The sequence below is a fragment of the Pararhizobium mangrovi genome, from assembly GCF_006516965.1.
In the GTDB taxonomy this organism is placed as follows: Bacteria; Pseudomonadota; Alphaproteobacteria; order Rhizobiales; family Rhizobiaceae; genus Pararhizobium_B; species Pararhizobium_B mangrovi.
The window spans coordinates 1-55,904 of sequence record NZ_VHLH01000024.1 but is presented as its reverse complement, the minus strand read 5'-3'; the positions used below and the strand labels follow the sequence as shown (position 1 = coordinate 55,904).

Genomic DNA, 55,904 nt, shown 5'->3' with positions numbered 1-55,904 from the left:
CGAGGCGGGTGTAGAGCGCGACGTTCTCGGTCATCGTCTGGTGGGTGTAGAGGCGAATGCGCGAACAGCCCTTCGCGCGTGCCGTTTCTTCGGCGAAGGAAAGGAGGCGGCGACCGAGGCCCGTGCCGCGATGTCCGGGATCGATGGCGACGTTGTCGAGGAGCAGGGTGCGGCCTTCGGGAACGAGCACGATGAAACCGGCGGCGACGCCCTCGATCGTGGCGACGTTGACGCGTCCCGCCGCGATCAGGCCCCCGTAATCGTCGAGCATCGGGCCGGGTTTGCGGCCCATGCGCGCGATATAGGGCGTGTAGGCCCGCTCCACGATGGCCTGGATTGCCGCGAGATCGCCTGGTTCGGCAAGCCGGATCGCCGGCTTGCGCGCGCCGCGCCCGGGATCAGCCGGCGGCATGGCGGCGCATGCGTCGTTCCAGCGCGCGCAGCGCGAGCGAGAGGCTGACGGTCAGGATCAGGTAGAGATAGGCGACGATCGAGTAGGTCTCGAAGAAGCGGAACGAGCCCGACGCGTAGACCTTGCCGATCTGCGTGAGGTCGGCGACGCCGAGCACGGAGACGAGCGAGGAGTCCTTCACCATCGCCACGAAGTCGTTGCCGAGCGGCGGCAGGATGGTGCGGATCGCCTGCGGCATGACGACGAAGCGGAAGCGGTGCCAGCGCTTCAGTCCGAGTGCGTTCGCCGCTTCGACCTGGCCCGGGTCGACGGCCAGGATGCCCGCGCGAAAGACCTCCGCGATGAAGGCCGAATAGCCGATCGTCAGCGCGATGATCGCCCGCCACAGGAAGGAAAGGTCGCGGGTGCGCAGTTCGCCGACGAGACCGGTGTCGCGGACCGGCGTTGCGAGCCAGTTGACGGCCGTGACGAGCGCTGGCGCCCCGACGAAGGCGATATAAAAGAGGAGCACGAGGATAGGCACGCCGCGAATGATCTCGACGTAGAAGCGCGAGACCTCCCGCAGCGTCCGGCTGCCGGAAAGCGCCATGACCGCGAAGACGAGCCCCACGAGACAGGCGAGCGCGAAACTTACCGCCGTGACGAACACGGTGATCGCCACGCCCTTCGAACAGATCAGGATGATCTGCGAGTAAAGGTCGCTCGATGCGATGACGATCGCGGCGAAGACGCCAAGAGCGACGGCGGCTGCGAGCCAGTAGGGAAACTCGCGGCCACGAAGGGAAGACGGTACGGGCATCGATTTTCCCCGAAGGACGGTCGCGCGCTGCCGTCGCGGACGATGGGCAAACGGAGGGGAGAAAGCGCGGAAATGCCTGTTTCCGCCGGGCAAAAGCCCGCACCCTAGGCTCGATCCGGCGAGTGGGCTAATTGCCCATCTTGTAGTCCAGGAACCACTTCTTCGTCAGCTTGTCGAAGGTGCCGTCCTGTTTCATCTGGGCGATCGCGGCATTGATCGGCGCGATCAGCTTCGATCCTTTCGGAAAGATGAAGCCGAAATCCTCGCTGCCGAGCGGATGGTCGGCGATGAGCTTCAGGGCTCCATCGGTCGCCTTCACGTAGCCGCGGCCTGCGGTGCCGTCGGTCAGCACCATGTCCACGTCGCCGGTGCGAAGCGCCTGAACCTCGGCACCGAACGTCTGGAAGAGCTTGATGCGCGGGTTCTGCTCGTTGCCGTCGAGCACGTCGTAGACGGCGGTGTAGAAATTGGTCGTGCCCGGCTGTGCGCCGATGAGCAGGTCCTGGTCCTTGGCGAAGGACTTCGGATCGTCGAAGCGATCCTCGTCGGCACGCACCAGCATGAAGGATTCGGAGTGCATGTAGGGGTTGGAGAACGCGACCTTCTGCTTGCGCTCGTCGGTGATGGTGATGCCGTCCATACCCATGTCGTACTGGCCAGAGGAGACGGCCTGGATCATCGCGTCCCAGCTGGTGTTCTGGTAGTGCGCGTCGAAGTTCAGCCGCTTCGCCATCTCGTTGACGGCATCGTACTCCCAGCCGACCTGCTTGCCCGTCTTCGGATCGACGAACTGCAGGGGCGGATAGGCGTTTTCCGTCACGACGGTCACGTCACGGCCCTTCAGATCGGGCAGGGAGTCGGCGAGCGCCGGCGCAGCGGAGGCGGCAGCGAGCGCGACGGCGAATGCGGCTTTGAGGAAGGTCATCGTTTCGTGCGGGTGTCCCTGGTGGCTGGATGGTCCGCACGCGCCTGCGGGCGAGCGGTCACGTCGCCGACGATCTTTCACGAGTGGATCCTAAAAGACAACCCGGCCCGGGCCGGCGGGGCCGGCCGTTCCCGACGGTCCAACGCTCAGCGCGGCGGCCGCTGCATGATGGCGACATTCTTGCAAGGGATATCGATGGACCATCCCGCCCGTTCGGCCAAACGGGCGAGCGTCTCCGCGCGATAGAAGACGACATGCGTCGGGTCGCGGCGATAGTGCCAGTTGGCGAATGCCGCGTCGTCGGTCTGGAAGCATGTCATGATCGCCAGCAGTCCGCCGGGGCGCACGCATGCCATCATGAGCGAGAAGGCTGCGGCCGGGTCATGGAAATGCTCGGCCGCTTCCGTGCACGTCACCGCGTCGAAGGTTTGCGAAAGCGGCGCGGTCTCGGAGAAGAAGAACGGATCGTAGAGTGCGACCCGGTGGCCGGCTTCGCGCAGCATCGCGGCGAGTGCCGGGCCGGGTCCGCAGCCATAGTCGAGCACTTCGCTTTCAGGCGGAAGGCGTGCGAGGAGGGGATCTGCGAGGCGGGCGAGAAAGGCGCGGTAGCGTGGATCGTCGGGGTCGTTCTCGTGGTTCGCGTAGACCGCGCGTTCCTGTTCGCGCGTTGGCAGCGGAGGCTCCTCGAGCGTCGCCAGGCAGGACGGGCAGCGGACGTAGCGCCGTCCGTCGATCTTGGCGAAGGGCCGCGGTTCGCCTTCCGCACAGACGCGGCAGGAGCGAAGATCAGCCGGCACCGTCGCCTTCCGGCTCGCGGATGCTGTGGCGTATGATGAGCGGCATCTGCGCCATGGTGAAGACGATGGTGATCGGCATCGTGCCCCAGACCTTGAAGAGCACCCAGGTGTCGGTCGAGACGTTGCGCCAGACCACCTCGTTCAGGGCGGCGAGGAAAAGGAAGAAGACGCCCCAGCGGATCGTCATCTTGCGCCAGCCTTCCGCGTCGAGCTTGAAGGCGGAATCGAAGACGTAGCCGAGCAGCGACTTGCCGAAGGCAAGCCCGCCGAGCAGGATGAGGCCGAACATGGCGTTGATGATCGTCGGCTTCATCTTGATGAAGACGGCGTCGTGCAGATAGAGCGTCAGCGCGCCGAAGACGAAGACGACGACGCCCGAGACGAGCGGCATGATCGGCAGCGTCTTCATGATGATCTTGGACGCGACGAGCGAGATCGCCGTCGCCGCCATGAAGGCTGCCGTCGCGATGAAGATCGGCCCGCCCAGCACGTTCAGCGCGGGAAAGGTCTTCGCGATCCATTCGCCCTTGGTGTTGGCGAAGAAGAAGACGAGCAGCGGCCCGAGCTCCAGCGCCATCTTCAGGCCCGGTTGGGTGCGCTCGGTCTTGGTGGCGAACTCGTTCGAGGTCTCTTCGGTCATCGCATCCCGTGCTTGAGGTTCCGGACCTCAATAGAAGCTGCCGAGCTCTGTGAAAAGGGGCGATTGCGGCGCTATTCGGGCGTCGGCGGACGTTGCGCCGTCAGGGGCCGACCGCGACGCGCGGCGCGATGTCACGCAGCTTCCGGCACGCCCGCAATGGCACCGGCGAACTCCTTCGCCTCGAAGGGTTCCAGGTCGTCGATGCCCTCGCCGACGCCGATGAAATAGACCGGCAGCTTGTGCTTGGCGGAGATCGCGACGAGGATGCCGCCGCGCGCCGTGCCGTCGAGCTTGGTCATGACGAGGCCGTTCACGCCGGCGACGTTCCGGAAGATTTCCACCTGGTTCATGGCGTTCTGCCCGGTCGTGGCGTCGAGCGTCTGAAGAACGGTGTGCGGGGCGTCGGGATCGTGCTTGCCGAGCACGCGGACGATCTTTTCCAGTTCGCTCATCAGCTCGGCCTTGTTCTGCAGCCGGCCGGCGGTATCGATGATGACGACGTCGGAACCGTTGCGCTTGGCCTGCTCGTAGGCGTCGAAGGCGAGGCCGGCCGCATCCGCGCCGAGCTTGGATGATACGACCGGAGACCCCGTGCGCTCGCCCCAGATCCTGAGCTGCTCGATCGCCGCGGCGCGGAAGGTATCGCCGGCGGCGAGCGTGACGGTGAGGCCGCCACGAGTGAGCTTGGCGGCGAGCTTGCCGATCGTCGTCGTCTTGCCGGTCCCGTTGACGCCGACGACGAGGATGACGTGCGGCTTGACGGAAAGGTCGAGCTCGAGCGGCTTTGCCACCGGCGTCAGCACCTTCTCGATCTCGCCGGCCATGATCGAGGAGACTTCGGCCGGTGCGATGTCGCGGCCGTAGCGGCCGGAGGCAAGGCTGTCCGTCACGCGCATCGCCGTCTCGACGCCGAGATCGGCCTGAATGAGCACGTCCTCCAGGTCCTGTAGCGTGTCCTCGTCGAGCTTGCGCTTGGTGAAGATGCCCGAGATCTGCCCCGTGAGCTGGGAAGAGGTCCGCGAGAGCCCTTCGCGCATGCGCCGGAACCAGGAGCTTCTGGCCGCCTCGGAAGCTTCGGGCTCGGCCTGCTCGGCAGGCGCGCCGATGCGAAGCCCGGCAGGCATCGCGTAGGTAGTCGCAGCCGGTGCGTTCGCGGCAGCGGCCATCTCCAGACGCGGTTCGGGTTGCGAGGGCGGTGAGGGTGGAACGCCGGGATCGATCGGCGGCGAGATGCCCGGGCTGCCCGGCGTCTCTTCCGGTATCTCCGGCTGCGGCTCCGGATGATCGGGAATGTCCGGCGTCGCAGGCCGTTCCGGCGTATCCGGTTCGGGCGCGGGTTCTTCCGGTACGTCCGGTCGCGGTGCGGGCTGCTCCGGCTTCGGTTCACGCGAGGGCTCGTCGGGAACGTCGGGCTGCGGTTTCGGGCGGCCGGGGGTCGGCTCGTCCGGGGCCGTCGCGGCGGTCTGTCCGCGTACCTCGGACGCTTCCTCGACTTCCGGGGGATCGACGGGCTCGGCATCCTTCCTGCCGAAGGAGAAGAACTTCTTGAAGAACGGCTTGGCCATCGGTGTTCGTCTTTCTCGATCCGGCGTTCGGGCGGCGGGGCCGCAGGGCGCGGGCGGTCAGGCCGCGGCGTCGCGTGCCGGTGACGCGATCAGGTATCGGCCATCATGGCCGCTCAGCCGCCTTGCGACAAGCGTACCCGGCGTGACGTTTGCCAGGCGCACGGAGGTGAAGTTTTCCGTGCGCGCGATGCCGCCGCGCTCGGCAAGCAGCGTCGCGGTGCGGCCGACCATGGAATGAAGATGGCGCTTCAGGCCCCGTTCGCCAACCGCACGCAGCCGGGCGGCGCGTTCCTTGACGAGCCTGCGGTCGATCTGCGGCATGCGCGCCGCCGGCGTGCCGGGGCGCGGGCTATAGGGAAAGGCGTGTAGGAAGGCGATGCCGCAGTCTTCCACGATCGAAAGCGCGTTCTCGAACATCGCCTCCGTTTCCGTCGGAAAGCCTGCGATGATATCGGCACCGAAGGCGACGTCCGGGCGCAGGCGGCGGATCTCGTCCGTCAGCCGCACGGCGTCGGCGCGCGAATGGCGGCGCTTCATGCGCTTGAGGATCATATCGTCGCCGTGCTGCAGCGAAAGGTGCAGATAGGGCATGAAGCGCGGTTCGTCGGCGATCAGCCGCATGAGGTCGTCGTCGACCTCGATGGAATCGATCGAGGAAAGGCGCAGCCGCGCGATCGCCGGCACCTGATCGAGAAGCGTGCGCGCAAGCCGGCCGAGCGTCGGCTTGCCCGGCAGATCGGCGCCGTAGCTCGTCGCGTCGACACCGGTCAGCACGATTTCGCGATAGCCGGCATCGGCGAGGCGGTGGGCCTGGTCGACCACGGCCCCCATCGGCACGGAACGCGAATTGCCCCGACCATAGGGAATGACGCAGAAGGTGCAGCGATGGTCGCAGCCGTTCTGTATCTGCAGGAAGGCGCGTGTCTGGCCCTCCAGCCCCTCGATCATCTGTGGCGCGGTCTCCGTCACGGCCATGATGTCGTTGACGCGCAGCTTTTCCTCGGCCGAAACGCCAAAATCCGGCAGGGCGCGATAGCTCTCCGCAAGAAGCTTTTCCGCATTGCCGAGCACGGCGTCGACTTCCGGCATGGCGGCGAAGGTTTCGGGCTGGGTCTGCGCGGCGCAGCCGGTCACCACGATGCGCGCATTCGCATCGGCGCGCCGGGCCCGGCGGATCGACTGGCGCGCCTGGCGCACCGCCTCGCCGGTGACGGCACAGGTGTTGACGATCACCGTATCGCCGAGGCCCGCGGCGTTCGCATGCTCGCGGATCGTTTCGGACTCGACGGCGTTCAGGCGGCAGCCGAAGGTCTTGACGCAAACCTCGCCCATGCCTTCAGCCCGTAGCCCGTTCGCCTGCGGCATCTTCGCGTTCCCAGGCTCCGCTCGCGGGGTCGAGAAGGCCGGAAAACTCCCATTCCGCGGGACCGGTCATGATCACGTGGCCATCCTCGCGCCATTCGATGGCGAGCGACCCGCCCGGTACCGTCACGGTAACGTCCCGGCCGGTGCGCCCGGTACGATTTGCAAGCACGGCAGCCGCGCATGCCGCGGAGCCGCAGGCCTTCGTCAGGCCGGCGCCACGTTCCCAGGTGCGAAGATCGAGCGCGCGTTCCCCCGTCACCCGCGCGATCGAGATGTTGGCGCGTTCGGGAAAGATCGGATGATGTTCGAGCAGCGGTCCGAAGCGGTCGAGATCGTAGGACCACACGTCGTTCTCGACCCAGAAGACGCAGTGCGGATTGCCCATGGAAGCGACGGACGGCGAATGGTGCGCCGGCCCGTCGATCGGCCCGACCTGGAGTTCGATCTGCGTGGTGTCGTGGAATTCTTCCGAAAGCGGGATCCGGTCCCACTCGAAAGCCGGTACGCCCATGTCGACGGAGATCGTCCCGTCCTCGTGCTCCTTGGCGTCCAGCACGCCGCCTGCGGTCTGGAAGGTGAACGCACGTTTGCCGGTTTCGGCCGCGAGCGCCTGCACGACGCAACGCGTGCCGTTGCCGCACGCACCGGCTTCCGACCCGTCGGCATTGAGGATGGCGATAAAGGCGTCGGTGCCCGCCGCGCGCGCATCGTGGACGGCCATGATCTGGTCGAAATGCATCTCGGCACCGGCTGCAAGCGTCACCGCCGCTTCGGGCAGGACGCGATCGTCACGTCCGCGCATGTCGACGACGAGGATCGCGTTGCCGAGACCGTTCATCTTCGCGAAGGGAACACGCGTGGTCATCGTCTTTCCTCAAGACCGCTTTCGCCGACTATATGGCCGATACGGCCCGCGAATGCCAGAGGCGCCGCGGCGCGGACGGCGATCGTAAATTCGGCTACGGGCGATATCGGCACGGATCGCGGTAGCCCCGTGCGGTATGGGCACGCTAGGCTTCAAGGCATGTCGACGCTGATTCCCAACCGTCTCGCCCGGGCGAGCTTTCTCGATCTGCAGGGCCTCGGGGCCGCTCCGGGCCGAAGCGTTTCGGATGGCGATGTCGCCGCGCTCATCCACCAGCTCGGCTTCGTCCAGGTCGACAGCATCAACACGGTCGCCCGTGCGCACCACCACATTCTCTTCTCGCGCCGGCAGACCTATCGGCCCGTTCAGCTTCACCGCCTGGTCGAACGCGACGGCGTGCTCTTCGAGAATTGGACGCACGACGCAGCCGTGATCCCGAGCGCCTTCTTTCGCTACTGGCGCCACCGCTTCGCGCGGGAAAAGGCGCGGCTGCACCAGCGTTGGGAGAAATGGCGCGATCCCGCCTATCACGGCGAACTCGACGCCGTACTGAAGCGGATCGAAGCGGAAGGCCCGCTGATGACGCGCGACTTCGAGGGGCGCGCCGGTGCCTCGACGGGGTGGTGGGACTGGCATCCATCCAAGACCGCACTCGAATATCTCTGGCGGACCGGCGATCTCGCCATCGCCAGACGCGACGGCTTCCAGAAGGTCTACGACCTGACCGAGCGCGTCGTGCCCGAAGCGGATCGGCTGGCCAAGGTGGATCGCGAGACGTTCGTGGACTGGGCCTGCCGCAGCGCGCTCGAACGCCTCGGTTTTGCGACGCGCGGAGAGATCGCCGCATTCTGGTGGCTGCTTTCGCCGGCCGAAGTCGGGGAATGGATGACGCGCAACGGCGACGGCCTCGTTCCGGTCGCCGTCGAGGGGGTGGGTGGCCGCGGCACGCGGGAAGCCTTCGCGTTGCCCGAAACGCTCGACCGGCTCAGCGATACGCCGGAACCGCCGGGGCGGCTGCGTATCCTCAGCCCCTTCGATCCCGTGCTCAGGGACCGTGCGCGGGCCGAACGCCTGTTCGGCTTTCGCTATCGCATCGAGGTCTTCGTGCCCGAGCACAAGCGTGAATACGGATATTACGTCTTCCCCGTGCTGCGCGGCGATCGCCTCGTCGGGCGCATCGACATGCGGGCCGACCGGCGGACCGATCGGCTGATCGTACGCCGCTTCTGGCCCGAGAAGGGCGTGCGGGATTCCGCGGCGTTTTCCCGAGCGCTCGAAAGCGAACTCGTCCGAATGGCCCGTCTTGCGAAGGTCGCCGACATCACCTTCGAACCGGAATGGCGCGGGCGGACGTGAAGAGATCGAAGGCCTTGCAGGAAAGCCGGCATGAACCGGAGAAATAAAAAGGGCTCCCCGCCGAGGTGGGGAGCCCGATCGCCAGGCCGATTGTCGAACCGGCCGCGACGATACGCGATTACGGCATCAGCACCGCGCCGATGACGTGCACGACGCCGTTCGACTGCTTGACGTCGGGCGTCTGCACGACCGCGCCGCCGCCCTTCTTGTCGATGATGACGAGCTTCTTGCCGTCCATCTTGGCCGTCAGCGGCTCGCCCTCGACCGTCGTCAGGTTGGCGGAGCCGTTGCCGTCCTTGATCTTCTGCATCAGCGTCGCGGCGTCGAGATCGCCCGGAACGACGTGGTAGGTTAGGATCTTCTTCAGCTTGTCGGTGTTGTCCATCAAGCTCGAAACGGTGCCGTCCGGCAGCTTGTTGAAGGCGGCGTTGGTCGGCGCGAAGACGGTGAAAGGTCCGTCACCCGAAAGTGTGTCGACGAGGCCGGCGGCCTTCACGGCCTTGACGAGCGTCGTCAGATTGTTGGCCTGGGAGGCATTCTCGACAATGGTCTTGCTTGGCGACATCGGTGCGCCGCCGACCATGACGGAGTCGCCCGAGCCGGCGCTGTCGTCCGACTTCATCGAGCTGTCGGAGTTCATCGAGCCGGACGTGCCGGACCCCGAGCTATCGTCGGAGTTCATCTTGTCCGAACTGTCGGAGTTCATGGTGCCGGAAGAATCGTCGGAATTCATCGTTCCGCTCGAGTCATCGGAATTCATGGTTCCGCTCGAGTCGTCCGAGTTCATCGTACCGGACGAACCGTCGGAGTTCATGGTGCCCGACGAACTGCCGTTCATGTCTTCCGAAGACATTCCGTTGGTGTCGGTACCGGAAGAGCCTTCGGGCTGCTGCTCGCCGCTCTGCATCGTCTGCGACTTCTTCTCGACGCTCTGGCCGGAACCGCTGCTGGATTGTGCGTAGGCGAGCGCGGACGTGCCGAGCATCAGCGAAGCGGCGAGGGCGGAAGCAGTGAGAATTCTACGGGTCATGAAAAACCTCCATGTCGTGACGCGTTCAGTGTGACTGCCAGCGATAAACGAGGTCCCGGCTGATTAAGTTTCACATTCACTGAAGAGTGATCGCGCTTAGGTAGTGTTCGGGTGCGGTTTCGCCCGGAAGAGACGCGCCGCAAGGCAGGTATGCATCAGCGTATGTTGCATTGCGGGAAGCAATCGCCATACTGTCGCGACGACTCGTCAGGACCCGGTGAAAACCCGGGTGGCTCTTCCGGCCGCCGATCCGCCGGACAATTGGGTTGCGACGCCAACGAGCCTCATCGGTCGCGAGCCCTTCTTCAAAATTCGGATTTTCATGCGTTCATTGACCGCCTATCGCGACCAGTGGTTCGGGAACGTTCGCGCCGACATTCTGTCGGGCGTCGTCGTGGCACTTGCCCTGATCCCGGAAGCCATCGCCTTTTCCATCATCGCCGGCGTCGACCCGGAAGTCGGCCTCTACGCCTCCTTCTCGATCGCCGTCCTGATCGCCTTCACGGGCGGCAGGCCGGGCATGATTTCCGCCGCGACCGCCTCGACGGCCGTCCTCATGGTCGGTCTCGTTCACGATCACGGCCTGCAATACCTGCTCGCCGCGACGATCCTCGCCGGGCTCCTGCAGATCGGTGCCGGTTATGCCCGGCTCGGTTACCTGATGCGCTTCGTTTCGCGCTCCGTCATGACGGGCTTCGTCAACGCGCTCGCGATCCTCATCTTCCTGGCACAGATGCCGCAGCTCGTCGGCGTGCCGATGCTCACCTATCCGATGGTGCTCGCCGGTCTCGCGATCATCTATCTCTTTCCGTACGTGACGAAGGCGATTCCGTCGCCGCTCGTGTGCATCATCGTGCTGACGGGCCTCGCCATGGCCTTCGGCTTCGACCTGCGCACCGTCGGCGACATGGGCGAACTGCCTTCGAGCCTGCCGCACTTCCTGCTGCCGAACGTGCCGTTCACCTTCGAGACGCTCGAAATCATCCTGCCCTATTCGGCGGGCGTTGCAGCCGTCGGCCTGCTTGAATCCCTGATGACGGCGACATTGATCGACGACATCACCGACACGCCGAGTAGCAAGAACCGCGAATGCATCGGCCAGGGCTTTTCCAATTTCTGCACCGGCTTCGTTGGTGGCATGGCGGGCTGCGCGATGATCGGCCAGTCGATGATCAATATGGAATCTGGCGGGCGAGGGCGGCTCTCGTGCTTCGTCGCGGGCGTGTTCCTGCTCTTCCTGATCGTCGTGCTCGGCGATTTCGTGCGCCAGATCCCGATGCCTGCCCTCGTCGCCGTCATGATCATGGTGTCAATCTCGACCTTCAAATGGTCGTCCTTTGCCGATCTGCGCCATCATCCCTGGCCGTCGAGCGTCGTCATGCTGGCGACCGTGGTCGTGGTGGTCTCGACCCACAACCTCGCACTCGGCGTGCTCGTCGGCGTGCTCCTGTCGGGCATCTTCTTCTCCTGGAAGATCTCGCGGATCTTCTCCGTCGATTCCGCGCTCTCCCAGGACGGCACGCACCGCACCTATACGGTCGAGGGTCAGGTCTTCTTCGCTTCGGCGGAGGACTTCGTCGCCTCCTTCGACTTCAAGGAAAAGGTCGATCACGTCACCGTCGACGTATCCCGCGCCCATATCTGGGACATTTCCAGTGTGGCGGCGCTGGACAACGTGGTGCTGAAGTTCCGCAAGGAGGGCACGGAGGTCGACCTCGTCGGCATGAACGCCGCCAGCGAAACGATCGTCGACCGCCTCGCGGTGCACGACAAGCCCGGCATGGAGCCGGCGATGGGGCACTGAGCACCTTCGTTCGCTCAGTGTGACTTATTAAGCTCCGTCTGATAGAGGCGGCGTATGATCCGCGAGAAAGTACGCCGCCGCCGTCGGGAAGCAAGGAACGCCGAGCGTATCAAGCTCGACGCCAGCGCACTCTCGATCGCCGGGACGACGATTGCTGCGGCTGGCGTCATCTCGCCGACAGCGTCGCTCGTTGCCGTGTATCTCACGCGCTCGCCGAGTGTGTCGCTTACGGCAACCCAACGCGCTTCACAGATACCGGTCGATCCCGTCTGGGCCATCTCGATCGGCTGGGGGGTCTTCTGCGCCTTTACATTCATCGGCGTATGTCTACATCTTGGCGCAAGAAAGGTGCTTGAACGATTATGAGCAACACCGTCCTTCTCCTTCTCGCCATAGCGCCGCCGGTCGTCTTTATGTTGATCGTTTTGGTACTTATGATGATTGAAGGATATATTGCCGTTCCCTGGGTCGGGCGCATTACAAACCTGCGCCGTGGGGCCGCCTCCGCAACGCATGCTGCGCCGCGTAAGCGTCAGTAGTTTCTCGATGTCGTTTGATGCGTAACCGTATCTGGCGTGTGACGTACATACGGCGTCTAGGGTTCGGTAGTCCTCGCGATCGTCGAACAGCCTGCCATTATTGCGGCCTCGCTTGACTTCGCCGCCCCCTCTCATTATCCAGACCGCAATTCAGCGACGAGCCGACGCTCCGAGCAACCGACCGGGACCCGATCAGGTATAAAGCGATCCCGGAGGTCACCACCCGACAGCGCGTTGCGCCCTCGGGTGCTTTTTGCTTTGAGCGCCTTGCGCGCGTCGCCGTGACGTCCGACCTTCGGTGCATCTGCGCGCGAAGGACGAAAGGAAACGAGCATGTTCGACAATCTGCAGGACCGCCTCGGCTCCATCCTGAACGGCCTCACCGGCCGCGGCTCGCTGTCGGACAAGGACGTGCAGGCGGCCCTTCGCGAGGTGCGCCGGGCGCTGCTCGAGGCCGACGTTTCGCTCGAAGTCGTGCGCGGCTTCGTCGAGCGCGTGCGCGAGAAGGCCGTCGGCGCGGAGATCGTCAAGTCAATCAAGCCCGGCCAGATGGTCGTCAAGATCGTCCATGACGAACTCGTCGAGACGCTTGGCTCCGAGGGCGTAACGATCGACCTCAACGCGGCGGCGCCCGTCGTCGTCATGATGGTCGGCCTGCAGGGTTCGGGCAAGACGACGACGACCGGCAAGATTGCCAAGCGCATCACGGACCGCGAGAGGAAGAAGGTCCTGATGGCCTCGCTGGATACCCAGCGCCCGGCCGCGCAGGAGCAGTTGAAGCAGCTCGGGGAGCAGACCGGCATCGACACGCTGCCGGTCATCGCCGGCCAGAAGCCGACCGACATCGCCTCGCGCGCCGTGCAGGCGGCGAAGCTCGGCGGTCACGACGTCGTCATCCTCGATACCGCCGGCCGCACGCATATCGACGAGCCGCTGATGCAGGAGATGGCGGAGATCCGTGCGCGCTCCAGGCCGCACGAGACGCTGCTCGTCGCCGACGCGCTGACCGGCCAGGACGCCGTCAACGTCGCGCAGAGCTTCGACGAGCGCGTCGGCATCACCGGCCTCGTGCTGACCCGCATGGATGGCGACGGGCGCGGCGGCGCCGCCCTTTCCATGCGCGCGGTCACCGGCAAGCCGATCAAGCTCATCGGCGTCGGCGAGAAGATGGATGCGCTGGAGGAGTTCCACCCCAAGCGCATTGCCGACCGTATCCTCGGCATGGGCGACATCGTCTCGCTGGTCGAGAAGGCCGCGCAGACCATCGACCAGGAAAAAGCCCAGGCGATGGCCGATCGGATGAAGGCCGGCAAGTTCGACCTGAACGACCTCGCCGACCAGCTTCGCCAGATGTCGAAGATGGGCGGCATGGGCGGCATCATGGGCATGATGCCCGGCGCCGGAAAGATGACGGACCAGATGGCCGCCGCCGGCTTCGACGACAAGGCGTTCGCGCGCCAGCTCGCCATCATCCAGTCGATGACGAAGCACGAGCGCGCGCATCCGGACGTCCTCAAGCATTCGCGCAAGAAGCGCATCGCCACCGGATCCGGCACCACGTCGGCCGACATCAACAAGCTCCTGAAGATGCACCGTCAGATGGCCGACGTGATGAAGGCGATGGGCGGCAAGGGCAAGAAGGCCGGCATGCTCGGCAAGATGCTCGGTGGCATGGGCGGCGGAATGGGCGGCATGGGCGGCGGCATGCCGCCCGGTATGCCCGACCCTTCGAAGATGGACCCGAAGGAACTCGAAGCCCTGCAGAAGCAGATGGGCGCCGGCGGCATGCCGGGGGCCGGCGGTCTTCCAGGCGGAATGCCTGGTGGTCTGCCCGGGGGGTTCCCGGGCGGCAGCATGCCGGGCATGGGCGGTTTCGGCGGCGGACGCGGCGGCCTTCCGGGCCTCGGCGCCGGGCGCGCCGCCGGCAAGAAGAAGCGGTGAGGGCGGTTCCACGATGAAGGACGAAGAGGCCCTCGAAGAGCTTCGGCAGCTCCGCCGCTCGATCGACAATTTTGACGCCGCGCTGATCCACATCCTCGCGGAGCGTTTCCGCTGCACCAAGGCCGTCGGCCGCCTCAAGGCCGCGCATACCCTGCCGCCGGCCGATCCGGCGCGCGAGGCCTACCAGATCGATCGGCTACGCCGGCTCGCCGACGAATCCGATCTCGACCCCGACTTCGCGGAGACCTTCCTGAACTTCGTCGTGAAGGAAGTCATCCGCCACCATGAAGCCATCGCCGCCGAAGCCGGCGGCAAATAGACCCGATCGTCACGTCACGGCGATCCCGATCAACGAAGGAAAGAATGAAATGGCAGTGAAAATTCGTCTCGCGCGCGGTGGTTCCAAGCGTCGTCCCTACTATCACATCGTCATCGCCGACGAGCGCACGCCCCGCGACGGCCGCTACATCGAGCGTGTCGGCCATTGGGATCCGATGCAGCCGAAGGACGGCGAGAACCGCGTCGCGCTCAACGAGGAACGCATCAAGACGTGGATGGACCATGGCGCCATCCCGACCGATCGCGTGCTGCGCTTCCTCGACGAGGCGGGCCTCGCCAAGCGCGCGCCGCGCAAGAACCCGAAGAAGGGCGAGCCGGGCACCAAGGCCAAGGAGCGTGCCGAAGAGCAGCGCCAGCGCGAGGAAGACGCCAAGGCGGCCGCCGCCGAGGCGAGCAGCGCACCGGCCGAGGAGACGGCGGCCGAATAGGCCGTCCTGCTCGTTGTCTGCCCGAAAGGCACAGGCGATGGCGAAGCCGGAAAATCCCGTGCTGATGGGAACCGTCGGGGCGCCACAGGGGCTTCGCGGCGAGGTGCGCGTGCGTACCTTCACCGACGAGCCAATGGCGCTCGGCGCGTATCATCGCCTGTTCACCGAGAACGGCCGCGATCTCGAAATTCTCGAGATCCGGCCGCTCAAGGCGATGGCGGTCATCCGCTTTCTCGGGGTGAACGACCGGGAGGCGGCCGAGGCGCTGCGCGGACAGGACCTCTACGTCGACCGCGCGAGCCTTCCCGACGGCGATCTCGACGAGGACGAGTTCTTCTACGCCGACCTCGAAGGGCTCGAGGTGGTGGATGGCGAAGGCCGCGTCTACGGTGCGGTCTGCGGCATCCATGATTTCGGTGGTGGCGATCTGCTCGAGATCCAGCCGGACGGCCGGCGCACCCTGTTCATTCCGTTTTCGGAAACGGCCGTCCTCGAGATCGATCTCGAAGGCGGCCGCCTTTTCGTCGATCCGCTGGCGGCGGGCCTCGTCGACGACGATCGCGACGCGTGAGATGACCTTCCGGGCGAGCGTGCTGACGCTTTATCCCGAGATGTTTCCGGGCCCGCTCGGCCGGTCGCTGAGCGGGCGCGCCATGGAACGCGGCGACGTCTCGCTCGACGCGATCCAGATCCGCGATTTCGCGACCGACCGCCATCGCAGCGTCGACGACACGCCGGCAGGCGGCGGCGCCGGCATGGTGTTGCGGGCCGATGTGCTGGCGAGCGCGATCGACCATGCGTGCCCGCCCGGCGACGAGCGGCCGCGGCTCCTGATGAGCCCGCGCGGGAAGCCGCTGACGCAGGCCCGCGTTCGCGCGCTTGCCGAAGGGCCAGGCGTCCTCGTGGTATGCGGCCGGTTCGAGGGCGTGGACGAGCGCGTCATCGAAGCGCGATCGCTCGAAGAGGTCTCGATCGGCGACTATGTGCTTTCCGGCGGAGAGCCGGCGGCGATCGTGCTTCTCGACGCGGTGGTGCGCCTGCTCCCCGGCGTGATGGGCAATGCCCGGTCCGGGACTTTCGAAAGCTTCGAGACGGGCCTCCTCGAACACCCGCATTATACGCGCCCCGCCTCCTTCGAGGGGCGCGGGATTCCGCCGGTCCTGACCTCCGGAAACCATGCGGCGATCGAAGCGTGGAGAAACGAACGGGCCACGTCGCTGACGCGCGAGCGTCGGCCGGACCTGCTCGCTTCGCATGAAACGGCGGTAAAAATGCCGCCGGGCAGGTGACATGGTCGTGCCGATGGTGTATCCGCGCGGCTGTTCGTCCCATGCCGATCATCGGCCGGGACGTGCCGCCAAGCAAAGAATGGTGAAACCGCTCCTGCCGCGCAGGCATCGTGCCGCCGTTTGATACGACGATGCGATCCGCGAGCGCTCTGACCGTTTTAGAAGAACGAAAGGGTTCGAGACCATGGATCTGATCCGCCAGATCGAGGCCGAGCAGGCCGAAAAAATCGAAGCGCAGCGCACCATTCCGCAGTTCTCGCCGGGTGACACCGTTCGCGTGCTCGTCCGCGTCAAGGAAGGCTCGCGTACCCGTACGCAGGCGTTCGACGGGGTGTGCATCGCCCGTGCCGGACGCGGCCTCCATGAGAACTTCACCGTGCGCAAGATTTCGTACGGCGAGGGCATCGAGCGCGTCTTTCCGCTCTATTCGCCGATCATCGAGGGTGTCGAAGTCCTGCGCCGCGGCAAGGTTCGCCGCGCCAAGCTCTATTATCTGCGTGAGCGCCGCGGCAAGTCGGCCCGTATCGTCGAGGATACGCGCGTTCGCGCCCGTCGCCTGAACGACGCCGACCGCAAGGCCGCCGCCGACGAGCGCGCCCGCGTCCAGGCCGAAAAGGACGCGGCCAAGCAGGAAGCCGCGAAGAAGGAAGAAGGCGGCGCCGAATAGGCGCTCGTTCTTCCGGGCGCTTCCGTATTCGCTGGAAACGCTCCGAAGCTCAACCGATCGAAAGGGCCTGCCGGTTTGCCGATGGGCCCTTTTTCGTATGGCGCACCGGCTCAGGCGTGTTCGAGAATATTAACCAGACGGCCGAAGGGATCGCGCACGTAGAAGCGGCGCACGCCCCAGGGTTCGTCCGCAGGGCCGTATTCGAGCTTCAGTCCCGCTCCCTTGATGCGCGCCAACACGGCGTCGAGGTCGTCCACCTCGACCGAAAGGTCCGGCACCGGCGTTCCGGAACCCCCTTCGCTCGCCACGCCGAGTTGCGCGATCGCGCTCTCCTCGCCGACGAAGGTGACGATCCAGCCGTGATCCATCGCCACGCGCATGCCGAGAATCTCGCCGTAGAAGGCGCGTGCCCGCGCTACGTCCGGCGTGGCGATGTTGGCGACGACCCGCTTCACAGCCATCGCAATCCCTCCCGCATCGATCTGTCGACAAGCAACGGTAGAACGGGATCGCAAAAACGGAAACCGATTTCGTGACGGCGCGACGGGAGGCTTCTTCAGGGTCGGAGCAAGCGGCTTTCACCCACCCCGGCACATGCGCGCCGACCCTTGCCATCAAGGGAGGGTGCGGCCATGGCGAGGCGGTGCCCAGCGATCCACCTTCTCCTTCGATGGGGAGATCGCGCCGGGCACGGGCGGGGTGAATGGTCCGCCAGCCGAGCAAGCGGCTATCGATCTTTCAAACGCATCCGGATCCACGACATTCGAAACCGCCGCTTTTCTCAAATCTCGGCAAGCAGGCGCTCGATGCGTTCTGGCATGTGGCGGGCGTCGGTGACGGCACCGCGCACGAGGCCGTCGAAGTGCTTCGTCAGCGCGAGGATCTGCCGGCGCTGGCGGAAGACCATGTGGATCTCGCCGACATAGATCGAGGCGATGAGTGGCCCGAAGATCGTCAGCGGCGCGGAATAGAGCATCTTCCGGTCGAAGAGGTAGAGGCGCAGCGACGGGTAGAGTTCGCTGCAGATGTTGCTGAGCCTTGCCAACTGGTCGCGCCGGACCTCGCGCGGAAGACCGGCCCAGTAGCCCTGTCCGGCGGCGAAATTTTCCAGCACGTCGGCCGGCACGGCAATCTCGTAGTCCGTTTCCGGCGCGCGCAGATAATCGAGCTTGTCGCGCATGTCGGTGATCGCCTGTTCGGAGGTGCGGCCGACATACTGGCTGTATTCGAACTGCAGGACCGCCTCGGACTTCAGCAGGTCCGGCATCGTCGCCGGCACGTGGCGGATCTTGTAGCCGCTGGCCTCCTGATGCCACAGGAAGATCTGCTCGTCCGAAGGCGTGCGGGCCGCTTCGGTCATCTCCATCGTTGCCGACACGATCTCGGCGGAGCGCTCCGGCCGATCGGTAAGGCCCAGCAGCCAGTCCGAGGAAACGTTCAGCGCCGCCGCGCATTCGGCGGCGAAATGGGCGTTCGGCAGGCGTGCGTCGTCCGAACTGACCAGCAGGGAGATGGTGGAACGATCGGCGCCGATCTGGCGTGCGAGTGCGCTCTTGGACAGGGCGGCACGGGCCATCGCTTCGCTCAACCGTCGCTGGAAGAGGCGGGCCCGTTCGAGTTTTCGCATTGGATTGACTACGGTCTCCTTAGAGTGACTTTTTTCAGCAAACGGGACTCGATGCGAGATCGATTACCGAATATCACCGCGTGCCGTTTTGCGATAGGTCACTGACCGTCGCAGAGGGATGATCTCTGACAATTCTGGAGACCGACTGCGGAGACGAAAGCGCGAAGCGTAGCCAAGGCCGCGAGTTGGCAGGTGATCGGCTTTTTCGCGATGACCGGTCTCGGTTATCTCTTCACGGGTTCCCTTTCGGCGGGCGGTCGCCTTGCGCTTGTTTCGATGGCGAGTGGAACCGTGGTCTATTTGGTCCACGAACGCATATGGGCACGCGTCGCCTGGGGTCGGCGCACCGGCAGCACCAGCGCCGATCGCGCGCGGGCGATGGATCGCTTGCATGTCTCACGCGTTTGACGGGGTCGAGCGACCATCCCCGGTCCGCTCCGCGAAAGGCCGCCGAATGAGCTATCTCCGTTATTCTCCCGAGATCGAAAGCCCCGCGGCGGACGAGCAGAAGACGATCGACGGCATCGTTTCCGGTATGAAGGAGCAGTCGCGCACGGTCGAAAGGCGCGACGGCGAGGCGGTGCGGGCGAGCCATGCCAAGAGCACGGCCTGCGTCACCGGCGAACTGAGGATCGCCGACGGTCTGCCGGAGGAACTCGCGCAGGGCCTGTTCGCGACGGCGCGCACGCTGCCGGTCGCGGTGCGCTTCGCACAGGGGCCGGGCGAAAAGCTGAACGACCGCGTCTCGGTCCACCGCGGCATGTCGATCAAGGTCTTCGGCGTCGGCGGCGAGAAGATGGAAGGCCATACCAGCGACGTGCAGGACTTCGTGCTCGCCACCGGCACGACCTTTCCTTCCGGCACGGCGAAAGGGTTCCTGCGCGACGGGACGGTGATCGGCAAGGCGACCGGCCTGCCGGAAGAGGCCAAGAGCGCCGTCGCCTCCTTCGCGCGCAACCTCAACCGGGTTCTGGAACGTGCCGGCACCGTCAGTCCGATGGCCGATTTCTTCGGGCACCCGTTCTACCATCCGCTCGCCGAAAGCTATTTCAGCCAGGCGCCGATGCGCTTCGGCGATTACGTGGCCAAGCTCGCCGCCGTGCCGGTATCGCCCGAACAGGCCGCGCTTCGCGATTGGCGCCTCGATGCGCGTGCCGACGACAACGGATTTCGCCATGCGGCGATCGCCTTCTTCGGCGAGCACGATGCCGTCTTCGAGATCCGCGCACAGCTATGGACCGACGCGAAGACGCAGCCGATCGAGGACGCGTCGGTCGAGTGGTCGAGCGACGAGACACCGTTTCGTACCGTCGCGACGCTCGTCCTGCCGAAACAGGCAGCCTATGGCGACGAGCGCGTGCGCTATTTCGACAAGCGCATGACCTTTCGGCCGGCTCACAGCCTGGAAGCGCACCGTCCTCTCGGCAGCATCATGCGGGCGCGTCTTCAGGTCTACGCGGCACTGTCGGATTTTCGGCACTCCGAAAACGGCATCGAGGCCGCCGACCCGTCGCGGATCGAGGACATTCCCAGATGAAATGGCGGTGGACCGACTTATCGCAGTTCGTCGTCGTCGTGTTGCACGGAAAAAGCGAACCGAACGGCCGTTTGTCCGTTACCGTGGCGTAAGGGGTTCGCCGCGGTCGTGAAACCGGCCCGGCACGCCGCCGCCAGAACGATTTGAATAAAAGGATAGGCCGCCGTGAAAGCCGTTACCGTCGCATTTTCGTGTCTCCTGATCGCCGCGACCGCCCTTCCGGCGGCCGCGCAGAACGCCTCCGATTCCGGATCGAACGGCGGTGATGCCACTTCGCAAGGCTCGTCCGCCGGCTCCAGCTCGCTCCTCGTCGCGCTCGACGACGACGATGCGCCGGTGCCGAGCCTCAACCTGATGGTCGATCAGGTCGAGGACATGACCGTGGTCGGCTCCGACGGCAAGGAGATCGGCGACGTGAACAAGGTGCTCGGCGACAGCAAGGGCCAGGCAAAGGCGATCAGCGTCAATGTCGGCGGCTTCCTCGGCATGGGCCAGAAGACCGTCATCATCATGCTCGACGACGTGAAGCTCAAGGACGGAAAGCTGGTGACGGCGCTCTCGCGCCAGCAGCTTCGCGATCTTCCCAATGGCGGCGACAGCAACTGAAGCGACGTTCCGGCCGATCGCCCGACCAGACTTGAAGGTGGCATGCGGCGCGCCATATCCCGGCGCGCCCACCCGTAGTCTTTTGCATAAACCAACAGACAAGAGCCTTCATGGACCCCGTCATTGCGATCTCCGGCCTCTCGAAGACCTATGAGGACGGCTACGAGGCGCTGAAATCCGTCGACCTCACGATCGGCAAGGGCGAGATCTTCGCGCTGCTCGGTCCGAACGGGGCCGGCAAGACGACGCTGATTTCCATCCTGTGCGGTCTCGTCAAGCCGACCGGCGGGTCGGCGACCGTCGGCGGCTACGACATCGTGCACGACTATCGCAAGACGCGTTCGATGATCGGCCTCGTGCCGCAGGAACTGACGACCGACCAGTTCGAGACGGTTTTCGCGACCACGAGCTTTTCCCGAGGGCTCTTCGGCAGGCCGGCCAAACCCGACTACATCGACCAGGTCCTGACCGATCTCTCGCTGATCGACCGACGCGACAACAAGATCATGACGCTTTCCGGCGGCATGAAGCGGCGCGTCATGATCGCCAAGGCGCTCGCCCACGAGCCGACCGTGCTCTTCCTCGACGAGCCGTCGGCCGGCGTCGACGTCGAGTTGCGCAAGGGCATGTGGGACGTCGTGCGTCGGCTACGCGACAGTGGCGTCACCATCATCCTGACCACGCACTACATCGAGGAGGCCGAGGAGATGGCTGACCGCATCGGCGTCATCTCCAAGGGCGAACTGATGCTTGCGGAGGAAAAGCATGCGCTGATGGCGAAGCTCGGCCGCAAGACGCTGACGATCCAGCTTCAGGAGCCGCTCGAGGCCCTTCCGGACCAGCTCGGCAAGGATGGGCTTGAACTCGCCGAGGACGGCACGGCGCTCGTCTACGAATACGACACGCGCAGCGAGCGCACGGGAATCGGTGCGCTGATCGCCGATCTCAACCGTGCCGACATCCGCGTGAAGGATCTCGACACCAAGCAGAGCTCGCTCGAGGAGATCTTCGTGCGCCTCGTGAGGGAAGGCCAGTGAACCTCTACGCGGTCAAGTCCATCTATCTCTTCGAAATGCACCGCGCCTGGCGCACGATCCTGCAGAGCGTCGTCTCGCCGGTCATTTCGACGTCGCTCTATTTCATCGTCTTCGGCGCGGCGATCGGCTCGCGCATCAACACGATCGACGGAGTGAGCTACGGCGCATACATCGTGCCGGGACTCATCATGCTGACGCTTTTGCAGCAGTCGATCGCCGCGGCCTCCTTCGGCATCTATTTCCCGAAGTTCATCGGCACGATCTACGAGGTGCTTTCGGCGCCGGTCTCGTTCCTCGAGATCGTGCTTGGCTATGTCGGCGCGGCGGCGACGAAATCGATCATTCTCGGCACGATCATCCTCATCACGGCGACCTTCTTCGTGCATGTGCGCATCGATCATCCGTTCTGGATGGTGCTCTTCTTCGCGCTGACGGCAATCTCGTTCAGCCTGTTCGGCTTCATCATCGGCATCTGGGCGGACACGTTCGAGAAGCTGCAGCTGATCCCGCTCCTGATCGTCACGCCGCTCGTCTTCCTCGGCGGATCGTTCTACTCGATCCGGATGCTGCCGCCTTTCTGGCAGACGGTGACGCTGTTCAACCCGGTCCTCTACCTCATCTCCGGCTTCCGATGGAGCTTCTACGAGGTGTCGGACGTCGGCGTCGCGGTGTCGCTGGCGATGATTCTGGTCTTCCTCGCGATCTGCCTCGGCCTCGTCTGGTGGATCTTCAAGACGGGGTATCGGCTGAAGAGCTGAGGCGTCTTACCGCCGGAAAGTTCGCTCGTATCAGCCGGGCGCGTCTTCCTTCTTCAACGCCTTTTCGATGGCGGGCATCAGATCCTCGCCGATCGCGGCCTCGTCGAAGGGGCCGACGCGTTTGTAGAGAATGGTCCCGTCCTTCGAGACGAGATAGGTTTCCGGTACGCCGTAGACGCCCCATTCGATGCCCGTCGTGCCCGAACGGTCCGCGCCGACGGCGGAGAACGGATTGCCGAGCCCGTTGAGGAAAGCCTCGGCGTTCTTCGGATCGTCCTTGTAGTTGATGCCGACCAGATTGTAGCGATCGTCCTTGGCGAGCGCCATCAGAAGCGGCTGCTCCTGCCGGCACGGCACGCACCAGGAGGCGAAGACGTTGACGAGCGTCGGCTTGTCGGCGTTCTTGAGGGTTGCAGCGGAAAGACCGGGCACGGGCTGCCCATGTTCCTTCAATCCGGCGAGTGCGGGCAGGTCGAAGTCCGGCACGCTCTGGCCGATCAATGCCGAGGGCACGGTGCTCGCATCCTCGCCGGAATGAAGCTGCACGTAGAAGATTCCGGCAAGGCCGGCGAAGACCACGAGCGGCAGCAGCGCGAGGGCGACACGCAGGCCCCGTCCGCGGCCGCGCTGGTCTGCCGGCGGCGAAGCGGCGGCCTCCGGTGCGTCGTAGCCGGTCGGCTCGTTCTCGCTCATGGCGCGGTGCCTTCCCCATCACGGCGGCGCGCCGAGCGGCGGCGAATGCCCATGGCTTCCAGTTCGGCAAGCTCGCGTCGGCGTCCGCGCTGGTCGAGGAAGACGAAGCCGACGAGCGCCATCACTGCGAATGCGGTGACGAGGTAGGCGGCGAGCACGAAGGCGTCGTCGTTCATCGTATTCCTTTCCGTGGCTTGAAAGGCTCTAGCGGGCCTGCCGCGCAGCCTGCCGGCGCAGGGCCGTCACCCGCCGGCGCCAGATTTCCGTGCGCATCGCCACAACGTGCAGCGTGAAGAAAAGCATGGTGAAGGCGAGCGCCATGACGAGCAGCGGCCAAAGCAGCGACGGCGCGATCTGAGAGCCCTGCATCGTAAGCACGCTGGACGACTGGTGCAGCGTGTTCCACCAATCGACGGAGAACTTGATGATCGGGATGTTGATGAAGCCGACGACCGTCAGCACCGCCGCCACGCGCGCCGATTTCGACGGATCGTCGATCGCCCGTACGAGGGCGATCAGCCCGAGATACATGATGAAGAGGATGAGAAAAGACGTCAGCCGCGCGTCCCACACCCAGTAGGTGCCCCAGGTGGGCCGGCCCCATAGTGCGCCGGTGACGAGCGCGGTGAAGGTGAAGACCGCGCCGATCGGGGCGGCGGCCTTCGCCGCGACGTCGGCGAGCGGATGGCGCCAGACGAGCGTGCCGATGGAGGAGGCCGTCATCAGCGTGTAGCACAGCATCGCGAGCCAGGCGGACGGCACGTGGATGTACATGATATGCACCGTCGAGCCCTGCTGGTAGTCGTCGGGTGCGGTGAGCGCCATGAAGAGCCCGACGGCCAGAAGCGCCAGGGTCACGCCCCACAGCCATGGCAGCATGCGGCCGGCAAGCGCGACGAAGCGCGTCGGGTTGGCGAGACCGCTCAGTCTCGTGATCGCAAGCGTGCCGTCACTCATGCGAAAATTTCTATCGCTTCGCATCGTTTCCGGCAATCGCGTAGCGCGTCAAACGCCGGCCGTTTCAATCAAACGTGTCAGTCCGTCGCTGCACCGAGCGCGAAACTCGCCGCGAGCGGCCCGACGACGGCGAAGAAAAGCGTTAGCGCGAGCAGGATAAGGAAGGGCGGTAGAAACGCGCCGCCGGCCGCCGTCGTGGCGTAGGCGGCCGCCACGCCGAAAATGAGCACCGGCACGGCGAGCGGCAGGATCAGGATCGAGACGAGCAGCCCGCCGCGCGGCAGGGCGACGGCGACCGCCGCACCCACCGCGCCGACGAAGGTGATCGCCGGCGAGCCGGCAAGCAGCGTCAGCGTCGTCGCGCCGATCGCCGTCGCGCTCATGTTCATGAAGAGGCCGAGCACCGGGGCCGCGACGACGACGGGAAGGGCGGTTCCCACCCAGTGCGCGCAGCACTTGACGAGCACGGTGAGCGCCATCGGCGTTTCTTGCATCAGGAAGAGGTCGAGCGACCCGTCCTCGCGATCGCCCTGGAACAGCCGATCGAGCCCGAGTAGGCACGCAAGCAACGCCCCGACCCACAACATCGCCGGCCCGATCCGTGCCAGAAGCGTGAGATCCGGCCCGACCGCAAATGGAATGACGGCGACCACGGTCAGGAAGAACAGTACCCCCACGAGCGCCCCGCCGCCGGCTCGCACGGAAAGCTTGAGGTCCCGCAGGAACAGCGAGATCATGAACTTTCCGCTCGTGACTGGCGGTGTCGCGGGAGAGCGGTCCGAGGTGCAACGCTCAAAAGTCCATCTCCGCTTCCGGTTCGGCGCGGTGGTCTCGCATGTCGAGGTGGTGGGGCTCTTCCAGGCCGAGCGGGCGGTGGGTGGCGGCGATGGCGATGCCGCCGGCCTTACGGTGTTTTTCGATGAGCGCAGCGATGCGCTCCTCCGAAGCCGTGTCGACGGCGGCGGTCGGTTCGTCGAGAAGCCAGATCGGGCGGTGGGCGACGAGGAGGCGGGCGATGGCCATGCGCCGCTGCTGGCCGGCCGAAAGCACGCCGAAGGGCAGGTGCAGGAGGCTGCCGAGGTCCACGGCTTCGGCCGCTTCGGTCAGTGAGAGCGCCGGCGGCTCGCCGTCTCGGCGCAGGAAGGCCTGCCAGAAGGCGAGGTTCTCGCGAACGGTCAGGTCGCGCTTCATCGCGTTCGCGTGGCCGAGGTAGTGGGCTTCCTCGGCAAGACGAAGGGTCGTGCCCGCTGTGTCGACGAGGCGGACCGTGCCGTGCTCGCGCGCAAGCAGGCCGGCGACGAGGCGCAGAAGGGTGGATTTGCCGGTGCCGTTCGGGCCCGTCAGCACGAGCGCGTCACCAGCCGCCAGTTCGAACGCGATGCCTTCGAAGAGAAGGTCCGGGCCGCGTCGCACAGCGAGGTTTTCTGCCGTCAGTCGCATCGTGCGGTTCGTCTGGCTGCCACGTCGCCTCGCAGTTCGCCCGCGCGCAAAAAGCGCAAAATTCGTCTTCTTCCTCTACTGGCATGGCATCGTGAAATTATCTATAACCCCGGCAACCACGCCAGCGGCCGGCGTGTCCGAAGTTCCCATGCGCCGAACGTGGTCCGATTTCCTTGAGGAGGAGCGGGCCGCGGGCATCCGCGGAAATGGCCGTACCCGCAGCCTTCATGCGCGCGTTCTTCGCGCGGGGGCGATCGCCCGTCGGTGTTCGGCCGATACGAAGAAAGCGGGGTCCATCCGGTGTCCAGATCGCTCGACAGTTTCCAGTGCAAGAAGACGCTCAGCGTCGAAGGCAAGGAGTACGCCTATTTCTCCCTCGCCGAGGCGGAGAAGAACGGGCTCGACGGCGTGTCGAAGCTGCCCTTCTCGATGAAGGTGCTTCTCGAAAACCTCCTGCGCAACGAGGACGGCAACACCGTCTCCAAGGACGACATCGTCGCGGTCAAGGAATGGGTCGAGGACAAGGGCTCGGCCGGCAAGGAGATCGCCTATCGCCCGGCGCGCGTGCTTATGCAGGACTTCACCGGCGTTCCCGCCGTGGTGGACCTCGCCGCGATGCGCGACGCGATGGCCAATCTCGGCGGCGACCCGGAGAAGATCAATCCGCTCGTTCCCGTCGACCTCGTGATCGACCACTCGGTCATCGTCGACGAGTACGGCACGCCGCTCGCTTTCGAGCACAATGTCGAGCGCGAGTACGAGCGCAACGGCGAGCGCTATCGCTTCCTGAAGTGGGGCCAGCAGGCCTTCGAGAACTTCCGCGTGGTGCCGCCCGGCACCGGCATTTGCCATCAGGTCAATCTCGAATATCTCGGCAAGTCGGTCTGGACGAAGGAAGAGGACGGCGAGATGTTCGCCTATCCCGACACCTGCGTCGGCACCGACAGCCACACGACGATGATCGACGGCCTCGGCGTCCTCGGCTGGGGCGTGGGCGGCATCGAGGCGGAGGCCGCCATGCTCGGCCAGCCGATCTCGATGCTCCTGCCGGAAGTCATCGGCTTCCGCCTGACCGGCGCGCTTACGGAAGGGGTCACCGCGACCGACCTCGTGCTGACCGTCACGCAGATGCTGCGCAAGAAGGGCGTCGTCGGCAAGTTCGTCGAATTCTTCGGTCCCGGCCTCGCCAACATGACGCTCGCCGACCGCGCGACGATCGGCAACATGTCGCCGGAATACGGTGCGACCGTCGGCTTCTTCCCGGTCGACACCGAGACGCAGAACTACATGAACATGACGGGCCGCTCGACCGAGCAGATCGCGCTTGTCGAGGCCTATTGCCGCGACCAGGGCCTGTGGCGCGAGGACGGGACGCCCGATCCCGTCTTCACCGACACGCTCGAACTCGACCTCGGCGAGGTCGTGCCCTCGATGGCCGGACCGAAGCGTCCAGAAGGTCGCATTCCGCTCGAGAAGATCGCCGACGGCTTCGCGTCCTCGATGGAGAGCGAATACAGGAAGGCCGCCGATCTCGACAATCGCTACAGGGTGGAGGGCGAAGACTTCGACCTCGGCCATGGCGATGTCGCGATTGCGGCGATCACGTCGTGCACCAATACGTCGAACCCGTCGGTGCTGATCGGCGCCGGGCTTCTCGCCCGCAATGCCCGCCGGAAGGGCCTGAAGACCGCGCCGTGGGTGAAGACCTCGCTCGCACCTGGTTCCCAGGTCGTCGCCGAGTACCTTTCGAATTCCGGCCTGCAGGAAGATCTCGACGCGCTCGGGTTCAACCTCGTCGGCTTCGGCTGCACGACCTGCATCGGCAATTCCGGCCCGCTCGACGAGCCGATCTCGAAGACGATCAACGACAAGGGCTTGATCGTCGCCGGCGTGCTTTCGGGCAACCGCAACTTCGAGGGCCGCATCTCGCCGGACGTGCAGGCGAACTATCTGGCTTCCCCGCCGCTCGTCGTCGCCCATGCACTTGCCGGCACGGTTCGCAAGGACCTGACCACCGAGCCGCTCGGCGAGGACCAGGACGGCAATCCGGTCTATCTGAAGGACGTCTGGCCGACGACGCAGGAGATCCAGGAATTCATCCTGAAATACGTCACGCGTGACCTCTTCTCCTCGAAATACGCCGACGTCTTCAAGGGCGACGAGCACTGGCAGGGCGTGCAGGCGCCGGAAGGCCAGACCTACGCGTGGGACGAGAACTCCACCTACGTGCAGAACCCGCCCTACTTCACCGGCATGGGCATCAAGCCCGGCAAGGTCGAGGACATCGAGGGCGCGCGCGTGCTCGGCCTCTTCGGCGACAAGATCACGACCGACCACATCTCGCCGGCCGGTTCGATCAAGGCCCAGTCGCCGGCGGGCGAATACCTCATGGAGCACGGCGTCGACGTCGTCGACTTCAACCAGTACGGCACGCGGCGCGGCAATCACGAGGTGATGATGCGCGGCACCTTCGCCAATATCCGCATCAAGAACCGGATGCTCGGCGAAAACGGCCGGGAAGGCGGCTACACGCTGCACTATCCGGGTGCCGAGGAGATGTCGATCTACGAGGCGGCGATGAAGTACCGCGCCGAGGGCGTGCCGCTCGTCGTCTTCGCGGGTGCGGAATACGGCAACGGCTCCTCGCGCGACTGGGCGGCCAAGGGCACGAACCTTCTCGGCGTGCGCGCGGTCATCGCCCATTCCTACGAGCGCATCCACCGCTCCAATCTCGTCGGCATGGGCGTCATTCCCTTCGTCTTCGACGATGCGGAAACGACCTGGCAGAGCCTGAACCTCCAGGGCGACGAGAAGGTGACGATCACCGGCCTTGCCGAGATCAAGCCGCGCGAGAAGAAGGTCGCCACGGTGGAATACGCCGACGGCACGGTGAAGGAGGTGCCGCTCCTTTGCCGGATCGATACGCTGGACGAGCTCAGCTACGTCAACAACGGCGGTATCCTTCAGACGGTTCTGCGCGATCTCGCCGCCTGACACGGGATCGACGCCTGCGAAGCGGGGCCGACGGCCTTCGCTTCGCAGGCGTCCTCGCGCATCCGTCACCCCATCGTGACTTTCTCTTCCCGCGTGGGCACAGTACGTAGGGAGCTTGCGCGGGTGGGGGGCATCGTCGGGCTCGCCGAAGGCGGTCGGCACAGGAAGAAGGATCGATCATGAAGGTCTTTCTCGCCCTATCGCTTCTCCTTGCCACGGGGCTTGTCGCGGCGGACGGGGCCGAAGCGGGAACGGCGCAGCCGAAGGCGGTCGTCGAACTCTTCACCAGCCAGGGATGCTCGTCCTGCCCGCCGGCCGATGCGGTGCTCGGCGAACTCGCGCACCGCGACGATCTCATCGCGCTTTCCTATCACGTCGACTACTGGAACTATCTCGGCTGGGACGACACGCTCGCGACCCACGAGTTCACGTTGCGCCAGAAGGGATACGCCCACACGCTCGGCGGCAAGAACGTCTACACCCCGCAGATGGTGGTGAACGGCCGGGCCGATGCCGTCGGATCGCACAAACCGGCCATCGAAGCGGCGATCGATCGCCTCGACCGCAACGGAGGCGGGCTCACCGTGCCCGTGAACGTGCAGCTGAGCGGCAACGAGCTGCGGATCGCGATCGGTACCGGCAAGGGCGAAGCCGACATCGTCGTCGTCTACTTCGACCACAAGAAGACCGTGCGCATCGACCGCGGCGAAAACCGTGGCCGGTCGATCACCTACTGGCACGTCGTGCGCGATGTCCAGGGTGTCGGCATGTGGAAGGGCGACGGCAAGAAGCTCGTCGTACCGGCCGGAGCGCTCGAAAGCGGGGAGAGCGACGGCTGCGTGGTGCTTCTGCAGCGCATGGGCGCGCATAACCGGCCGGGCGCGATCCTCGGCGCAGCGGTCGTCAAGACGACGCACTAACGCGGGAACGCGCAGACGCAGGCTCGCAAACGTAGCGGCCCGTCTTATTTCGATTGAGGAGAATGGGAAAAAGGTGGTTCGGCCCGGGACGATCGAGGGGCTGGGGGGCTTTCGATACGAACGCCCCGGACCGAACCGTCTGAGGCAACGATCGGAAGATGCATGGGGATTCCGGCGCGCTTTTGACTGAAATGCGGCGGAAGCACGGAATTTCCGACCGGTTCCGGGTCCCGTGCTGCCGGTTCGGCAAGGGGTGACCGTGACGTGGACGCGCGGTTGCCGGTTTCCATTTCGCATGTGCTCACCCGCCTTGCATTCGTGTCCGGTTCGGGCAGAATCGCACTTTCGGGGCGGCTTCGCGGCGGCCCGACCGAGAGCTTCGAACCGGCCCCGCATTCGGGCACGGCTTCGAAGCATTGGTACACTGCCGCTATGGGGTGATGATGACGGATCAATCGCACGGATCGGACTGGGTATCGGCCGGTGGCCGCGTCGTGGTGGGAATGGATGAATTCCGCAAGGAAAAGAACCCGCCGCCGGTCACGTTCCACCGTCGCGAACTTGACGCGATCCTGCGCGTCTACGGCCGGATGGTCGCTGCCAACGAATGGCGCGACTACGCCATCGACCACACCAAGGACATGGCCGTCTTCTCCGTCTACCGGCGCACCAGCGAAGTGCCGCTCTTCCGGATCGAGAAGAACCCCAGGCTTGCCCGCAAGCAGGGCGCCTTTTCCGTCGTCGCCGCATCGGGAATGATCCTCAAGCGCGGACACGAGCTCGATCAGGTGCTGAAGGTCTTCGACAAGGGTCCGCGGGTCGTGCGCGGTTAGAACTGTTCATCCTAGTTTGAACCGTAGGGGCTGGCGCTTGGGGAAGCGTTCGCGCTGTCCCCTCGCCACGACGTCATCCTCGGGCTCGACCCGAGGATCCAACCACTTGTCAACACGATCGAGGTATCGGATGCCCGCAGTACGGCACTGGCCGCGTTCGATCCGGCACGCCGCTCACATCTAGGGCTCGGCCCGAGGATGACGCGGTGAGAGGTTGGACGTCCGCTCGACCGTTTCGGTAACCATGCCGTGTCGAAGCGAGATGGTGGGCGTTTCCCGCGAAGAACGGGTCGCTCCGAAAAGCTATTCGGTAAAGAGCGTTCCCGGATAGGCATCGAGGTCCGGTGGGGTCTCGCCACCGTCGCCCAGCGCCTTTTGCATCAGCACCGTATCCAGCCACCGGCCGTGCTTGTAGCCGGTGGCGGTCATGCGGCCGCACTCGGTGAAGCCGCACGCGCGATGCACGCCGATCGAGGCGGGGTGCGCGCCGCCGATGACGGCAATCATCTGCCGGAAGCCGAGGGCGCTCGCGCGTTCGACGAGCGCGTCGAGAAGGACGCGGCCGATGCCGAGCCCGCGCGCGTCCACCGAAAGATAGATCGAGCTTTCGACGATCCAGCGATAGGCAGGGCGCGTGCGAAAGGCGTTCGCATAGGCGTAGCCGACCACGACGTCCCCCGCTTGCGCCACGAGGTAAGGATAGCCCTTCTCCAGCATGCCATCGAAACGTGCCTGCATCTCGGCCTTATCGGGCGGGGTCAGCTCGTAGGAGGCGACGCCGTTCTCGACCGCTTCGGCATAGATCCGGGTGATCGCGTCGAGATCGTCGGGGCCGGCATCTCGGATGATTGGATCGCTGGGCATGGCGGAGTTTCCGAATAGGCAAAATGGACTTTACGGTCTGGAGCATTCTTCAGCCAGACCGATCCGGGCCGGCTTCGCGAACAACCGATGATGCTCTGGCGCAGGATCGCTTCGCATACCTGCCTTCCGAAGGACAATAAAAAAGGGCGGTCCGAAGACCGCCCTTTCGTTCGTTTCAGTTCGCTGGTCCGCTTAGCGGCGATTGCCGAGAAGCTGCAGCATGAACATGAAGAGGTTGATGAAGTCGAGATAGAGCCGGAGCGCGCCCATCACCGCCTTGTGGCCGGCGACGGTGTCCGAATCGCCCTCGTAGTACATCTCCTTGATCTGCTGCGTGTCGTAGGCCGTCAGGCCGGCGAAGATCACGACGCCGATCGCGGAGATGGCGAAGGCCAGCGCGCTCGACTGCAGGAAGATGTTGACGATCATCGCGATGAAGAGGCCGAAGACGCCCATGATCAGGAACGAGCCGACGGGCGAGAGGTCGCGCTTGGTCGAATAACCGTAGAGCGAGAGCGCGCCGAAGGCGGTCGCCGAGATGAAGAACGTCTGCACGATCGATTCGCCCGTGAAGACGAGGAAGATCGAGGAGAGCGAAAGGCCCATCAGCGCCGCGTAGACACCGAAGACGGTCTGTGCCTTGGTGACGCTCATGTTCTGGATGCGGAAGCCGAGCCAGAAGACCATGGCGAGCGGCGCGAACATGACGACCCAGCGAAGCGGCGAGCCGTAGAGCACCGCACCGGCCTGGGTCAGGTAGAGCCCGCCGTGGATCGCGTATTGCGTCGGCTGGTCGCTCACGGTCACCATCAGGGTGCCGAGCGCGGCGAAGCCCGTGAGCGCGAGCCCGAGAGCCATGATGTTGTAGACCCGCAGCATGTATGAGCGCAGGCCCTGGTCGACGTCGGCGCCCGTTCGCGTGCCGGCACCGGCGCCCATACGCGACTGGAGATTGCGAAGGTCAGCCATGGTTTCCTCTTTCAAGCTCCGGATGGTGGTCACGGTGTCGGGTTCACCCCAGGCGCCGCTGCGGAGCTCCAGCAAGCCTTGCGCGCAATATGCGGTTTCGGACCCCGTGCTGCAAGCCTGTGCGGTGTCGCAGCGGCCCGGATAACGCCCGTATGACGAAAATTTAATGCGCATGGCGGGCGCCGTCGTCCCGGTGCCCGGCTGTCAGAGGGTGCGCAGGACCGGGGCCGCCTTGCATCCGAGCACCCGCCAAGTGCCCGCCAGCCCGACGCCGACGGTGACGACGAGCGCGATCACCGTGGTCGTCACGGCGACGCGCGGGTCGAAGGCGTAGGGAAGCATCATGATGCGGGCGACGACGTACCACGCAGCCACGCCGCCGGCTGCGAGCGCGAAGATCGCCGTGAAGAGGCCGAGCAGCAGGTATTCGAGCGAGAACGCGGTGATGAGCGTGCGGCGCGTCGCGCCGAGCGTCTTTAACACCACGGCGTCGTGCGTGCGGGCCCGGTTGCCGGCCGCCAGCGCGCCGGCCAGCACCAGGACGGAAGCGACGAGCGCGACGGCCGAAGCCGCACGTATCGCCGTCGCCAGCTGGCCGATCAGCGTGTTCACCACGTCGATCGCCTCGCGCACGCTGACGGAGGTGACGGTCGGAAACCGGTTGGTCACCGCGCGCAGGATCCGGCCTTCCTCGTTCGTGGTCGCCTTCGTGTCCGTCAGGGTCGCCAGCCAGGCATGCGGCGCACCGGCGAAGGTGTTGGGCGAGAAGATCATCACGAAATTGATGCCCATCTGTTCCCACTTCACCTTGCGCAGGTTCGCGACCGTGGCCGTGATCTCGCGGCCGAGCACGTTGACGGTGATCGTGTCGCCGATGGCAAGGCCGAGATCGTGCGCCTCCTCGTCGGAAAACGAGACGAGCGGTTTGCCGGTATAGTCTTTGGCCCACCACTTGCCGGCGGTGACCTGCGCGTTCTTGGGCTTCTTCGCGTCGTAGGTGATGCCGCGGTCGCCCTTCAGCACCCAGCGCCCGCTGGGCGGAATGTCCTTGAGCCTGGTGACGTCCGTACCCTTCAGCGCGACGATGCGACCGCGCAGCATCGGCACGGATTTCACCGTAGCCCGCGGGTCTTCCCTGGCGAGCAGGGCGCGGAAGGATTCGATCGCATCGTTCTGGATGTCGACGAAGAAGAAGTTCGGCGCGCGTTCGGGAATGCTTTCGCCGACCTCGCGGCGCAGATTGCCGTCGATCAGCGCCAGCGCCACGAGCAGCGTCAGCCCGAGGCCGAGCGAAAGCACAACGGAGGGCGTCAGTGCGCCCGGCCGGTGGATGTTGCCGACCGCCAGCCTGAGCGGCGTCGAGCGCACCGTGGGTGCGCGCTTCGCGAGCCATTGCACGAGCCAGCCGACGCCACGCAGGACCAGGAAGGAAAAGGCGATGCCGCCGAGGAAGACGAGGGCGATGTGCCGGTCGCTGGCGCTCGCCACCGCCATGCCGGCGAGCGCCAGCACGAGCAGCCCCGTGACGAGGACGTAGCTGCGCCGCGGCCATCGCTTCTGACCGCCGGCCTGGTCGCGAAAGAGCGCGGTGGCGGGCACGTCGCGCGTGCGCCCGAGCGGCAGGATCGCGAAGGCGAGCGCGGTCGTCACGCCGAACGCGGCGGCCAGCGCCAGCGCGCCGGGATAGATGCCGGCATGGGCCGTGACCGGCAGGACGTCGGCAAGCATGCCGATCGCCACGAACGGCATGACGATGCCGACGACAAGGCCGACGCCGATGCCGATCGCCGTGATGATCAGGATCTGCGCGCAGTAGACCGTGAAGATCAGCGGTCCCGGCGCGCCGAGGCACTTGAAGGTGGCGATGACGCCGCGCTTGGCGTCAAGGAAGGCACGGGTGGCGTTCGCCACGCCGACACCGCCGACGATGAGTGCCGTCAGCCCGACGAGGGTCAGGAACTGGGAAAAGCGCGTGACGTTGGCCGAAAGGCCGGGCGCGGCGTTGGCGCTCGTGCGGATCGACCAGCCGGCACGCGGATAGTCCGCGTTCGCCTTCGCCTCGATGGCGGCGAGCCGCGCGGGCGTCACCGGTCCGTCGAGACGCACCCTGTAGGCGTATTCGACGAGGCTGCCGAGCGTCACGAGGCCGCTCGCGTCGAGCGCCTGTCGCGAGATCATCAGCCGTGGCGCGAAGGCGAAGCCGTCCGAGGCGAGGTCGGGTTCACGGTCGATCACCGCACGGATTACGACCCTCGTGTTGCCGAGCAGGAGCGTATCGCCGACGGAAAGCGACAGGCGCTGCATGAGGAGCGGCGCGGCGGCGGCGCCGTAGACGCCATCCTTCCGCGCAAACAGCGTGCGGTTCGAAAGCTGCGGCGAAGTCTCGAGCTTGCCGTAGAGCGGATACGCCGGATCGACGGCCTTAACCTCGGTCAGCGATTGGTCGGATCCGTTCGGAAGGCGCGCCATCGAGCGCAGCCCGGTCGATCGCGAGACGGTGCCGAGCGCGTCGATATAGGCTTCTTCCTTGGCATTGGCGGGGCGGTTGTCGAGCTCGAACCGCAGGTCGCCGGCAAGCAGGGTGCGCCCCTCGGCGGCGATCGAGGCGTTGATCGATTGCGACAGCGAATTGACGCCGGCGATCGCCGCCACACCAAGCGCGATGCAGGCGAGGAAGATATAGAAGCCGGAAAGTCCGCCCCGCATTTCCCTCAGCGCGAAGGCGATCGCCAGGCGAAGGCGCGTCGTCCGCGATGTCGGCGAGGCGGGGACGGAAATGTTCATGGACGGGTGTCCGCGCTGGCGGGAGCGGCCGCCGCGCCTTCGACGATGGTGCCCGAGCGCATGGCGACCTGCCGCGCGCAGCGCCCGGCGAGCGCCGGATCGTGGGTGACGAGAAGCAGCGTCGTGCCGCGCTCGCGCTGCTTGGTGAAGAGAAGCTCGGCGATCTGCTTTCCAGTCTCGCCGTCGAGGTTGCCGGTCGGTTCGTCGGCGATCAGCAATTCCGGCGAGGGCGCGAGCGCCCGTGCGATCGCCACGCGCTGCTGCTCGCCACCCGAAAGCTGGCCCGGATAATGGCCGAGACGCTCACCGAGACCGACGGAGACGAGCTCCGCACGCGCCCGCGCGAAAGCGTCGTGCGCGCCGGCGAGCTCCAGCGGGACCGCCACGTTTTCGAGCGCCGTCATGTTCGGAATGAGGTGGAAGGACTGGAAGACGATGCCGATGGTCTTTCCGCGGAAGGCGGCGACGGCGTCCTCGCCGAGATCGTGCAGCGCGGTGCCGGCGATGACGATCTCTCCCGAATCGAGCCGTTCCAGGCCGGCAAGCACCATCAAGAGGGTCGACTTGCCGGAGCCGGACGGCCCGACGATGCCGACGGCGGTGCCCGCCTCGATCGACAGGTCGATTGCCTTCAGGACATGGACTGCGGAGGCGCCGCGGCCGAGCGTCAGGTCCGCGCGCTTCAACTCGATGATGCTTTCCCTCACGCGGGCCGGTTCCTATATCGTGTGGACGATCGGCCGCCTTGGTGGCCGTGGCTGGATTTAGGTGGCGGCGAATGGGTTTCAAAGCGAAGCGTGCCGATTTCCGGCGATGGACGGCCCTCGGCATCGCGGCGATCTGCCTGAGCGCTGCGCCCGCGATCGCCGCGCCCCTTTCGATCGTCGGCTTCGGCGACAGCCTGATGGCCGGCTACGAACTGCCTCAAGACCAGACCTTTACCGCCAAGCTGCAATCGGAACTGAAGCAGAGGGGCTACGACGTCGTCATCGCGAATGCCGGCGTTTCCGGCGACACGAGCTCGGACGGACTTTCACGCCTCGCCTGGTCGGTGCCCGACGGCACGGACGCGGTGCTTCTGGAGCAGGGCGCCAACGATGCGCTGCGCGGCGTTTCGCCGGAAAAGACGAAAGCCAATCTCGACGCGATGATCGGGCGTCTTCACGATCGCGGCATCGCCGTGCTCCTGGTCGGCATGCTGGCCCCGCCGAACATGGGAGAAGCGTACACGAAGACGTTCGACGCCATCTTCGACGGCCTCGCGAAGAAGTACGACCTCGTCTTTTACCCGTTCTTCCTCGACGGGGTCGCGACGCATCCCGACCGCCAGCTTTCCGACGGCTTGCACCCCAACGACAAGGGGACTTCGATCATGGCCGAGCGCTTTCTGCCTTACGCGGAAAAGCTAATCGACGAAGTGCGCGCACGCCAGGCCGAGGCCGGAAAGAAGGGCTGAAGACGCCGCTTCTGGCCAGCGGAAAGCCCGATCGGCTTGCGCCGATAGGAAATGCGTGGTCGGCTCGTGCCGACAGTGTCGATTCGGGGAGTTTGGCCATGCCACGACTGTTCATCGCCCTGGAGATTCCGCACGATGCCGCGTTGAGCCTTTCGCTCCTTCGCGGCGGCCTGCCGGGCGCGCGCTGGATCGATACCGAGAACTATCATCTGACCCTGCGCTTCGTCGGCGACGTGGAAGGCCCCATCGCCGCGGATCTCGCCACGGCGCTGCATGGCATCCGGCGGCGCGAATTCGCGCTGGCGCTCGCCGGCGTCGGCGCCTTCGGAAACAGGAAGCCACGGGCGGTCTGGGCCGGGGTCTCGGCCTCGCCGGACCTTCACGCGTTGCAGGGGGAGGTCGACCGGGCCTGCCGGCGCGTTGGGCTTCCGGGCGATGCCCGCAAGTTCACGCCGCACGTCACGCTCGCCCGCCTGCGCCAGCCGCGTGTGGACGAGGTGGCGCGCTACCTTGCCGGACACGGGGATTTTCGCACGCAAGCCTTCACCGTCGACAATTTCGTACTGATGTCATCGCGCGAATCCGTCGGCGGCGGCCCGTATATCGTCGAGGAGGACTACGGGCTGCTGCCCGCTCGCCGCGGGGAGACGCCGGCCGAAGGTGCGGTACGGGAGCGCCGGCCCGCGCACTGAAGGTGCGGCCGGCCGCAGGTCTTGCCGGAACCGTCGCGCTTGCGCGCGCATTGCCCTTCGACCGGCCAGGATGCAGGATCGAACGGCTTCATGCCGTCGGCTACGAGAAGGATCAGCCAGACGATGTCACCGGCAAAGCTCGACAGCACGCAAATCGAATCGCTCCTTCCTTCGCTCGAAGGCTGGCATCTCAACGGCGATGGAAGCGGGATCGAGCGGACCTTCACCTTCAGGGATTTCAGCGAGGCGTTCGGCTTCATGTGCCGCGTGGCGCTCGTCGCCGAGAAGATGAACCACCACCCCGACTGGTTCAACGCCTACAAGACCGTGCAGGTGTGCCTGAGCACCCACGATATCGGCGGCGTCAGCGAAAACGACGTCGAACTCGCCAGGGCAATGGACCGGATCGCCGGCTAGCGCGCGAACCTTTCCGGGAACCCTGCAGTTTCCGGGAACCGGCCGGGTGATTGTGCGCTTGCTCAAGAAGCGATGGTATCCGGCCCGTTCGAAGGCCCGGAACGCGGCATGGCCCTTGCGCATTCCCGCGACGCGTGAGACCGGCGGACGAACGAACGAGGAGCGTGACGATGGACGACGTGAAGATCGGCGAGATACTCGAACCCGGCGACGAAGCGACCCAGGAGCGCCAGAAGGAGCGTGTCCAAGCCCGCTTCTGGAAGACGCTCAAATCGGCCGCGCGACAGGTGCCGTTCATGCGCGACGTCGTTGCCGCCTACTACTGCGCGATGGATCCCAACACGCCGATGCGGGTGCGCGGGATCCTGCTCGGCGCGCTCGCCTATTTCGTCATTCCCACGGATATCGTGCCGGACTTCATCGCCTTCTTCGGCTTTACCGACGACATGGCGGTGCTTGCAGCTGCGATCTCGGCCATTCGCGGGCACATCACCCAGGCGCACTACGACGCCGCGGAGGAAGCGCTCGCCGAGCACGACGATCTGGCCGGCCGCCGCAGCTCGTAAACGGATCGTCGTCCGTCTCACCGGCTTCGCGAAGGATCCCGTGACGGAGCATTTTCCAGCCGGAACGTTCCGGTTTTGCGTGGTGAACGATGCGCTGGACAAGAAGGCAGGACGCTGGGCCCTGTTCGAGCAGGTCACAACGCGCCCTATCGTTCGTGGCGGAAACGCTTTACGGTGCTCGAGCGTCGGGTCCGTATGCGGGAGGATTTGGTGAACACAATCGACCGTATCGCGACCGGACAGCACGCGATCGGACATGACACCGGGCGCCTCAATCCCGGCATGCCGCTCGATGCCGACGCCTTCGCGCGCGTCGCCGTCAACACGAGCGCGGCCGAACGGCGCGCTGCGAGCCTCGGCGGGCGGCGCTCGGTCAAGAAGGCGTGGCAGGCGGCCTGGCTCGTCCGCGCGATCCAGTGCATCGACCTGACGACGCTTGCCGGCGACGATACCGAAGCACGCGTGGCGCGGCTTTGCGCCAAGGCGCGCAACCCGCTGCGTCCCGATCTCGTCGAAGCGCTTGGTCTGGAACCCGGCAGCGTGAAGACGGGTGCGGTCTGCGTCTATCCGGCGATGGTGCCGGCCGCCGTCGCGGCGCTCGGCGATTGCGGCGTTCCGGTCGCCTCCGTCGCCACCGGCTTTCCCGCCGGTCTCGTGCCGCTTAAGCAACGGCTTGCGGAGATCGAATACGCCGTTTCGGCCGGCGCGAGCGAGATCGACATCGTCATCTCGCGCTCGCTCGTCTTCAAGGCCGACTGGCGCCAGCTCCACGACGAGATCACGGCGATGCGCAGCGCCTGCGGCAAGGCCCACATGAAGGCGATCCTCGCCACGGGCGAGCTCGCTACGCTTACCAACGTCTACCACGCCTCGATGGTCGCGCTCATGGCCGGGGCGGACTTCATCAAGACCTCGACCGGCAAGGAAAGCGTCAACGCCACGCTGCCGGTCTCGCTCGTCATGTGCCGCGCGATCCGCGACTATCGCCGGCTTTCGGGCTTTTCCGCCGGGTTCAAGCCGGCGGGCGGGCTCAAGACGGCGAAGGATGCGCTTTCCTGGCTCGTCCTGATGAAGGAGGAACTCGGCACGGACTGGACCGAGCCGGAGCGCTTCCGCATCGGCGCGTCCTCGCTGCTTGCCGACATCGAACGGCAGATCGAGCATTCCGTGACGGGCCGATACTCCGCCGCCGAACGGCACGCCATGGCCTGACCGGCCGATCACCTTTCGCCTTCGCAAGCAGGTTTCCATGAACGCCGTGACGGACATTCTCAAGGACATGAGCTACGGCCCCGCACCGGAAGACGACGCGATCGTGCGTGAATGGCTCGCGGCCACGCCGGAAAAGTTCGCCCATTTCGTCGACGGCGCCTTCGTCGCCGGCACGCACGAGCGACGGTTCGAGACGATTGAGCCCGCGACCGGCCGCGTCCTCGCCGAGCTGCCCGCCGCCGGCACGACGACGATCGAGGCTGCCGTCGCGGCGGCGCGGGCCGCGCAGAAGGGCTGGGCGGACCTTGCTGGCCACGACCGCGCGAAGATGCTCTATGCGCTGGCGCGCGCGGTCCAGCGCCATGCGCGCTTCCTTGCCGTCCTCGAGACGATCGACAACGGCAAGCCGATCCGCGAGACGCGCGACATCGACGTGCCGCTCGTCGCCCGTCATTTCTACCACCATGCCGGCTGGGCCGAACTCGCCGCGGACGAGTTTCGGGGCATGGCGCCCGTCGGCGTGTGCGCGCAGGTCATCCCGTGGAACTTCCCGCTGCTGATGCTCGCCTGGAAGGTCGCGCCGGCGCTCGCCGCCGGCTGCACCGTGGTCCTGAAGCCCGCGGAGCAGACGCCGCTTTCGGCGATCGCGTTTGCCGAGATCTGCATGGAGGTCGGCCTGCCGAAAGGGGTGGTGAACATCGTCCAGGGCGACGGCGAGACGGGAGCCGCGCTCGTCGGACACGAAGGTGTCGACAAGGTCGCCTTCACCGGCTCGACCGATGTCGGGCGTTCCATTCGCGTCGCGACGGCGGGTCAGCGCAAGGCGCTTTCGCTGGAACTCGGCGGAAAGTCCCCCTTCGTCGTCTTCGAGGACGCCGATATCGAGGCGGCGGTCGAAGGCGTGGTGGATGCCGTCTGGTTCAACCAGGGCGAGGTCTGCTGCGCCGGCTCGCGTCTTCTCGTCCACGAAAGCATCGCCGATCACCTGCATCAGCGCCTGCGCGAACGCATGGAGACGATGCGTCTCGGCAATCCGCTCGACAAGGCGATCGACATGGGCGCGATCGTTTCGCAGCAGCAACTGACACGCGTGCGCGCGATCGTCGAAACGGCGCAGAAGGAAGGCGCGCGACTTTTCCAGCCCGCCGCCGCTTTGCCGGAGACCGGCACCTTCTATCCGCCGTCGCTGCTGACGAACGTCGCACCGGCGTCGACGGCCGCGAGCGTCGAGATCTTCGGCCCCGTGCTCGCCTCGACGACGTTCCGCACCCCGGCGGAAGCCATCGCGCTCGCCAACGATACGCGTTACGGGCTGGCCGCGTCGCTCTGGTCGGAGAACGTCTCGACGGTCCTTCACGTCGCCGAGCGCGTGGAGGCGGGCGTCGTATGGATCAACGCGACGAACCTCTTCGACGCGGCTGCACCCTTCGGCGGCTATCGCGAAAGCGGCTACGGGCGCGAGGGAGGTGCGGCCGGCATGGCCGAATATCTCAAGCCGGAATGCCTGCCGGCTCCGCGCGGAAAGGTTGCCGATACGGCACCGGCCGAAGCCGCACCCGTGCCGGAAACACGGCCGGCCGGCGGCGTCGACCGGACCGCCAAACTCTATGTCGCCGGCAAACAGGCACGTCCGGACGGCGGCTACAGCTACATTGTACGCGGACGGCGCGGCGCGGCGGTGGGCGAAGCCGGGCTCGGCAACCGCAAGGACATCCGCAACGCCGTCGAGGCGGCCGCGAAGGCGAAGGGCTGGTCGGGCCTTTCCGGTCATCAGCGCGCGCAGATCCTCTATTATCTCGGCGAGAACCTTGCCGAGCGCGCGGAGGAATTCGCCGCGCGGATCGAGCTTCAGGTCGGTGGCGGCCGACGCGCGGCGGATGCCGAGATCGATGCGTCGATCCGGCGGATCTTCCATTACGCCGCATGGGCGGACAAACACGATGCGCGCGTCACCTCCACGCTCGGCCGGCATACCACGCTTGCCATGAACGAGCCTTTCGGGGTCGCCGGCGTTCTCGCTCCCGACGCGAGCCCGCTTCTCGGCAGCCTTTCGCTGGCGCTTCCGCTGCTTGCCGCCGGCAACCGGATCGTTCTCGTCCCCTCGACCCCGGCACCGCTTTCGATGACCGACTTCTACCAGGTTCTGGAGACGAGCGACGTGCCGGCCGGAACCTTCAACATCGTTACCGGGGCACGCGCCGATCTCGCCGTCACGCTCGCCGATCACGACGATGTCGACGTGCTGTGGGGTGCGGCGACCGCCGGCGAAATCGCCGATTGCGAGCGGCGCTCGGCGGGCAATCTCAAGCCCGTCTTCATGGTCGACGAGACCACCGTCGACGTGGCGGCCGAGGAATTCAAGGGCCGGCGTCTTCTTGATCGCGCCAGCCGAATCAAGACCATATGGATCCCCTATGGCGTGTAGATGACGGTTTCTTTCGACCCTGTGTGGAAATTTTTGTTGCACGTCAGCGTTTTATTAGGCGATACGAAGGGACGGGGGTCCTAGATATTCGACACGGACGGAGGTGAGCGTGAGCCACGATGCCATTCTCCGTTTCCTGGAAGACGCGCCCAAGGCGCAATCCCCGGAAGCGTTGCTTTCCGCGCTCGGCGTGCCCTTGAGCGAACTCGGCATGCCGCATTACGTCGTCTTCAGGGACGCGCCGCTCGACGCTCCCGTCCCCGACACCATCCTCGGCGACCGCTTCCCGAAGAGCTGGTGGCAGCTTTATGCCGAGAAGGGGTATGGCACGACCGATCCCGCCCGCCGCTACCTGCGTCGCAGCCAGGGCGGCTTTCGGTGGAGCGAGGCGCTGGAAGCGTTCAGCGCCGACCCGGCGCATGCGAGCATGACGCGGATGATGCGCCGCGCCGGTGAACACGGCCTGCTCGACGGGTACACGTTCCCGGTCTATGGCGACCGTGGCGTGGTCGGCAGCGTGTCCATGGCGGGCAGGCCCGGTCCGCTCCCGGCGGTGACGATGAGCCTTCTCGACGCCGTCGCGAAACGCACGGTCTGGACGTTGCTTCGCCTCTGCCGTCCGGACGAATACAAGGCCATGACGACGCCGGTTTCCGTACGCCTGACGCGCCGGGAGCTCGAAGCGCTCGACCGGCTATCCGAGGGCATGACATCGCACGAGATCGGACGAGCGCTGGAAATCTCAAGCAACACGGTCGACTGGTACATGAACGGCATCCAGAGCAAGTTGCAGGCGCGCAATCGTCACCACGCCGTCGCCATCGCCTTTCGGCTGGGCCTGCTGGTGTAAGCCATCCGTACGCGCGAAGCGCGAGCCTCGCCCGTGTCCCTCGGCGAAGCGCTCGCAGATTGCACTGCAGCAATTCTGCCGCTACTAATCCTGCGCATGCCTTCGAACGACCTCGAACCGGCACATCGCAGGGAGGCCGCCTTTGCCCATCTCCAAGATCCTCGTCGCGAACCGCTCCGAGATCGCCATTCGCGTCTTCCGCGCGGCGAACGAGCTGAACCTGAAAACGGTTGCGATCTGGGCGGAGGAAGACAAGCTCTCGCTGCACCGCTTCAAGGCGGACGAATCCTATCAGGTCGGCCGCGGACCGCATCTCGGTCGCGATCTGGGACCGATCGAAAGCTACCTTTCGATCGAGGAGGTGATGCGCGTCGCCAAGCTTTCCGGCGCCGACGCGATCCATCCGGGCTACGGCCTGCTTTCGGAAAGCCCGGAATTCGCCGATGCCTGCCGCGAAGCCGGGATCACCTTCATCGGCCCGACGCCGGAGACGATGCGCCGGCTCGGCAACAAGGTCGCCGCGCGTGAACTCGCGCAGGAGGTCGGCGTGCCGGTCGTGCCGGCGACCGATCCGCTGCCCGACGACATGGACGCCGTTGCCGAGCTTGCCGAAGCGATCGGTTATCCGCTGATGCTGAAGGCTTCCTGGGGCGGCGGCGGGCGCGGCATGCGCGTCATCCGCGAGAAGGCCGATCTCGCCCGCGAGGTGACGGAAGGAAAGCGCGAGGCGAAGGCCGCCTTCGGCAAGGACGAGGTCTATCTGGAGAAGCTCGTCGAGCGCGCTCGCCACGTCGAGGTTCAGATCCTCGGCGACACGCACGGCACGGTCGTCGATCTCTTCGAGCGGGACTGTTCGATCCAGCGGCGCAACCAGAAGGTCGTGGAGCGTGCGCCCGCACCTTACCTTTCCGACGAGCAGCGTGCCGAGGTCGCCGCCTACGCGCGCAAGCTTGCCGACGCGACGGACTATGTCGGAGCCGGCACCGTCGAGTTCCTAATGGACGCCGAAAGCAGCCGGTTCTTCTTCATCGAGGTCAATCCGCGCATTCAGGTGGAGCATACGGTGACCGAGGAAGTCACCGGCGTCGACATCGTCAAGGCACAGATCCACATCCTCGACGGCTTTGCCATCGGCACTCCCGAATCCGGCGTACCGAAACAGGAAGACATCCGCCTCAACGGCCATGCCATGCAGTGCCGGATCACGACGGAGGATCCCGCGCAGAACTTCATTCCCGATTACGGCCGCATCACCGCCTATCGCGGCGCGACCGGCTTCGGCATGCGGCTCGACGGCGGCACGGCCTATTCCGGCGCCGTCATCACGCGCTTCTACGATCCGCTTCTGGAAAAGGTGACGGCCTGGGCACCGACGGCCGACGAGACGATCCAGCGCATGATCCGGGCGCTGCGCGAGTTCCGCATCCGGGGTGTGGCGACGAACCTGACCTTCCTCGAAGCGATCGTCACGCACCCGAAATTCCGGGACAATTCCTACATGACCCGCTTCATCGACACGACGCCGGAACTCTTCGAGCAGGTGGGCCGGCGCGACCGGGCGACGAAGCTTCTGACATACATCGCCGACGTCACCGTGAACGGCCATCCCGAAACGCGCGACCGTCCGCGCCCGACGGCAGCCGCGGCTTCGCCCGTCGTTCCCTTCATCGAGGGCGCGGTCCCCGACGGTACCAAGCAGCGGCTCGACCGGCTCGGCCCGGAAAAGTTCGCCGAATGGGTCCGCGGCGAAAGTCGCGTCCTCGTCACCGACACGACGATGCGCGACGGTCACCAGTCGCTGCTCGCGACCCGCATGCGCACGCACGACATCGCGTCCGTCTCCGGCGCCTATGCCCGCGCGCTGCCGAACCTCTTCTCGCTCGAATGCTGGGGCGGCGCGACCTTCGACGTCGCCATGCGCTTCCTGACCGAAGACCCCTGGGACCGGCTCGCCCGCGTGCGGGAAGGCGCGCCGAACATCCTGCTGCAGATGCTGCTGCGCGGGGCGAACGGCGTCGGCTACACGAACTATCCCGACAATGTCGTTCGTCACTTCGTCAAACAGGCTGCCGACACCGGCATCGACGTTTTCCGCGTGTTCGACTGCCTGAACTGGGTGGAGAACATGCGCGTGGCGATGGATGCCGTGCGCGAAGAAGGCAAGCTCTGCGAGGCGACGATCTGCTACACGGGCGATCTCAACGACGCCACGCGCCCGCAATACGACCTCAGATACTACGTCGACCTCGCCAAGGAGCTGGAGGCCGCCGGCGCCAACATCATCGCGGTCAAGGACATGGCCGGCCTCCTCAAGCCCGCTGCGGCGAAGACGCTCTTCACCGCGCTGCGTGAGGCGAGCGACCTGCCGATCCATTTCCACACGCACGACACATCGGGCATTTCCGCTGCGACGGTGCTCGCCGCCGTCGAATCCGGCGTCGACGTGGTGGATGCGGCGATGGACGCGCTGTCAGGCAACACCTCGCAGCCCTGCCTCGGCTCCATCGTCGAGGCGCTGACGGGTACGGCGCGCGATCCCGGCCTCGATCCGGAATGGATCCGCCGCATCTCCTTCTACTGGGAGGCCGTGCGCAACCAGTATGCCGCCTTCGAAAGCGACCTGAAGGGACCGGCCTCCGAGGTCTACCTGCACGAGATGCCGGGCGGCCAGTTCACTAACCTCAAGGAACAGGCGCGTTCGCTGGGGCTGGAAAGCCGCTGGCACGCCGTCGCCAAGGCCTATCACGACGCGAATCTGATGTTCGGCGACATCGTCAAGGTCACGCCGTCCTCCAAGGTCGTCGGCGACATGGCGTTGATGATGGTCGGCCAGGACCTGACGGTCGCCGACGTCGAGAATCCGGAGAAAGAGATCTCCTTCCCGGATTCGGTCGTCTCGATGCTTCGGGGCGATCTCGGCCAGCCGCCGGCGGGCTGGCCGGAGAAGCTGCAGAAGAAGGTGCTGAAGAACGAAAAGCCCTATACCGAGCGTCCGGGCTCGCTGCTTGCCGCCGCCGATCTTAATGCCGAGCGCGCGACGATCGAGGAAAAGCTCGGCCGGTCCGTCGACGAGCGTGAGCTCTCCTCCTATCTCATGTACCCGAAGGTCTTCACCGACTACGCGGTGCTGAGCGAGTCCTACGGTCCGATGAGCGTCCTGCCGACGCCGACCTATTTCTACGGGCTGCCGGTCGGCGAGGAGATCTTCGTCGAACTGGAAAAGGGCAAGACGCTCGTGGTGCGCAACCAGGCGATCGGCGAGACGAACGACGAGGGCATGGCGACCGTCTTCTTCGAACTGAACGGCCAGCCGCGCGTCATCCGCGTGCCCGACCGTACGATGCAGGGTGCCGTCGCCGGTGCGCGGCGCAAGGTGGACGTGACCAACGAGGCCCATGTCGGCGCGCCGATGCCGGGCGTCATCTCCGGCGTCTCGGTCGAGGCGGGTCAGGCGGTCAAGGCCGGCGACGTGCTCGTTTCCATCGAGGCGATGAAGATGGAAACCGCACTGCATGCCGAACATGACGGCAAGATCGCCGAGATCATCGTCAAGCCCGGCGACCAGATCGACACCAAGGACCTGCTCGTCGTCTACGAAACGTAAGGCAAGGCCCGCCAGAGCGCTTTGCGACCCGATGGGATCACTCCGGCTGGAAAATGCTCTATCTTCCGGGCATGACCCAGCCCTGTTCATGGCCCGACGACGGCGTCATTCTCTATGACGGGCGCTGCGGGCTGTGCTCACGCTGGATCCGCTTCGTGGCCCGGCGCGACCGCGATCGACGATTTCGCTTTACGCCGATTCAGAGCCCTTACGGGGCCACGCTGGCAAAAGCGCTCGGGATCGACCCCGCCGATCCGCAGACCAATGCCGTTCTCCTCGACGGGCGGGCGCTCATGCGTTCCGATGGCGCGATCGCCATCGTCTCCCGCCTGCCGGGGTGGCGCTTCGTGGGGCTTGCCCGTTTCGTACCGCGTCCGCTTCGCGACGCTGTCTACCGGCTGATCGCACGCAATCGCTACGCCGTGTTCGGGACGAACCGGCAGTGCGATTATGGCGGCGAGGCGCTTGCCGGCCGCGTCCTGACCGAAAAGCCGGATTGACCACCGTCCCGAAACGGTCTTGACCCCGTGAGCGGCCGTGCGTATTCGTGCACGAAGTTTCCGAATTATGCACGAAGTCCATGACGGATCATCTCCTGCTCGAACGCCATCGACGTATCCGAACGGCGCTTGCCGAACGCGGGCGCGTGGTGGCAAGCGAACTTGCGGAAGAGTTCGGCGTTTCGGGGGACACCATCCGCCGCGACCTTCGGGACCTTGCGGCCGGAGGGTACTGTGAACGCGTCTATGGTGGCGCGCTGATTCCGGAAACGGGTCCGGCGCCGCTGACCGAGCGCAGCGCCCTGGCGCGCGAACGCAAGATGGCGCTGGCGCGGACGACGGCCGCGCTGATACCCGCCCGAAGCACGGTCTTCGTCGATGCCGGGTCCACCAATCTCGCCGTGGCGCATGCCCTTGCGCGCGATGCCGACCTGACCGTCGTCACGAATGCGCCCGCGATCGCCGCGGCGCTTGCCGAACGCACCGATCTCGCGTTGATCGTCATCGGTGGACGGGTCGATCCGCAGATCGGCGGTGCGGTCGGCGCGACGGCGATCGCGGATCTCAATCGGTTGAGGCCGGACTGGCTCGTGCTCGGCGCATGCGGTGTCGATCACACGGCCGGAGTCACGGCGCAGAGATACGAGGATGCCGCGTTCAAGCGCTACGCGGTGGAGCGTGCCGGGGCGGTGATCGTCGCGGCGACGAACGAGAAGCTGCAGGATGCGAGCGCCTTTTCCGTCGCACGGATCGGCGATCTCGCCCATCTCGTGATCGAACACGATGCGTCGGCCGCATCGCTTGCAAATTGCGGGTGCGACATCGTACGCGCTGGCGACCCGGCACGAAAAGCCGGTCGCTGAGGGGAGGACGACATGCTTCAGCGAACGGCGCTCGGCGCACGCACCGCGCGGGCCTTCCCGGCCGGACGGCGCGCACTGGGTGCGCTCTTCTTCGCCAACGGCTTCGTGCTCGGCAGTTGGGCGCCGAAGGTGCCGTTCTTTGCCGAACGGCTCGGCCTGAGCGATTTCGGCCTCGGGCTGATGATCCTCATGCTCGGTATCGGCTCGCTGACGATGATGCCGCTGACCGGCAGCTTGATCGCCCGGATCGGTTCGGCCCGGATCCTGCGTTTTACCGCCATGACGACGGTGCCGGCGCTTCTGGTGCTGACGCTCGTGACGAACGTGCCGTCGGCGGCCGTGGCGATGTTCCTCGTCGGTGCCACGGTCGGCGCGATGGACATCGCCATGAATGCCAACGCGATCGTCGTCGAAAGGCGGATGAAGCGCGCCATCATGTCGTCCTGCCATGGCTTCTGGAGCCTCGGCGGCCTCGTCGGCGCGGTGCTCGGCGGCGTGCTGATCGCCCGCTTCGGCGCGCTCTGGCACGTCGTCGTCGTGACGCTGATCGAGGCGGCGGCGCTCGCCTCCGCATGGACGATGATCGCGACCGACGGCCCGCAACCCGACGAGGCGCGAACGCCGCTCGCCATGCCGCGATCGATCGTGCCCTACCTCATCGGCATCATGGCGCTGTTCGCGATGGTGCCCGAAGGTGCAGTGCTCGACTGGGGCGCGATCTACCTGCGCCGCGCACTGGATGCGAACATCGTGCTTTCTGGCCTCGGCTTCGGCGCGTTCTCCGCGGCGATGGCGCTGATGCGCTTTGCCGGCGATCCGGTGCGCGACCGGCTCGGTGCGGTGAAGACGATGCGGCTTTGCGCGTTCGCAGCCCTCGTCGGCATGCTGTGCGCGGGCCTCGCGCCGAACGTCGCCGTCGCCATCGCCGGCTTCTCGCTTGCCGGCATCGGCATCGCGAATATGGTGCCGATCGCCTTTTCGGCCGCTGGCAACATGCCGGGCCTCGCGCAGGGCGTGGCGCTCTCGCTCGTCACCTTCATGGGCTATTCGGGCATCCTCTTCGCCCCGTCCCTGATCGGCTTCGCCGCCGAGCATGTCAGCTTCCGGCTGATCTATTCCTGTCTGGCCATGTTGTTCCTGGTCGTGCTGGCACTGTCTTCGCTCGCACGGCACGCCGACGGCGGCACGCAAGGCAACTGACGGTCCGGAACCTTTCCGGCCGGTGGCCGATTGAAACGGCGTCCTGAACGAAAACGGAAAGGAGCCGGACGATGCCGGCAAAATCGAAGGCCCAGCAAAAGGCCGCGGGTGCCGCGCTCTCCGCCAAGCGCGGCGAGACGAAGAAATCGGATCTCAAGGGGGCCTCGCGTGAAATGGTCGATTCCATGAGCGAGAAACAGCTCGAGGAATTCGCCGAGACGGAGCGCAAGGACCTGCCGCAGAAGAAGAAGGACGACTGATCCGCTCTATCGGTGTGCGGGCCGCCGCTTCACATCTTCTCCTTGACGCCGGCCTTCAGTAGCCACCAGTTGATCGGGTAGGAGGTGGCGAAGCCGCACAGCATGGCGATCTGCATCATGAACCAGAATTCCACGCTCGCGACTTCGAGCCTGGTGCCCAGAACGTGTGCGAAGATCCAGAAGTGGGCAATCGCCATGAAGCCGTACATGCCGACCTGCCAGGAGGCGAGCGAGAGCGTATCCGCCTTCACGGCCTGAACGAGGCCCTGGCGGGGCGTCAGGTCGCGCATCGGCTTGATCGAAAAATACTGGAAGGCGATGCCGAAGCAGAACGCCACGATGAAGTCGAGGATCCAGACGGCGAAGATCTTGTCGGGAAAGACCGATTTCCAGCCGAGCCACAGGGCGACGGCGGGAACGAAGAAGGCGAACCATTCCGCGACGATATCGCCAAGCGCGCAGCCCGCGCCGCAATGCGCCGAACCCTTGCCCACCATCGCCGCGAAAGAACTGCGCGCGATATTGGGCATCGGCTCGTCCGCTTCCATCGCCGCCTTCATGCGGCTGTCCGTGGCGAGCCGGCCCCAGACGAAATAGCCAGCCAGCGCAAGCGGTCCGGCGAAGAGCGCCACCGGCGGCCACACGAGGTTCATGATCCACATGTGCTGCGGATCGCGCCACTCGTCGACGACGACGATCGCGGCGCAGACGAAACCTGTGGCGATCGCCACGATGGAAAGAATGTGCAGCCAGGTCGGTACCATCGGCGTCCCGCAGTTCGGTTGTCGCGAGCGGTGCAAACGATGGGTGGAACCGATGGGTTCCGGGTCGAAGGGTCGCACGTGCCCGATGGCGGTCGGGCGAACGTTAGAGCCTTTCAGGTTTATACGGAAACGCTCCGCCGACCCTGTTTGCGTCAGGACCGAGACGGATGGCTCGAGCGTACTGGTGGTACGGTCGAGCCATCCGTCGAAGCGTCATGGCGCAAACAGGGTCGGCCCGAAGGGTTCGACCGTGCCGCTCTCCCGTTCGGCGGGCAAACGAGCCACTGGCTCGTTTGCTTCTCCGCCTCACTGTCGGCGATCTCGCCTGGTGAACCACATCGCGCTGCGATCGCCTTCGCGTGGGAAACCGGCACGATCGAACAGAGCGCTTCCGTATGAACCTGAAAGGCTCTAGCCTTTCAGGTTTCCTCGCACATGTCGGTGCTGATCCGGCGCACGAGCGGCATGGCGGTGATGCCGTGCGCGACCACGGAGGCAAGGACGACGAGCGCGGTGATGGGCCAGACCTGCTCGAAGCCGGTCTCCTGCACGGCGAGCGTCGCATAGAAGAGGCTCGAAATGCCCATCGGGCCGAACCAGCCGGCAAAGAGTGTTTCGCGCCGCGTATGGATGTCGGGGACGATCTTACCGAGGAGCAGGAAGAGCGGCATCCGGCGCAGGCAAAGCACGGCGAGAGCGAAGACGAGCACCGGCCAGCCCATCGAAAACCATTGCTGCCATGGAAGCGCGGCGCCAAAGACGAGGAAGATCGGCAGAATGAAGAAGCGGCCGATCGCCTCCTGGATGTGCTCGTGGATGCGTTCGGAATCGTCGATGGCGCGGTTGAGGAAGGCGCCGGCGACGAACGCCGCGAGGATACCGTCCGAACCCATCAGGCGAACGACGGCGAGCGTCGTGACGGCGAGCGCGATGCCGATCGTCAGCGTCGAATGGGTTTCCGAAAGCGCGCGCCGGCGCGACCATTTCAGAAGATGCATTGCCACCCACCCGATGGCGGCACCGACGACGATGCCGCCGATCACCTCCCAAAGCACGATCTCGATCGCCCAGTCGGAAAGCGCGGCGGCGTCGGCATGCTGCATCAGGATCATCGGCAGGGCGACGACGACCATGGCGAGACCGTCGTTCAGTCCGCTTTCCGCGCACAGGAGGTGCCGGATGCGGCCGGGAATGTTGCGTTCGGCGATGCTGCCGCTCGTCACCACGCCGGCCAGCACCGGATCGGTCGGCGAGACGACGGCGCCGACGAGAAGGGCCGCCATCCATCCGAAGGAGAAGCAGAACGCCGCGAGGATCGAGCCGATCAGCCACATGACGATCATGCCGCCGCCGATGACGATTGTCAGGCTGCGCCAGTTGTCGGAGATGTAGGTCATCGGCAGGCGGATCGCCGCGCTCATGACGGCGAGTGCGAGCGTGAGCCGGGCGAGTTCGTGCATGAAGGCGCCCGGATGCGTGCTCGGGTGGATGCCCGGCATGATGCCGAGAAGGGCAGGCCCGAGCGCGATGCCGACGAGGGTCGCGACGATCGGCTCGCTGATCCAGAACGTATTGCGGATATAGCCGCCGACGAGGCCCAGCAGCAGCACGATGCCGCCGGTGATGGCGAGCGTCAGATTGAGGTGGGAGAGGTCGAGATAGGTCCCCACGTAGCCCCCGGCGGCCGTTTCGCGATCGAAAGTCGGCACCCGGCGGACGCGGATGCGTGGCGCATCGCGCCGTAGCACCGACGCGTACCGGCGATATGGGCTTGGGCGCCGGCGGGGTCAATCCTGCGTCGGCATGGCTCCGGCGAGCGAGGCACGCACCATACCTCACCCGGCCGGCGATGCACCGGCGCCACGGGCAGGGCCGCCCATGTTGCCGTGCGGCACAAATGCGAAGTGCGCGCTTGCCGCGGTGCGTAATCCGGTTAAGTTCGCAGCCGTGTCCGATGAAACCCGCCAAACCGAGTCCGATTTTCCACCCATTCGCGATTACGCGCTGATCGGCGATTGCCGCACGGCGGCGGTCGTCGCGAAGAGCGGCGCCGTCGAATGGCTCTGCCTGCCGAACATCGACAGCCCGTCGATCTTCGCTTCGATGCTCGACCGGACCCGCGGCGGGCATTTCACCGTGCGCATGGCCGGCGGAGAGATGGTCTCGCGGCGCTACCTCGAAGGCACCAACGTCCTTGAAACGACGTTCGCCGGGCCGGACGGACGCATGACCGTGACAGACTTCATGGCGATCGCGGCCGAAGGGGGCCGGCGGCTCGATCCGGAGCGCGAGCTGGTGCGCATCGTCGATGCGGTCGAGGGCATGCCGGAAGCCGAGATCGTCTGCGCACCCCGGCCCGACTACGGCCGGGAGAAGATCCGCATTCACAGCCGCGCCCGCAACGGCTGGGCGATCAGCAATTCGGGCACGCACCATTTCGTCCATTCCGATGTCCAGCTCGAACTGCGCGGCATGGACTGTCTCGCCGGCCGGGTTCGGCTGAAGGCCGGTGAACGCAGGCGGGTGATCTTCACCTGCGCGACGCGCGATCCGGCGATCATGGCGAGCGCCTTCGACGGCGACCGCAAGCTCGACGAGACGACGGCCTGGTGGCGGGAATGGCTTTCCCAGTGTCGCTACACCGGCCGCTACGTCGCCCAGATCCAGCGCAGCGTGCTGGCGTTGAAGCTTCTCGACTTCGTCCCGTCCGGTGCGATCGTCGCCGCGGCCACGACGTCGCTGCCCGAATCGATCGGCGGGGGGCGCAACTGGGACTACCGCTTCTGCTGGCTGCGCGACGCTTCCTTCATGCTGCGCGCCTTCGCCGATACGGGGTTCCAGCGCGAGGGCCTCGCCTTCTTCGACTGGTTGATGCACACGACGCAGCGCACCCAGCCGCATTTCCTGACGCTCTACGACGTGTTCGGGCGCACCGACGTCTCCGAGATCACCCTCGACCACTTCACCGGATATCGCCATTCCGCGCCGGTTCGCATCGGCAACGCGGCGAAGGACCAGCTCCAGCTCGACGTCTACGGCGAAGTCATCAACGCCGCGGTCGATTCCATCCGCCGGGGAAACTGGCTGACGCCTTCGGAGTGCCGGCTTCTCGGCAAGGTCGGCGGCGTGGTCTGCGACGAGTGGCGCAAGCCCGACGACGGCATCTGGGAACAGCGTGGCATGCGCCGCCACAATACCTATTCCAAGGTGATGTGCTGGGCAGCGCTCCACGATCTCGTGGAACTCGCCGACAAGGGCGTCATCAAGGTCGACCGCGACCGCTTCGTGCGCGAGCGAGACGCCATCCGCGCGGAGATCATGGAGCGCGCCTACAATGCCGAGATCGGCGCCTTCGTCGGCGCCTATGACGAGACCTTCGTCGACGCGACCGCACTGTTGATGCCGCGCACCGGCATCATCGAGGCGGACGATCCGCGCATGGTCTCCACCTGGAAGCGCATACGCGAGCGCCTCGACCACAAGGGCTGGATCCTGCGCTACGAGCATGGCACCGACGGCATGGAAGGCAACGAGGGCGCGTTCGGCATCTGCAGCTTCTGGGCGGTGGATTATCTCGCGCGTGCCGGCGAACTCGACGAGGCTCGCGCACGGCTGGAAAAGCTGATCGCGGAGGCAAACGACGTCGGCCTCTACGCCGAGGAAGTCGACACCGAGACCGGCGAATTCCTCGGCAATTTCCCGCAGGCCTTCACCCACACCGGCTTCATCAACGCGGCACTTGCGCTCGAACGCGTCGAAGAGGGCCGCAAGCCCGACGTTCGGCGACGTTCCGGCAAGGGGCTGGAGCACGGTGCCGACGAAGAGGGCCAAGCGGAACTCGAACCGGAAACCGAGACATGATCGACACGGCGTTTCACCATTCCTGGCTCTTCGTCCTCGTCTGGGGCCTGATCGCCACGGCGATCATGAGCACGGTGACCGAAGGCGCGCAGATGCTCGGCATCTCGCGCATGAGCCTGCCCTTCCTCTTCGGCACGATGTTCGCCAGCAGCCGCCACCGCGCGCAGGTGATCGGCTACATTCTCTATTCGCTCGGCGGCCTCGTCTTCGGGCTCGTCTATGTCGGCGTCTTCTACACGCTCGATTATTCGAGCTGGTGGTTCGGCGCGCTGATGGGGTTCCTGCACGGGCTGTTTCTCATCACCGTCATGCTGCCGACGCTGCCCTACGTGCATCCGCGCATGGCGACGGACTATGACGGGCCGACGTCGCGGCGGCGGGTCGAGCCACCCGGCCCCTTCGGCCTGCACTACGGCCGGCTGACGCCGACGATCACCGTGCTCGCGCAGGCGCTCTTCGGCCTCGTGCTCGGCATCGCCTACGCGCATTGACCGGTTCGTCCGCCGGCTACTCTTCCGGCTCGGTGGTGAAAAGCAGGGGATAGCCCTCGCGCCGTCCCTGGTCGGTGGCGCGGGTCGCCTTCGTTTCGGCGACGTCGCGCGGATAGACGGACACGACGCAGCTTCCCTTGCGATGGGCGGTGATCATCACCTTGCGCGCCTGTTCCGCGGACATGCGGAACTCGGCCTTGAGGATGCGGGTGACGAAATCGCGCGGCGTGTAGTCGTCGTTGACGAGAATGACCTTGTGAAGGCGCGGCCGTTCGACCTTCGTGCGCGTCCTCGTCTTCGGGGTGGTCGGCGTGTCGCTCATGAGAGGATCCGTTGTTCCTGTCGCGTCTTCCTCCGCCATCCCGGATAGAACGCGTCAGTGCGAAAAAGGCTGCATGCGCGTGCGATCCCGTCGAGAACAGGCCTTGGGATCGGCGAAGGTTTCGATTGAACGGGCATGTAACGCCGCCGCGTGCATAAGAAAAGGCATGCCGGTTGACACGCGCGCCGTTCTGGCCCACCTCGAACCCGTCGGCCGGTCCGAGGCGCCGGCCGCATCTGCCGAGGCTTTCGCGTGACCCAACCGCTCCTTTCCGATCCTCTCGAACGCCGTTCCTCGGTCGCCGTCGACGTCGGCGGCGTGATCGTCGGCGGCGGTGCGCCGGTCGTCGTCCAGTCGATGACGAACACGGACACGGCCGATGTCGACGCGACCGTCGCGCAGGTCGCAGCCCTCCATCGCGCCGGATCGGAGATCGTGCGCATCACCGTCGACCGCAACGAAAGCGCTGCCGCCGTGCCGAGGGTTCGCGAACGTCTCGACCGTCTCGGCGTCGACGTGCCGCTCGTCGGCGATTTCCATTACATCGGCCACAAGCTGCTCGCCGATTACCCCGATTGCGCGAAGGCACTTGCCAAATATCGCATCAACCCGGGCAATGTCGGGTTCAGGAACAAGCGCGACACGCAGTTCGCCGCGATCGTCGAAAAGGCGATCGAGAACGACAAGCCGGTTCGCATCGGCGTGAACTGGGGTTCGCTCGATCAGGAGCTTCTGACGAAGCTGATGGACGAGAACCAGGCGAAGGGCTCCCCGATGACGGCACGTGCCGTCACGCGCGAGGCTGCGATCCAGTCGGCGCTCCTTTCGGCCGAACTCGCCGAGCAGATCGGCCTGCCGCGCAACCGCATCATCCTCTCCGTGAAGGTTTCGCAGGTTCAGGACCTGATCGCCGTCAACGCCGAGCTTTCGCGGCGCTGCGACCATGCGCTGCATCTCGGCCTGACGGAAGCCGGCATGGGTACGAAGGGCATCGTCGCCTCGGCCGCCGCGATGGGCATCGTCCTTCAGCAGGGGATCGGCGACACGATCCGCGTCTCGCTGACGCCGGAACCGGGCGGCGACCGCACGCGCGAGGTGCAGGTCGCGCAGGAACTGCTCCAGACAATGGGCTTTCGCCAGTTCGTCCCCGTCGTCGCCGCATGCCCGGGCTGCGGGCGCACGACCTCGACCGTCTTTCAGGAACTCGCCCAGACGATCCAGAACGATATCCGCACCAACATGCCGGCATGGCGGGAGAAGTACCCCGGCGTCGAGGCGCTGAACGTCGCGGTGATGGGCTGCATCGTCAACGGCCCGGGCGAATCGAAGCACGCCGATATCGGCATCTCGCTGCCGGGCACGGGCGAAAACCCGGCCGCCCCCGTCTTCGTCGACGGCGAGAAGGCAGCGACCCTGCGCGGGCCGAAGATCGCCGAGGATTTCCAGGACATGGTCGCCGACTACATCGAACGTCGCTTCGGTACGGGCCGCGTGGACGCTGCCGAATAGGGCAGGGTCCCGGTTCGTTTGAGGCGTTTCCGTATGAACCCGAAAGGCTCTAGTTGTGAGCTTTCATTAGGTTGTCCATCCGGTCCGGACCGGGGATGCTGAGGTTGTGAGACTTCAGAGTCCAGGGAGGGA

The 55,904-nt window shown here is 65.7% G+C and carries 54 protein-coding genes, 1 pseudogene and 1 other annotated feature (1 of these 56 running past the window's edge); of the genes and pseudogenes, 32 read left to right on the top strand and 23 right to left on the bottom strand.

What is annotated here, in order from left to right; translation table 11 throughout:
- The 8 genes from FJU11_RS12910 to dapF all read right to left on the bottom strand — a co-directional run.
- Positions 1 to 412, bottom strand: the 5' portion of a protein-coding gene (locus FJU11_RS12910) for a GNAT family N-acetyltransferase (protein ID WP_141167477.1). Its footprint begins 71 nt before the window's first position; 412 of the gene's 483 nt are visible here — the first part of the coding sequence; its start codon is at positions 410 to 412; its stop codon lies off the left edge, out of view.
- Positions 399 to 1,211, bottom strand: a complete 813-nt coding sequence (locus FJU11_RS12905; protein ID WP_141167476.1) for an amino acid ABC transporter permease — start codon at positions 1,209 to 1,211, stop codon at positions 399 to 401. The genes FJU11_RS12910 and FJU11_RS12905 overlap by 14 nt, the downstream gene beginning before the upstream one ends.
- A gap of 127 nt (positions 1,212 to 1,338) precedes the next feature.
- A complete protein-coding gene (locus tag FJU11_RS12900) occupies positions 1,339 to 2,136 on the bottom strand; it encodes a transporter substrate-binding domain-containing protein (protein WP_141167475.1) in 798 nt (265 codons plus the stop codon).
- Between the two features lie 146 nt (positions 2,137 to 2,282).
- Entirely contained in the window at positions 2,283 to 2,933 is a 651-nt protein-coding gene (locus tag FJU11_RS12895; protein WP_141167474.1) for a class I SAM-dependent methyltransferase, read from the bottom strand.
- On the bottom strand, positions 2,923 to 3,573 hold the full coding sequence (locus FJU11_RS12890; RefSeq protein ID WP_141167473.1) for a septation protein A: 651 nt from the start codon (positions 3,571 to 3,573) through the stop codon (positions 2,923 to 2,925). The genes FJU11_RS12895 and FJU11_RS12890 overlap by 11 nt, the downstream gene beginning before the upstream one ends.
- A 131-nt stretch (positions 3,574 to 3,704) precedes the next feature.
- The gene (gene ftsY, locus FJU11_RS12885; RefSeq protein ID WP_141167472.1) at positions 3,705 to 5,138 is read right to left on the bottom strand and encodes a signal recognition particle-docking protein FtsY; all 1,434 of its coding nucleotides are present in this window, start codon (positions 5,136 to 5,138) and stop codon (positions 3,705 to 3,707) included.
- 57 nt (positions 5,139 to 5,195) lie between these two features.
- Positions 5,196 to 6,470, bottom strand: a complete 1,275-nt coding sequence (gene mtaB / locus FJU11_RS12880; protein WP_141167500.1) for a tRNA (N(6)-L-threonylcarbamoyladenosine(37)-C(2))-methylthiotransferase MtaB — start codon at positions 6,468 to 6,470, stop codon at positions 5,196 to 5,198.
- Positions 6,471 to 6,474: 4 nt separating this feature from the next.
- Positions 6,475 to 7,368 carry a diaminopimelate epimerase gene (gene dapF, locus FJU11_RS12875; protein WP_141167471.1) on the bottom strand — a complete coding sequence of 298 codons (894 nt, stop codon included), beginning with the start codon at positions 7,366 to 7,368 and terminating at the stop codon, positions 6,475 to 6,477.
- 159 nt (positions 7,369 to 7,527) lie between these two features.
- On the opposite strand from dapF, the gene FJU11_RS12870 reads away from it, so the two are divergent.
- Positions 7,528 to 8,724, top strand: coding sequence for a winged helix-turn-helix domain-containing protein (locus FJU11_RS12870; RefSeq protein WP_141167470.1), 1,197 nt, complete (start codon positions 7,528 to 7,530; stop codon positions 8,722 to 8,724).
- 118 nt (positions 8,725 to 8,842) lie between these two features.
- Here the strand turns inward: FJU11_RS12870 and FJU11_RS12865 are convergent, their stop codons facing one another.
- A complete protein-coding gene (locus tag FJU11_RS12865) occupies positions 8,843 to 9,364 on the bottom strand; it encodes a fasciclin domain-containing protein (protein WP_235891022.1) in 522 nt (173 codons plus the stop codon).
- A gap of 597 nt (positions 9,365 to 9,961) precedes the next feature.
- Positions 9,962 to 10,017, top strand: a sequence feature (sul1 is cis-regulatory element that is thought to sense ions involved in sulfur or methionine metabolism; They are found in Alphaproteobacteria).
- A gap of 59 nt (positions 10,018 to 10,076) precedes the next feature.
- On the opposite strand from FJU11_RS12865, the gene FJU11_RS12860 reads away from it, so the two are divergent.
- From FJU11_RS12860 to rplS, 8 genes are all read left to right on the top strand, one after another.
- Positions 10,077 to 11,558, top strand: a complete 1,482-nt coding sequence (locus FJU11_RS12860; protein WP_141167469.1) for a SulP family inorganic anion transporter — start codon at positions 10,077 to 10,079, stop codon at positions 11,556 to 11,558.
- A gap of 54 nt (positions 11,559 to 11,612) precedes the next feature.
- Complete coding sequence (locus FJU11_RS12855) at positions 11,613 to 11,924, top strand: hypothetical protein (protein WP_141167468.1); 312 nt, start codon at positions 11,613 to 11,615, stop codon at positions 11,922 to 11,924.
- A 506-nt stretch (positions 11,925 to 12,430) separates the two neighbouring features.
- Positions 12,431 to 14,038, top strand: a complete 1,608-nt coding sequence (ffh, locus tag FJU11_RS12845; protein ID WP_141167467.1) for a signal recognition particle protein — start codon at positions 12,431 to 12,433, stop codon at positions 14,036 to 14,038.
- Positions 14,039 to 14,051: 13 nt separating this feature from the next.
- The gene (locus FJU11_RS12840) at positions 14,052 to 14,357 is read left to right on the top strand and encodes a chorismate mutase (RefSeq protein WP_141167466.1); all 306 of its coding nucleotides are present in this window, start codon (positions 14,052 to 14,054) and stop codon (positions 14,355 to 14,357) included.
- 49 nt (positions 14,358 to 14,406) lie between these two features.
- A complete protein-coding gene (gene rpsP, locus FJU11_RS12835) occupies positions 14,407 to 14,805 on the top strand; it encodes a 30S ribosomal protein S16 (RefSeq protein WP_141167465.1) in 399 nt (132 codons plus the stop codon).
- Between the two features lie 37 nt (positions 14,806 to 14,842).
- A complete protein-coding gene (gene rimM, locus FJU11_RS12830) occupies positions 14,843 to 15,376 on the top strand; it encodes a ribosome maturation factor RimM (protein ID WP_141167464.1) in 534 nt (177 codons plus the stop codon).
- 1 nt (position 15,377) lies between these two features.
- Complete coding sequence (gene trmD, locus FJU11_RS12825) at positions 15,378 to 16,094, top strand: tRNA (guanosine(37)-N1)-methyltransferase TrmD (protein ID WP_141167463.1); 717 nt, start codon at positions 15,378 to 15,380, stop codon at positions 16,092 to 16,094.
- 184 nt (positions 16,095 to 16,278) lie between these two features.
- On the top strand, positions 16,279 to 16,761 hold the full coding sequence (gene rplS / locus FJU11_RS12820) for a 50S ribosomal protein L19 (RefSeq protein WP_141167462.1): 483 nt from the start codon (positions 16,279 to 16,281) through the stop codon (positions 16,759 to 16,761).
- A gap of 110 nt (positions 16,762 to 16,871) precedes the next feature.
- Here rplS and FJU11_RS12815 read toward each other — a convergent pair whose 3' ends face one another.
- Both FJU11_RS12815 and FJU11_RS12810 read right to left on the bottom strand, forming a co-directional pair.
- On the bottom strand, positions 16,872 to 17,222 hold the full coding sequence (locus FJU11_RS12815; RefSeq protein WP_141167461.1) for a glyoxalase superfamily protein: 351 nt from the start codon (positions 17,220 to 17,222) through the stop codon (positions 16,872 to 16,874).
- A gap of 320 nt (positions 17,223 to 17,542) precedes the next feature.
- Entirely contained in the window at positions 17,543 to 18,388 is an 846-nt protein-coding gene (locus FJU11_RS12810) for a transcriptional regulator (protein WP_141167460.1), read from the bottom strand.
- 180 nt (positions 18,389 to 18,568) lie between these two features.
- On the opposite strand from FJU11_RS12810, the pseudogene FJU11_RS18855 reads away from it, so the two are divergent.
- From FJU11_RS18855 to FJU11_RS12785, 5 genes and pseudogenes are all read left to right on the top strand, one after another.
- Positions 18,569 to 18,796, top strand: a pseudogene (locus FJU11_RS18855) (DUF2061 domain-containing protein); the annotation flags it as partial.
- A 46-nt stretch (positions 18,797 to 18,842) separates the two neighbouring features.
- Positions 18,843 to 19,925, top strand: a complete 1,083-nt coding sequence (locus tag FJU11_RS12800; RefSeq protein ID WP_141167459.1) for a catalase family protein — start codon at positions 18,843 to 18,845, stop codon at positions 19,923 to 19,925.
- A gap of 165 nt (positions 19,926 to 20,090) precedes the next feature.
- Positions 20,091 to 20,531, top strand: a complete 441-nt coding sequence (locus tag FJU11_RS12795) for a PRC-barrel domain-containing protein (protein WP_141167458.1) — start codon at positions 20,091 to 20,093, stop codon at positions 20,529 to 20,531.
- A 110-nt stretch (positions 20,532 to 20,641) separates the two neighbouring features.
- Positions 20,642 to 21,568 carry an ABC transporter ATP-binding protein gene (locus FJU11_RS12790; protein ID WP_141167457.1) on the top strand — a complete coding sequence of 309 codons (927 nt, stop codon included), beginning with the start codon at positions 20,642 to 20,644 and terminating at the stop codon, positions 21,566 to 21,568.
- On the top strand, positions 21,565 to 22,326 hold the full coding sequence (locus FJU11_RS12785; RefSeq protein ID WP_141167456.1) for an ABC transporter permease: 762 nt from the start codon (positions 21,565 to 21,567) through the stop codon (positions 22,324 to 22,326). The genes FJU11_RS12790 and FJU11_RS12785 overlap by 4 nt, the downstream gene beginning before the upstream one ends.
- 30 nt (positions 22,327 to 22,356) lie before the next feature.
- Here FJU11_RS12785 and FJU11_RS12780 read toward each other — a convergent pair whose 3' ends face one another.
- The 5 genes from FJU11_RS12780 to ccmA form a co-directional block, all read right to left on the bottom strand.
- Positions 22,357 to 23,019 (bottom strand): DsbE family thiol:disulfide interchange protein, encoded by a 663-nt coding sequence (locus tag FJU11_RS12780; protein ID WP_141167455.1) that lies wholly within the window; start codon positions 23,017 to 23,019, stop codon positions 22,357 to 22,359.
- The gene (gene ccmD, locus FJU11_RS12775) at positions 23,016 to 23,195 is read right to left on the bottom strand and encodes a heme exporter protein CcmD (RefSeq protein ID WP_141167454.1); all 180 of its coding nucleotides are present in this window, start codon (positions 23,193 to 23,195) and stop codon (positions 23,016 to 23,018) included. The genes FJU11_RS12780 and ccmD overlap by 4 nt, the downstream gene beginning before the upstream one ends.
- Positions 23,196 to 23,223: 28 nt before the next feature.
- Entirely contained in the window at positions 23,224 to 23,976 is a 753-nt protein-coding gene (locus tag FJU11_RS12770; RefSeq protein ID WP_141167453.1) for a heme ABC transporter permease, read from the bottom strand.
- A 77-nt stretch (positions 23,977 to 24,053) separates the two neighbouring features.
- Positions 24,054 to 24,713 (bottom strand): heme exporter protein CcmB, encoded by a 660-nt coding sequence (gene ccmB / locus FJU11_RS12765; protein ID WP_141167452.1) that lies wholly within the window; start codon positions 24,711 to 24,713, stop codon positions 24,054 to 24,056.
- Positions 24,714 to 24,768: 55 nt separating this feature from the next.
- Positions 24,769 to 25,416: a heme ABC exporter ATP-binding protein CcmA gene (gene ccmA, locus FJU11_RS12760; protein WP_141167451.1), complete on the bottom strand. Its 648-nt coding sequence runs from the start codon at positions 25,414 to 25,416 to the stop codon at positions 24,769 to 24,771.
- Positions 25,417 to 25,716: 300 nt separating this feature from the next.
- Between ccmA and acnA the strand changes: the two genes are divergently transcribed.
- From acnA to FJU11_RS12745, 3 genes are all read left to right on the top strand, one after another.
- Positions 25,717 to 28,410: an aconitate hydratase AcnA gene (gene acnA, locus FJU11_RS12755; protein ID WP_141167450.1), complete on the top strand. Its 2,694-nt coding sequence runs from the start codon at positions 25,717 to 25,719 to the stop codon at positions 28,408 to 28,410.
- Positions 28,411 to 28,589: 179 nt separating this feature from the next.
- Positions 28,590 to 29,330 (top strand): DUF1223 domain-containing protein, encoded by a 741-nt coding sequence (locus FJU11_RS12750; RefSeq protein ID WP_141167449.1) that lies wholly within the window; start codon positions 28,590 to 28,592, stop codon positions 29,328 to 29,330.
- A gap of 443 nt (positions 29,331 to 29,773) precedes the next feature.
- On the top strand, positions 29,774 to 30,163 hold the full coding sequence (locus FJU11_RS12745; RefSeq protein ID WP_407946716.1) for a DUF2794 domain-containing protein: 390 nt from the start codon (positions 29,774 to 29,776) through the stop codon (positions 30,161 to 30,163).
- Positions 30,164 to 30,466: 303 nt separating this feature from the next.
- Here FJU11_RS12745 and FJU11_RS12740 read toward each other — a convergent pair whose 3' ends face one another.
- The 4 genes from FJU11_RS12740 to FJU11_RS12725 all read right to left on the bottom strand — a co-directional run bounded on the left by FJU11_RS12740 (position 30,467) and on the right by FJU11_RS12725 (position 35,487).
- Complete coding sequence (locus tag FJU11_RS12740; protein WP_141167447.1) at positions 30,467 to 31,027, bottom strand: GNAT family N-acetyltransferase; 561 nt, start codon at positions 31,025 to 31,027, stop codon at positions 30,467 to 30,469.
- Positions 31,028 to 31,219: 192 nt separating this feature from the next.
- On the bottom strand, positions 31,220 to 31,996 hold the full coding sequence (locus FJU11_RS12735; protein ID WP_141167446.1) for a Bax inhibitor-1/YccA family protein: 777 nt from the start codon (positions 31,994 to 31,996) through the stop codon (positions 31,220 to 31,222).
- A gap of 204 nt (positions 31,997 to 32,200) precedes the next feature.
- The gene (locus FJU11_RS12730; RefSeq protein WP_141167445.1) at positions 32,201 to 34,780 is read right to left on the bottom strand and encodes an ABC transporter permease; all 2,580 of its coding nucleotides are present in this window, start codon (positions 34,778 to 34,780) and stop codon (positions 32,201 to 32,203) included.
- A complete protein-coding gene (locus FJU11_RS12725) occupies positions 34,777 to 35,487 on the bottom strand; it encodes an ABC transporter ATP-binding protein (protein ID WP_141167444.1) in 711 nt (236 codons plus the stop codon). The genes FJU11_RS12730 and FJU11_RS12725 overlap by 4 nt, the downstream gene beginning before the upstream one ends.
- Positions 35,488 to 35,558: 71 nt before the next feature.
- On the opposite strand from FJU11_RS12725, the gene FJU11_RS12720 reads away from it, so the two are divergent.
- The 12 genes from FJU11_RS12720 (at position 35,559) to FJU11_RS12665 (ending at position 48,825) form a co-directional block, all read left to right on the top strand.
- Complete coding sequence (locus FJU11_RS12720; RefSeq protein ID WP_141167443.1) at positions 35,559 to 36,236, top strand: arylesterase; 678 nt, start codon at positions 35,559 to 35,561, stop codon at positions 36,234 to 36,236.
- Between the two features lie 98 nt (positions 36,237 to 36,334).
- The gene (thpR, locus tag FJU11_RS12715; protein WP_141167442.1) at positions 36,335 to 36,928 is read left to right on the top strand and encodes an RNA 2',3'-cyclic phosphodiesterase; all 594 of its coding nucleotides are present in this window, start codon (positions 36,335 to 36,337) and stop codon (positions 36,926 to 36,928) included.
- A 123-nt stretch (positions 36,929 to 37,051) separates the two neighbouring features.
- Positions 37,052 to 37,345 carry a 4a-hydroxytetrahydrobiopterin dehydratase gene (locus FJU11_RS12710; RefSeq protein WP_141167441.1) on the top strand — a complete coding sequence of 98 codons (294 nt, stop codon included), beginning with the start codon at positions 37,052 to 37,054 and terminating at the stop codon, positions 37,343 to 37,345.
- Between the two features lie 170 nt (positions 37,346 to 37,515).
- Positions 37,516 to 37,911 (top strand): YkvA family protein, encoded by a 396-nt coding sequence (locus FJU11_RS12705; RefSeq protein WP_141167440.1) that lies wholly within the window; start codon positions 37,516 to 37,518, stop codon positions 37,909 to 37,911.
- Between the two features lie 282 nt (positions 37,912 to 38,193).
- Positions 38,194 to 39,123: a deoxyribose-phosphate aldolase gene (gene deoC / locus FJU11_RS12700; RefSeq protein WP_141167497.1), complete on the top strand. Its 930-nt coding sequence runs from the start codon at positions 38,194 to 38,196 to the stop codon at positions 39,121 to 39,123.
- Positions 39,124 to 39,160: 37 nt separating this feature from the next.
- Entirely contained in the window at positions 39,161 to 41,548 is a 2,388-nt protein-coding gene (locus FJU11_RS12695) for an aldehyde dehydrogenase family protein (RefSeq protein ID WP_141167439.1), read from the top strand.
- Between the two features lie 109 nt (positions 41,549 to 41,657).
- Complete coding sequence (locus tag FJU11_RS12690) at positions 41,658 to 42,398, top strand: LuxR family transcriptional regulator (RefSeq protein WP_141167438.1); 741 nt, start codon at positions 41,658 to 41,660, stop codon at positions 42,396 to 42,398.
- 142 nt (positions 42,399 to 42,540) lie between these two features.
- The gene (pyc, locus tag FJU11_RS12685; RefSeq protein WP_141167437.1) at positions 42,541 to 46,002 is read left to right on the top strand and encodes a pyruvate carboxylase; all 3,462 of its coding nucleotides are present in this window, start codon (positions 42,541 to 42,543) and stop codon (positions 46,000 to 46,002) included.
- A gap of 53 nt (positions 46,003 to 46,055) precedes the next feature.
- A complete protein-coding gene (locus FJU11_RS12680) occupies positions 46,056 to 46,502 on the top strand; it encodes a thiol-disulfide oxidoreductase DCC family protein (RefSeq protein WP_235891019.1) in 447 nt (148 codons plus the stop codon).
- 80 nt (positions 46,503 to 46,582) lie between these two features.
- Entirely contained in the window at positions 46,583 to 47,365 is a 783-nt protein-coding gene (locus tag FJU11_RS12675; RefSeq protein WP_141167436.1) for a DeoR/GlpR family DNA-binding transcription regulator, read from the top strand.
- A gap of 12 nt (positions 47,366 to 47,377) precedes the next feature.
- Positions 47,378 to 48,565, top strand: a complete 1,188-nt coding sequence (locus FJU11_RS12670; protein ID WP_141167435.1) for an MFS transporter — start codon at positions 47,378 to 47,380, stop codon at positions 48,563 to 48,565.
- A 71-nt stretch (positions 48,566 to 48,636) separates the two neighbouring features.
- Positions 48,637 to 48,825, top strand: coding sequence for a DUF3008 family protein (locus tag FJU11_RS12665; protein WP_141167434.1), 189 nt, complete (start codon positions 48,637 to 48,639; stop codon positions 48,823 to 48,825).
- A 29-nt stretch (positions 48,826 to 48,854) separates the two neighbouring features.
- On the opposite strand, the gene FJU11_RS12660 is transcribed toward FJU11_RS12665, so the two are convergent.
- On the bottom strand, positions 48,855 to 49,589 hold the full coding sequence (locus FJU11_RS12660) for a DUF4396 domain-containing protein (RefSeq protein ID WP_141167433.1): 735 nt from the start codon (positions 49,587 to 49,589) through the stop codon (positions 48,855 to 48,857).
- A gap of 419 nt (positions 49,590 to 50,008) precedes the next feature.
- Complete coding sequence (locus tag FJU11_RS12655) at positions 50,009 to 51,298, bottom strand: cation:proton antiporter (protein ID WP_181408176.1); 1,290 nt, start codon at positions 51,296 to 51,298, stop codon at positions 50,009 to 50,011.
- A gap of 238 nt (positions 51,299 to 51,536) precedes the next feature.
- Between FJU11_RS12655 and FJU11_RS12650 the strand changes: the two genes are divergently transcribed.
- Both FJU11_RS12650 and FJU11_RS12645 read left to right on the top strand, forming a co-directional pair.
- On the top strand, positions 51,537 to 53,450 hold the full coding sequence (locus FJU11_RS12650; RefSeq protein ID WP_181408175.1) for a glycoside hydrolase family 15 protein: 1,914 nt from the start codon (positions 51,537 to 51,539) through the stop codon (positions 53,448 to 53,450).
- A complete protein-coding gene (locus FJU11_RS12645) occupies positions 53,447 to 53,941 on the top strand; it encodes a hypothetical protein (RefSeq protein ID WP_141167430.1) in 495 nt (164 codons plus the stop codon). Before FJU11_RS12650 ends, FJU11_RS12645 begins: the two co-directional genes overlap by 4 nt.
- 16 nt (positions 53,942 to 53,957) lie before the next feature.
- Here the strand turns inward: FJU11_RS12645 and clpS are convergent, their stop codons facing one another.
- On the bottom strand, positions 53,958 to 54,263 hold the full coding sequence (clpS, locus tag FJU11_RS12640; RefSeq protein WP_141167429.1) for an ATP-dependent Clp protease adapter ClpS: 306 nt from the start codon (positions 54,261 to 54,263) through the stop codon (positions 53,958 to 53,960).
- A 252-nt stretch (positions 54,264 to 54,515) separates the two neighbouring features.
- Between clpS and ispG the strand changes: the two genes are divergently transcribed.
- Positions 54,516 to 55,772, top strand: a complete 1,257-nt coding sequence (gene ispG, locus FJU11_RS12635) for a flavodoxin-dependent (E)-4-hydroxy-3-methylbut-2-enyl-diphosphate synthase (RefSeq protein ID WP_141167428.1) — start codon at positions 54,516 to 54,518, stop codon at positions 55,770 to 55,772.
- Positions 55,773 to 55,904: the final 132 nt, after the last annotated feature.

Bases quoted from the DNA above. Each gene is read 5' to 3' on its own strand.
- FJU11_RS12905 (WP_141167476.1), bottom strand. From the start codon at position 1,211: ATGCCCGTACCGTCTTCCCTTCGTGGCCGCGAGTTTCCCTACTGGCTC.
- FJU11_RS12900 (WP_141167475.1), bottom strand. From the start codon at position 2,136: ATGACCTTCCTCAAAGCCGCATTCGCCGTCGCGCTCGCTGCCGCCTCC.
- FJU11_RS12890 (WP_141167473.1), bottom strand. From the start codon at position 3,573: ATGACCGAAGAGACCTCGAACGAGTTCGCCACCAAGACCGAGCGCACC.
- ftsY (WP_141167472.1), bottom strand. From the start codon at position 5,138: ATGGCCAAGCCGTTCTTCAAGAAGTTCTTCTCCTTCGGCAGGAAGGAT.
- mtaB (WP_141167500.1), bottom strand. From the start codon at position 6,470: ATGGGCGAGGTTTGCGTCAAGACCTTCGGCTGCCGCCTGAACGCCGTC.
- dapF (WP_141167471.1), bottom strand. From the start codon at position 7,368: ATGACCACGCGTGTTCCCTTCGCGAAGATGAACGGTCTCGGCAACGCG.
- FJU11_RS12870 (WP_141167470.1), top strand. From the start codon at position 7,528: ATGTCGACGCTGATTCCCAACCGTCTCGCCCGGGCGAGCTTTCTCGAT.
- FJU11_RS12865 (WP_235891022.1), bottom strand. From the start codon at position 9,364: ATGAACTCCGACAGCTCGATGAAGTCGGACGACAGCGCCGGCTCGGGC.
- FJU11_RS12860 (WP_141167469.1), top strand. From the start codon at position 10,077: ATGCGTTCATTGACCGCCTATCGCGACCAGTGGTTCGGGAACGTTCGC.
- FJU11_RS12855 (WP_141167468.1), top strand. From the start codon at position 11,613: ATGATCCGCGAGAAAGTACGCCGCCGCCGTCGGGAAGCAAGGAACGCC.
- ffh (WP_141167467.1), top strand. From the start codon at position 12,431: ATGTTCGACAATCTGCAGGACCGCCTCGGCTCCATCCTGAACGGCCTC.
- FJU11_RS12840 (WP_141167466.1), top strand. From the start codon at position 14,052: ATGAAGGACGAAGAGGCCCTCGAAGAGCTTCGGCAGCTCCGCCGCTCG.
- rpsP (WP_141167465.1), top strand. From the start codon at position 14,407: ATGGCAGTGAAAATTCGTCTCGCGCGCGGTGGTTCCAAGCGTCGTCCC.
- rimM (WP_141167464.1), top strand. From the start codon at position 14,843: ATGGCGAAGCCGGAAAATCCCGTGCTGATGGGAACCGTCGGGGCGCCA.
- trmD (WP_141167463.1), top strand. From the start codon at position 15,378: ATGACCTTCCGGGCGAGCGTGCTGACGCTTTATCCCGAGATGTTTCCG.
- rplS (WP_141167462.1), top strand. From the start codon at position 16,279: ATGGATCTGATCCGCCAGATCGAGGCCGAGCAGGCCGAAAAAATCGAA.
- FJU11_RS12815 (WP_141167461.1), bottom strand. From the start codon at position 17,222: ATGGCTGTGAAGCGGGTCGTCGCCAACATCGCCACGCCGGACGTAGCG.
- FJU11_RS12810 (WP_141167460.1), bottom strand. From the start codon at position 18,388: ATGCGAAAACTCGAACGGGCCCGCCTCTTCCAGCGACGGTTGAGCGAA.
- FJU11_RS12800 (WP_141167459.1), top strand. From the start codon at position 18,843: ATGAGCTATCTCCGTTATTCTCCCGAGATCGAAAGCCCCGCGGCGGAC.
- FJU11_RS12790 (WP_141167457.1), top strand. From the start codon at position 20,642: ATGGACCCCGTCATTGCGATCTCCGGCCTCTCGAAGACCTATGAGGAC.
- FJU11_RS12780 (WP_141167455.1), bottom strand. From the start codon at position 23,019: ATGAGCGAGAACGAGCCGACCGGCTACGACGCACCGGAGGCCGCCGCT.
- ccmD (WP_141167454.1), bottom strand. From the start codon at position 23,195: ATGAACGACGACGCCTTCGTGCTCGCCGCCTACCTCGTCACCGCATTC.
- FJU11_RS12770 (WP_141167453.1), bottom strand. From the start codon at position 23,976: ATGAGTGACGGCACGCTTGCGATCACGAGACTGAGCGGTCTCGCCAAC.
- ccmB (WP_141167452.1), bottom strand. From the start codon at position 24,713: ATGATCTCGCTGTTCCTGCGGGACCTCAAGCTTTCCGTGCGAGCCGGC.
- ccmA (WP_141167451.1), bottom strand. From the start codon at position 25,416: ATGCGACTGACGGCAGAAAACCTCGCTGTGCGACGCGGCCCGGACCTT.
- FJU11_RS12750 (WP_141167449.1), top strand. From the start codon at position 28,590: ATGAAGGTCTTTCTCGCCCTATCGCTTCTCCTTGCCACGGGGCTTGTC.
- FJU11_RS12745 (WP_407946716.1), top strand. From the start codon at position 29,774: ATGACGGATCAATCGCACGGATCGGACTGGGTATCGGCCGGTGGCCGC.
- FJU11_RS12740 (WP_141167447.1), bottom strand. From the start codon at position 31,027: ATGCCCAGCGATCCAATCATCCGAGATGCCGGCCCCGACGATCTCGAC.
- FJU11_RS12735 (WP_141167446.1), bottom strand. From the start codon at position 31,996: ATGGCTGACCTTCGCAATCTCCAGTCGCGTATGGGCGCCGGTGCCGGC.
- FJU11_RS12730 (WP_141167445.1), bottom strand. From the start codon at position 34,780: ATGAACATTTCCGTCCCCGCCTCGCCGACATCGCGGACGACGCGCCTT.
- FJU11_RS12720 (WP_141167443.1), top strand. From the start codon at position 35,559: ATGGGTTTCAAAGCGAAGCGTGCCGATTTCCGGCGATGGACGGCCCTC.
- thpR (WP_141167442.1), top strand. From the start codon at position 36,335: ATGCCACGACTGTTCATCGCCCTGGAGATTCCGCACGATGCCGCGTTG.
- FJU11_RS12710 (WP_141167441.1), top strand. From the start codon at position 37,052: ATGTCACCGGCAAAGCTCGACAGCACGCAAATCGAATCGCTCCTTCCT.
- FJU11_RS12705 (WP_141167440.1), top strand. From the start codon at position 37,516: ATGGACGACGTGAAGATCGGCGAGATACTCGAACCCGGCGACGAAGCG.
- deoC (WP_141167497.1), top strand. From the start codon at position 38,194: ATGCCGCTCGATGCCGACGCCTTCGCGCGCGTCGCCGTCAACACGAGC.
- FJU11_RS12695 (WP_141167439.1), top strand. From the start codon at position 39,161: ATGAACGCCGTGACGGACATTCTCAAGGACATGAGCTACGGCCCCGCA.
- FJU11_RS12680 (WP_235891019.1), top strand. From the start codon at position 46,056: ATGCTCTATCTTCCGGGCATGACCCAGCCCTGTTCATGGCCCGACGAC.
- FJU11_RS12675 (WP_141167436.1), top strand. From the start codon at position 46,583: ATGACGGATCATCTCCTGCTCGAACGCCATCGACGTATCCGAACGGCG.
- FJU11_RS12670 (WP_141167435.1), top strand. From the start codon at position 47,378: ATGCTTCAGCGAACGGCGCTCGGCGCACGCACCGCGCGGGCCTTCCCG.
- FJU11_RS12665 (WP_141167434.1), top strand. From the start codon at position 48,637: ATGCCGGCAAAATCGAAGGCCCAGCAAAAGGCCGCGGGTGCCGCGCTC.
- FJU11_RS12660 (WP_141167433.1), bottom strand. From the start codon at position 49,589: ATGGTACCGACCTGGCTGCACATTCTTTCCATCGTGGCGATCGCCACA.
- FJU11_RS12645 (WP_141167430.1), top strand. From the start codon at position 53,447: ATGATCGACACGGCGTTTCACCATTCCTGGCTCTTCGTCCTCGTCTGG.
- clpS (WP_141167429.1), bottom strand. From the start codon at position 54,263: ATGAGCGACACGCCGACCACCCCGAAGACGAGGACGCGCACGAAGGTC.